Raw genomic sequence first — 43115 nt, 5'->3', positions numbered from 1 at the left:
CCGCCACGTGAGTGGTCCATGGCAAAGGCCCAGTTCGCCGTCATCTTCGGCGAGCGCTTCATCAAGGCCATGGCGGCGTAATGTTCAACCGCCCGCCCGCACACGAAAATCCTGACAGGCCCGGTGAGGGTGATCATGGTAATCCCTTCATCACTCTTTTTCCCAACCAGTACCTGTATTTTGCAGCGATATTTCCCCGGCAAATATTCCGTGAAATCGCTGTCATGCTCGAAAACATCTACTTGCATGTGCATTGGTGCGGACGGCAGCAGCGGCGCGAGTTCTCGTCGGGCAGGGGACACGAGCATCGAAAAGCCCAAGAAAAATTCTTGGTCGTCCTCTTTTTCCAAATGCGCGCCGCTGACGACGACGCGGGACCAGATTTCGATCGGTTGTTCGGTGGAAATCTCGATATTCACGGGGAATTCGTGGACGCGCGTCGAATAGGGAAACCCGTCCACCAAACTGATCGACAATTTCATTAGTCGTTCTGCCTCCGTCATGAGCGTCGAGTATCAATTACCTGGGCGGCCCGCTGATTAGGCGGCGGCAAGGTCCGCGTCGATCGGGTAGACTGCATGCGCCTCCGCCGGTCACTGCTTCCAGAGACAGATCCGCGTCCGGGCGTTGACGTAGCAGGCGCCGCGTTTCGTCAGTCTGCCCAGATCACGATACGCATGCGTGGCCGGCTTGGTGCCGTTCCAGAACGCTTGCCAGCGTGGTCCCCTTTTGTCGCCGTCGAGCAACTCGCGGCGCACCTGGACAAAATAGTCGGTCGAGATTTCATCGGCGAACACCTCGGGCTTTCGGTAATCGACGCCTGAAAACACCTGGCGGGGTCCGTGGAATTCGAACGCGCCGCCTTCGCTGATCTCATAAGCGCATCGACCGGAAATGTAGGGGTGTCCGTCAATGTCGAGCCGGCACCGTCCCAGCTTGTATCCGGCAGGGAGGCGTTCGGCGGTAAGAAGGGGCGGGTTTTGCACGAGCTGCGTGTAGACATCGGCTACGTCCGGCAGGTCGCGCCGATCCTGTGTTCGCTGGGCATCCGCCGCTGCGGTGTAGAGCAGGAGCAGGGCCGGGGCGATCGCGTACCGCATCATGAGTTCCACAAAACGGGAAGACCCTTTTGAGATATAACGGGCGTAGAGCGGCGGCAATCGGATCAGCCTCCCCGCTTCCCCTCCGCCATCACCGTCTTCAGCCAATCCCCCACAAGCGTCACCAGCCGCGGCGAGCCCAGATTGGGGCCGAGCTTCGCGACTTCCTCTCCGTTGCCGGTCACGATGCCTTCCTGGAACCAGTGGCTGAGGCCGCTCAGCACGACGACGCGGGCGCGGGGGTTGGCGGACAGGGCCTGGCGGGCGGCGGGGGCTTCGGTGGTCGCGACGACCAGCGGGTCCTTTTCGCCGAACACCGCCAGCACCGGGATGCGGAGCGCCGCCAGGTCGGAGGCGGAGCGCAGGCCGTTGGCCGCCCATGCCTCGGGCGTGTCGATCATCGCCAGTGCGCCCTCGGCCTGGGGGCGGGGGAAGCCGGCGGCCTGGAAGCGGTCGATCGCGGCGCTGCGCAGCGCGGCGATGGTGGCGGGCGAGGCCTTGTCGGCGCGCGCCTGGAGCAGGGCGATCGCGGCGTCGGCTGCTGGGGCGGCGGCGGCTTCGGGGATGCCGGCATGGACCATCTGGCCCAGGATCGCGCGGTGGAGATAGGGGAAGCCGTCGCCGACCGATCCACCCAGCGTGACGATCGCCGCGATGTGCGGGTCGGCGGCGGCCAGCGCGGGGGCGACCACCCCGCCTTGGCTGTGGCCGATCAGGGCGATGCGCGCGGGGTCGATGTCGCGGCGGGCGCGCATCGCCGCGACCGCGGCGGCGGCATCGGCGGTCAGGCGGGCGACGTCCTCGACATAGGTGCCGGTCGACCCGGCGATGCCACGCTTGTCATATTCCAGCGCGGCGATCCCCTGACCGGTCAGCCGATCGACCAGCGGCACGAAGCAGCCGCGGCCATTGGGGCCATGGCCCTGGAGCATCACTGCGAGCGGGAAGGGGCCGCGCCCGGCGGGCAGGTGCAGCGTGGCGGCCAGCGTCACGTCGGGCTCGGACGGGATGCGCAGGTCGATGGCGATGCTGCTCGGGCGATACTCGGCGAAGCGGCGGGTGAGCGCGGCGCGATCTACGGGTCCGCGGACGAAGGCGACCGGGCCGAGCGACACCTCGGCATCGGCATGGCCGAGCTGGAGCGACAGCGACTGGCTGTCCGCGGCGAAGGCGGCCGGCGCGACGCCGGAGACGGTGACGAGCTGCCAGTTCGGGGTGAGCGACAGCGGGGCGCTGGCGAAGGCGGCATAGTCGGGGGCGCCGCCCTGGAGCGATGCGGTGAGGCGAAGCGGCCGCGCGGCGCGGGCCCAGAAGGCGGCGGTGACCCGCTCCCCTGCGGCGATCGCGCCGGGGATGCGGATGCCGGCGCCGCTCGACCAGGGTTCGGCGCGCCTGGCGGGGGGCTGGACGGTGATGGTGGCGGCGCCGGGGACGGCGGGGTCGAAGCTGTGGGCGGAGGGTGCGCCGTAGACCTGCCAGGCGGTGGTGGGGGTGACGGGCTGGGCACTGGCGGGGTGGGGGAGGAGGAGGAAGGCGAGGAGGAGCGTGAGGATGCGGGTGATGTGGGCTGGCATGGTGGTCCTCCCCCGGGGTGCGCGTGCTGAGCGCGTTTGGGGGAGTGAAGCAGAGGGCGCGGGGTTTGGATAGGGTGCTCCGGTGAGGCACCGTCATCCCCCTCATCCTTCCCACTCCCTTCGCAAGCGGGCCCCTTCCCTCTCCCCCTGTGGGAGAGGGAAGGGAGCCGGCGTAGCCGGCGGAAGGGTGAGGGGGAGTTGGGCTCAATCCCTTGCATCATCACCGGGCGCCCTTGGACCCATGTCGCCGCCAACCCGTTGACCGCGTCACTGCATCAGGAGTCCGCATGCTCGAACATGTTCCCGGTTGGATCGGATCCCTCTTCGCGGCGGTGCGCGCCGGGCATGGGAAGCTGGTGGTGGCGCAGCCCGGCATTGCCGAGGGGGTGGCCGAGATCGAATTGTCCAGTCCGGCCTTTGCCGCCGGCGCGCGGCTGCCCGATCGGTTTACCGCCGATGGCGAGGGGGTGTCGCCGCCGCTCGTCTGGGGGGCGCTGCCCGAGGGAACGGCGGGGTGTGCGCTGATCGTCGAGGATCCCGATGCGCCGACGCCGCAGCCCCTGGTCCATGCCGTGGTGTGGGCGATCCCGGCCGACGACCACCGGCTGGCCGAGGGGGCGATCGTCGCCGACGAGGCGGTCGAGGCGGGCCCCGATGTCGGGCGCAACAGTTACCTGGGCGAAGGCTGGCTGCCGCCCGATCCGCCGACCGGCCATGGCAGCCATGACTATGTGTTCCAGCCGTTCGCGCTGTCGAGCCTGCCCGAACTGGACGAAAGCCCCGGGAGGTCGGCGATCGTCGAGGCGATCTCGGGCCGGGTTCTGGGTGCGGGGGTGCTGATCGGCACCTATTCGCGCGGGCAGCCGTCGGATATCGCGTCGCACGACGACGCCGAACCGGTGGCGCCGGCGGGATCCGCCGGGCCGGCACTGGCCTGAAGCGGCAGGGGAGCGAGCGAAGACATGGCGGTGGACCTGGGCGCCGGATCGGTGCGGCGGCTGCTGATCGGCACGATCCGCAACATCTTCAACGATGCCGAGCGCGGCGAGACGCCGGTGGTGCGGTCGGACGACGCGCTGTACCCGCCGGATTCGGTGATCTGGCGGGTGCATGGCGACGTGACGTCGATGATGGTCGGCGGGGTGTCGGCGCTGCTGCTCCAGATGCTGCACCCCTCGGCGCTGGCCGGGGTGTGGGACCATTCGACCTTTCGCGAGGACATGCTGGGGCGGCTGCGGCGCACCGCGCGGTTCATCGCGGTGACGACCTATGGCGAGCGAGCGCTGGCCGAGGCGGCGATCGCGAAGGTGCGCGCGGTGCACGAGCATGTGAAGGGCAATTTGCCCGACGGGACGCCCTATACCGCGACTGACCCGCATCTGCTGGCCTGGGTGCATGTGACCGAGGCGGTGAGCTTTCTCGACGCGTGGATCCGCTATGGCGAGCCGCGCATGTCGGCGGCGGACCAGGACCGGTATTTCCTGGAATTCGCGGCAATCGCCCGCGCGCTGGACGCCGACCCGGTGCCCGAGACGCGCGCCGAAGCGGAGGCGCTGATCGCGCGCTATCGCCCCGAACTGGTCGCCGACGACCGGACGCGCGCAGTGGCGGACAAGGTGCTGCACCAGCCCTACCCGTCGCTGGTGATGGCGCCGGCGCAGGCGCTGGTGATGCGCGCCGCGGTCGACCTGCTGCCTGGCTGGGCGCGCGAGATGCACCGGCTGGGCCAGGTCCGCGCCGCCGTCCCGCTGGTGCGCGGCGCGACCGCGGGGATTGCGGGCACGATGCGCTGGGCGTTCGGGGGCGGGGTGAAGTGAGTGGGGCGATTCCCTTCCCTGGGAGGGAGGGGCTGTTCCAATAGGGGGCGCTCGAGGTTGACACGCCCTCCCCCGGCCCCTCCCGCAAGCGGAAGGGGGGATTGTCGCGCTGGCCTCGCGGTCTTGGCGTGATACAGGTTGCGGATGGTTGCTTCGATGCTGCTCCGGCTTTCGCTTCTCGCTCATGGTCTTGTCCCTCTCGCCGAGTGCCGCGCATGAGCGGTGCATCGGGGCGGGGAGGCGAGGCTTCCTACTCCGACACGTTTCGCCGGGAGCTGGTTGACGAGGCGCTGAACCGCACGCCGACGGGCGGCTTTCCCGAGCTGGAGAAGCGGCACGGGCTGAAGCCGGGGACGCTGTTCGACTGGGTCGAGGAACTGGGCGGGGATCTGGGCAGCTCGCCCTTTTCAGCGCTGCATGTGTGGATCGGGACGACGAGCGCCAGCGAGGCGGAGTTTGTGCACTATCTCGATCATGATCCGGCCTATTGGCAGGCCGACGAGGAACGGCGCGAGACCGCGACGGAGGATCTGACCGGGTGCGGCTTCTGCCGGGACCTGGGGCTGCGCTATCTGTATGACGAGGATCTGATGCTGGCGGTGTACCTGCCAGCGCCGGTGCCGGTCGGCGAGATGATCGACGAGGGCGCGCTGCGCACCGATGCCGCGCGCGAGGCGATGCTGGCCGAATGCGCGGCGCGCGGGATCGCGGAGGCCAATGCGATGATGGTCTATGGCGATCCCGACCTGGCGGTCAGCGACAGAAACTTGCTCTATAACGGACTGATCTACCTCGGCTGCTTCGCCGACGCGTGACGTGCGGGCGCGGACCCGATACGCTTCGGTCGTGGCGCGGTGCTGGTGCCGGTCGCCATTTCGACAAGGGGATATCGGGTGCGACTTCTTGCGTCGTTGCTGTCCGCCGCGCTGATCGCGCTGCTTTCGCCGACCGCCGTTCTTGCCCAGCAGTCGCCCCAGCAGGCGCCGCAGTCGCCGGGGCATATCACCGGGGTCGGTGGCATCTTCTTCAAGAGCAAGGATCCCAAGGCGCTGATGGCCTGGTATCGCGACGTGCTGGGCATCGATGTCGAGGCCTGGGGCGGGGCGCAGCTGCGCTATGATGCGCCCAAGCATCCGCCGGTGGTGATCGTCACCGCCTTCGACCTGGCGACCAAAGAGATGGCGCCCTCGACGCGCGAGTTCATGCTGACCTTTGCGGTGGACGACCTCGCCGCGTTCGTCGCGCGGTTGAAGGCGAAGGGCGTGACGATCGTGAAGCGCGACGACGGCGACCCGTTCGGCAAGTTCGCCTCGATCCTGGATCCGGATGGGACGCGCATCCAGTTCTGGGAGCCCAAGCCCGAATAGGCGGAGCGTCGAAGGCCGCCCGGCCGCCCGGCCGCGGCGGTCCGCCACTCACGAAAATGGGCGTGGAAATCGCGACCGACCCGGACCGCGACATCGAGGCGATGGACCGCGCCGCGCTGGCGGCCGAGGTGCGGCGGCTGCGCGCGGGGATTCGCGAGCATCGCGACGCCAGCGGGCATAAGCTGTGCTGGCATCATCCCCGGCTGTGGGGGCTGTTGCCCGAGCCGGCGGACCCTGCGATCCTGGTGCCGGAGTGGCCGCACTTCCTGCGCGGCTGCATCGCCTATCGCCAGTCGCTCGACGAGCAGGCGCCCGACGCGCCGCGGTGCGATGAAGCGTATGAGGGGCGGGGTGGCGGGTGAACGGGCGGGCGGGGCGGCGTCAGCGCTCGCCGAAGCGCGCCCAGAGCCGGGGATAGCGTTTCGCGAGGTCGGCGGGGTTTTCGCTGAACGGGGTGCCGGTGGGTTCGGTCGGCGCATCGGCCGAGGCATCGGCCGGCATCTCGTCGGCGCTCTTGCCGGTCTTCTCCGCCCAGGCTTCGCGCGCGACATGGGCGATCTCGTAAAATTCCAGCTCGCCCTCGCTGTCCGCTGGGAGTCGTTCCGCCAGACGGTCGGGATCGGCGGTCACCGCATCGAAGGTGGCGCGGCCCTGCGCGATCAGCCAGCAGCGGAACAGCGCGAAGCCGTCTTCGGACGCGCCGCCATTCGCCACATAGGCGGCGCCCCACAGCTCCCATCTGTTCGCGTCGCGCATCGCCGCCACGAACTGCCGGTGGAAGTGGACGATCTGGTCGGCGGACAGGCGCATCAGGCCCGCACGCAGGGTGGCGAGTTGCGTCGGGGAGCCGGCGCCGTCCGCGGCGGAACGGTCGATCAGCGCCCAGAATGCGTCCTTGTCGAGCGGGGTGGCCTGAGGTGCCGTGGGTGGTTGCGCGGCGGGGCTCGTCAGAGTCGCCCCGCTTTGCAGGGCGCTGGTCCCGACAAGCGCGGCGACGGCAAGGCCGCGGAGAATCCGGTCGTGCATGATTGCTCCCCTCTCGAGCACATTATGCGGCGAATTGCGTGAGGCGCAAATTGCGAGGGCTGGCCATGTTGCTGCGTGCAGGCGGGGGCAGGCGGTGCCAGCTTAGGGCGTCGGCGCCGACCGCCGGCGCGCGGTCAGGTCGCGGGCATAGGCCTGGACGGTGGGGCCGACACAGGTCTCCATCTGCGGCACCGTCTTGACCGTCTTCGCGCAGGTCAGGACCGCCTCGCACATCATCGCGTCGAACGCCGGATCGCCGCTGCGCCGCCGGAACACGCAGATCGGGGCGCCGGTCTTGCGATCGGTCTTCGTGCTCAGCTTCAGCCGGCGCATCCGTTCGCCGATCACGACGATCTCGTCGGCGGACGGGGGCGGGGCCTCCTGGACGTGCCTGGGCAGCAGCAGCGTCGCGGCGAGCAGGAGGGTAGGTGTCATTGTCGCAGTCCCCCATGTGCGGGTCCGGGCGGCGCGATGTCGCCGGTGCTGGTCCCGCACGGTCAGGTGATGCCAAGCGGGTGCGGTGCGGGCAAGGTGGGTGACGGAGGTAAGAGGGGGCTGTTTCCGCGCGCCTAGAATCCCTCTCCTCTTGTGGGAGAGGGAGGGAGCCGGCGTAGCCGGCGGAAGGGTGAGGGGGAGTTTGGCTCGCGGCCTCGTCAACGAGTTGCGCCCGCGGCACGGCCTGCGACCCGCTCCCGCACGCTTGCACGCTTGCACGATCGCGAAGATGCGTTACGCTCTCGCCGGCTCTTTCGGGGGAAAGAACATGCCCTATCGCCGTGCCCGCTGGTGGCTGTTGCTGCTGTTTCCGCTGATCGCCATCGCCTTCTGGCCCGGCTATTTCGGGCAGCTGGGCGAGGCGCCGTTCGCGCTGCATGCGCATGGGATCACCGCGACCTTGTGGCTGCTGCTGCTGACGGCGCAGAGCTGGTCGATCCATGCGCGCAGGGCCGGCTGGCACCGGGCGGCGGGGCTGGCGACCTTCGTTGTGCTGCCGCTGTTCGCCGCCGCGGGCCCGCTGGCGCTGCAGGGCATGGCGATGCTGTGGCGCGATCAGGCCGATCCGTTTCATTCGGCGTTCGGTGCGCAGCTGGTGATTGCGGACATGATCGCGGGGCCGACGGTGGTGGTGCTGGCGGTGTACGCCTTCGTCCAGCGCCGGCGGGTGACGGCGCATGCCTCGGCCATGCTGGCGACGGCGCTGCTGGTGCTGCCGCCGATCATCGGGCGGCTGTTTCCGGCGATTCCCGGTTTTCCGCATGGCGGCTGGGCGGGGTTTGCCGGGTTCCGGCTGTCTTTCCAGCTGGCCGAGGCGATCACGCTGGCGATCGCGGTGGCGCTGGCGGTGAAGAACCCCGCCGCGCGGACCGGCTTCGGCATCGCCGCGGCAGCGACGATCGCGCAGATGATCGGGTTCGAGACGATCGGCAGGAGCGAGCCATGGCTGCGCTGGGTCGACCTGCTGACCCGCATCCCGGCCGCGCCGATGGCGCTGGCGGCGGGAGCAGTGACGGCGGCGCTGCTGCTATGGGCGTGGCGCCGGGTCCCGCCACGGGGGCAGGCCGCGGGCGATCGGGTGTCGGCGGAGGGGGCGGTGCGGGCCTAGGAACCAGCTCTATTCGGCGAAGGCGATCAGGTTGCCGCCGGGATCGCGCAGGATGAAGGTCCGGGCGCCCCAGGGCTCGCGCTTCAGCCGCTGATGCCACGTGACCCCGGGAGCGTCGAATGCGCGGGCCAGCGCCTCGATCCCCTCGACCAGGATCGTCGCGGCGAGCGCGTCGGCCTCGCACCCGCGAAAGCCGGCATCATGGACCGGACCGTCGACATGGCGCAGGTTGAGGCGCACGCCGCCGCGGCGGACTTGGGCATAGAAGGGCGGGTCGCCGTGCACGAAGCCCAGCCTGAAGCCGAGGCGATCGACATAGAAGGCACAGGCGGCGGGAAGGTCCGGCACGAACAACTGGGGTTCGGCGGCGATCAGCCTTGGCGTGTCAGTCATGGTCGTCGTCCTGTGGATCCTCGGCAAGGCGCAGCATGATGTCCGATGCGGCGAGCAGGGTGGCGCGATCGGCATCGTCCAGCCGGCCGGCAATCGCCGCCGCCAGCCATTGGCGCCGCCGGGCAAAGGCGCGGTGCAGTGCGGCGCGGCCGGTATCGGTGAGCGCGATCAGATGGCGGCGGCGATCGTCGGGATCGACCGTCCGCTCGATCAGCGCGTCCTGGTCGAGCCGCGCGAGCAGCCGGCTGAGCGATTGCGGCTGCAACCCCTCGCTGCGCGCCAGCGCCACCGCGCTCATCGGGCCGCGGCGATGAAGCGAGGCAAGCAGCGCAAGGCCGCTGCCGGTTGCCTCGCCCTCGCACGCGGGCTGGCGCAGGCGACGGGCGAGACGGAGTGTGGCGCGCACGATTTTCGCTTCGTCGGACTCGGGGGCGGTCGGGTGTGACATATGATACGCATTGCGTATTAATTATCGCGCGTCAAGCTCGGGGGAGTCACGCGGCGCGTCAGGGTTGGGAGGGGCGTCCGCGGCTGTCCAGGCGAAGGGATAAAGGCGAGCAGGTGATCCCTCGGGAGGACGCTGGTCTTCATAGCCCCGCGTCCGGGATGTGTTGCACGTGGACCGCGGCATTCCAGCCGGGGTGACGGGTGGGGATATCGCGGTTTCGTCAGATCGCGGCGGAGTTTCGGTTATCCTCGTGCCGCGCGCTCACCCCGCGCAGGCGGTGCGGCGCTTGTGGATCAGGCCGAGGATGGCCAGGCCGATCAGGATGCCGGGGATCACCGCGAGATAATCCGGTGCCTGTTCGAACCGCATCGCGGCGATCACCGCGGGAACCGAAGCTGCGCTGAAAAAGCCGATACGCGTCATCGTCATGATCGTCGCTCCGCGAGGGTGGTGCGATATTCTGTCTGTGCGAGGCACAGGTCAAGCGGGTCTGCAGGGCATCGGCGGGGAGGGCGCTGGCTGGTCGCTCCGATCCGGAGGCAATGCCGCCTTCCTGCGATCTGAGGGGCGGGGCTATGGTTCGGGGTGGCCGGTTTTGGAGACACGACATGATCAAGCTGCTGATTGCCGCGACCGCGCTTTCGCTGGCGGGCGGGCCGGCTTCGGTGCAGCGGATTCCGGCGGACTTCGCCAGTGTCGGCGAGGATCGCAGGGCGATCGAGGCGTTGCTGGCGACCTATACCCGCGCGGTGTCGACCAAGGACCAGGCGCTGTTCGAGACGCTGTTGCTGAGCCGGGACATTCCCTTCTCGGGGATCGGGGCGGCGCTGCCGGCGGACGGCAATGCGGCGGGGCTGGCCAATTATGAACGTTTTCGCAAAGGCGTGTTCGAGGGGCGGCCGTTCACCCAGCGATTCCGGCAGGTGCGGATCGAACAGGATGGTGCGCTGGCCAATGTCCGGCTGGTCTTCGTCAACAGTACGGCCGACGGGCAAAGCTGGGGGTGGAAGACGCTGCAGCTGGTCAAGGCCGGCGGGCGGTGGAAGATCGCGAGCGAATTCTATACCAGTCACAAGCAATAGCAGGCGATCGCGCGAAGGTCGGTTCCAATAGCCTCGGGGTCGCGGCGGGACATTTTCCGCGTCGGCGTCAGTTCCGGCCGTTGCGGATACTGACATCGAGCGCGAAGATGAACGCCGGATTACATCTTCTTCATGGAGCGCGATTGTAAGCGGGCGTTCAGGTGGGCGGGATCAGCCTGTTGCAGCGGGCGGGTTTTCGCGAGGAAGGTCGCATGTTCAGGGTGATGACGGCAATGGTTTCGCTGGGGGCCACCCTGGCGATCGCGGTTCCGGCCGGCGCGCAGATTTCGGTCGATATCAGCGTGGGCGTGCCGCCGCCGCCCCTTCCGGTCTATGAACAGCCGCCGCTGCCCGGGCCGGATTATATCTGGACGCCGGGTTACTGGGCGTGGGACGATATCGTCGACGATTATTACTGGGTGCCGGGCACCTGGGTGCTGGCGCCGCGGCCGGGGCTGTTGTGGACGCCGCCCTGGTGGGGATGGGACGATGGCGCCTATGTCTTCCATTCGGGCTATTGGGGCCCTCATGTCGGCTTCTATGGCGGCGTGCCCTATGGCTATGGCTACACCGGATACGGGTTCGAGGGCGGATATTGGCGCGGCAATCACGTCTATTACAACCGCGTCGTGACCAACGTCACCAACGTCCACATCACCAACATCTATCAGAAGAACGTGGTGGTGAACCGCGTCACCCGGATCAGCTATAATGGCGGACCCGGCGGGGTGCAGGCGCGGCCGGCGCGCCAGGACCTGATCGCGGCGCACGAGGCGCATCTGATGCCGACGCGCAACCAGTTCCAGCATCTGGTCGCGGCAAGGACCGATCCGCGCGCCTTCGTGACCGCCAATCGCGGGCGACCGCCGCTGGTCGCGACGCCGCGGCCGCTGGCGGCGCCGGGCGGGCCGGGTCGCGGCATGGCACCGCCCGATGGCCGCGCGGCGTTTCGCGATCCGCGGATGGATCGAGCCATGCCGGTCGACGAGCGCCGCGGCGACCCGCCGCCCTTCGCGCGCGAGCGGCCGATGGACGAACCGCGCCCGCGGTCCGACGTCCGCGGCGGCGGTGTGCCCTCGGACCGTCCGCCGCCGCCGGTTCATGGGCGGATGCAGCAATCGGGCTGGAGCGACCGCCCGGCACCACCGCCGCCGCACCGCATGGCAATGCCGGTCCCGCGCCCCTTGGCCGGCCCGCCGCGCCCGGCCTATCATCCGGCGCCCGCGCCGCGGCCCAAGGCGCCGCCGCGGCGCGACGACCGGCATGATCATCATGGGTGAGGCGGGCGGGTGACAGGTTGGAATTGATGCGCGCAGAGACGCAGAGGCGCAGAGAGGGTGTGGGGGGGGAGCGAGCTCTGCCCTGGACCAGGATCGATGACCCGGGCCGCGTGCGCGACCCCTCTGCGTCTCCGCGTCTCTGCGCGAACATGATCGCGCGTGCGCATGACTGCGCAGGATCAGGAGAATGGATCAATGAAGCCAGCTTTAGTCGTCGCCGCACTGGCCCTTGCCGGATCGACGCCCGCGCTCGCCGCCGATCGGATCGGCGAACGCTGTACCGGGACCGAAACGCTGCAGGTCGGGGCAAAGCCGCCAACCCACGTCCCCTATACCCTAAGCTTCAGCGCCGATCTGGCCGCCGGGACCTATTGCTATGACCGGTGCGGGGCGGACCAGAGCTACCGGATCAGCGAAGCACGATCGAACCCGGTGAAGCTGGCGAACCTCCACCGCGGCGGCCAGGAGCGGCTGCTCACCTTCGACCGGCGGACGGCGGCGTTGAGCGATGACCAGCGCTTCGAGTCCGGCCTCGGTAGGGTCGTGCGCAAGGCACAAGCGACCTGCGTGCCGGCGGCGTTTCACCAGCCGGTGGTGCGCCGGTAGCGGCGGGTCCGGAGCATGCGTGGCGGCGATCACGTGGGAAGGCGAAGGGTGATGGGTCCGATTGGTTCGCGCAGAGACGCGGAGACGCGGAGAGGATGATTCGAGGTCGGGCGTCGTGGCTTCCCCCAAGCAATCTTTGCGCCTCTGCGACTCTGCGCGGGGCCCGGATTCGATCCGTCAAACGCGCCGCGAAGGCGGGCATCGGCACATAAGGCCTTTGAACCTGAAGCGTCGAATAATGTGGCTGACCTGCACCACGCGCATCAGCGGTGCTTCAGGATCCAATCGCTGATCAGGGTGAGTGCCTTTGGCGAGAAGGTTTCCGCGATCTTGCCATAGTCGGCGGGGGAGCCGGTGGCGCTGGTCTGGAACAGGTGGTTGAGGCCGGGCAGCTCGACGATCGTCACGTCGCGATTGTCGCGCGTCGCCTCGCGGATCGCCGCCAGATTGGCCGCGGCCGGCACCTGGGTATCGGTGCCGCCGTTCAGCGCCAGCAGCGGTACGCGCAGCCGGGCGAGTGGCGGGCGCGGATCATAGGCGGCGATCGAGCGGAACCAGGGGGAGGCGACCGGCCCCGCCTGTGACGCGGCCTGTTCGGGCGACATCCCGTCCTCGATCAGGATGCGGGTCGCGGCCGCCTTCGCTGCTTCGCCGGACGGCGCCGCGATCACCGCCTGGACAAGGCGGCGATTGGTCTCGCCGTTGCGGGCGCCCTTTTCCGGGGGTTCGCCCATGGCGCGGCTGATCGCAACACTCTGGGCCGCGAGCAGGTCGGCCATCGGGATTCCGGGCCCGGCCAGCAGGACGAGGAAGCCCAGTTTCGGGTCGCGCTCGGCCACCATCGGGCCGACGAGTCCGCCCTCGCTATGGCCGATCAGCCCGACCTTGCCGATGCCGTTCTGGCGGCGCAGCCAGGCGAGCGCGGCATGCGCGTCATCGGCGAAGTCGCGGGTCAGCGCGGTGCCGAAGACGCCGGTGGACCGCGCAGTGCCGCGATCGTCGCAACGCAGCACCGCGATCCCCGCGCGCGTCAGATGATCGGCCAGCACCGCGAAGGGCTTGTGCCCGAACAGGGCTTCATCGCGGTCCTGGGCTCCCGATCCCGTGACCAGCACCGCCGCCGGTACCGTCCCGGCACCGGCGGCGGTCGCGGCGGGACGGGTGAAGGTGCAGGACAGGCGGACGCCCGCCACGCTGTCGATCGCGACATCCTGTTCGACATAGGGGAAGGGCGGCTTGGGCTCCTGTGGCCGGCTGATCGCCGTTTCCTTGCCGGGTGACAGGACGAGCGGCAGGGCGACGCCCTGGGTCCAGCTGCCCGCCCAGTTGCCGGCGGCGGCGTCCCAATGCGCCGCGTACCGTCCGTCGATCGACGGCGCGTCAAAGGAAAAGTCGGTCCCGGCGAACGTCACATTGGTCAGCTTGAGGTCTTCCCCTCCCTGATCAGGGCTGCCCATCGTGCCTGAAAGCGAGCCGTCGGCCGCCTGAGTAATGGTCACCTCGATCCGCAGCGTCGTGGCGCCGACCGTCAGCTGTCCGTGCCACTCGCCCGCGGCGTGCTGCGCCCATGCCGGGGCAGGCGCGATCAGCGCGATCAGCAGCGCCAGCCAGGTCGCAATCCATCCGCGCGTCATCGTCTCGCTCCCCGCCGCATCGGGATCGGTAAAAGTCCCGAAGGCTTTGGCGCAGCGTGAAAGCCGCGCCCGGAATTGGCAACCGGTTTTGCGAGCCATGCGTCGAGCGCAGGTGCCGGATCGGGCGGGGCGGAGAAAGGTTCGCGCGAAACGATCTTTGATCCGGCCACTGGAGTGCCGCCGGCGCTTACAGCATCCGCGGCAGCACGTCGGTATCGCGTCCGCGGTCGAGGAAGCGGTGCTTGAGGACGCCGGCGACATGGAGGACCACCAGCGCCAGGAGGGTGTAGGCCAGCTTCTCGTGCAGCCAGGCGAAGACGGCGGAGGCCTGGTCGTTCTTGGCGAGCAGTTCGGGCAGGTGGAAGAGGAAGAACGGCACGCCGTCGCTGTGCGAATAGGTGCTGGACATGGCATAGCCCATCAGCGGCACGATGATCGCCAGCGCCAGCATCGCGTACTGGACGATGGTCGACAGGGTCGTCTCCCAGCGGGCCAGGCCTGCGGGATGGCGCGGCACCGCGCTGCGCACGCGCACGAACAGCGCGATGACGCCGACCAGGAAGGCGAGCACGCCGAACTGCTTGTGGACCGGATAGAACCATTCGAACCGGGCGACCGTGCTTTCAGGCAGCGTTGTCATGACCCAGCCGAGCAGGATCAGGCCGAGGATCAGCCCGGCGCGGGTCCAGTGGAGCATCCGCATCGCTGCGGGGTAACGGTCCTGAACCTGCATCGATCGATCCTTCGTCCCGGGCGGGAGCCCGTCGCCAATCCGTCCTGCCGGCGCGCGCCGGCGGAGATCGTGATGCTGACACAGGGGCGCGGCGGGGGAAAGGTCCGCTTTGGAAACGATCCGGTTCGAAAAGCGGCAGGGTCCGGGCACGTGGCGGGTTGCGGTGCGACCGATCCGCAGGATGCAATATTTGGAGCGTAAGCGGCAGCAGCTAAATGCCATCGCGCGGGATCAGGTCGGGGCATGGTCAGGCCGGCCATCGTTCGGGACGCGCAGTTCGAACACGGGGAAGATGCCACAGGCTTTCATTTGCCGACCATCGTGAAAAGGCCGTCGGTTCGCAACGATCCTCTGTCGCTTATCATCGAGGCCAATGTGCGATACCTTGCGCCGAGAGACGGTTCGCACTGTTTGCGAGGTAGCGATGATCGAAACGATTATGCTTCTGTCGACTGCCGCGTTGTTGACGCCGGACGGATCGCCCGATCTGACAGGGCCGGGGCGCTTCTGCGGCTTTGCGCCGATCATCGACCTGTTGCCTGGCGAGACGATTACCACGCGGGAGATCGGCATTCACAGCGGCAGCTTCCGCTGGACCGGCGAATTCGGCGCGTTCGAGGTTCGGGGTATCGGCTGGGCGAGCCAGCCCAAGGGGCACCTCATCCGCAAACCGACAGGCGCGCAGCCGGGGCGGTTCAAGCAGCGCCGCGACAAGGGCAGGTTCGTCGTCGCAATCTGGAACGGCGGGCATGGTGCCGCCTATTTCACGTCGGAAAGGCTGTTTTCGGCCGCGCAGATCGCCGCCATCGACCGGGTAACCCTGTTCGAAGAGGGGCAATCGCCGCCCGAGGGGTGTACGCTGCGCACGACGTTCAACTGGGACTGAGGCTGCGCGGGGCGACGGCAGGCCGGGCGCGCATCCGGCTAAGCGCCGGCGCCCGAGCGTGGCTCCGACCGGCGGCGAGGATCGGCACGGAATCCCATGGGGGCGGGGAGTGGCGGGCCGGAGGCGGCCGGTGAAGGCGATCATTGCCGTGGCCAGCGCGACAGCCGCCAGCACCATTGGACCGATCGCGAGGTAAAGTGCGGCCACGGCCACCGCATCGCCCACCTGGGGGAAGGGGATATGGCTGTAGCCGAGCGTCTGAAATGTGGAGGAGTAGAAGCAGCTTAGCACACGACGGCCCCAATATAGACGGTCGCGGCAGTCGGTTCGAACTGGCAACCGTCGTAGCCGATCCCGGGGTTGCATGCGGGGCGTACGCGCGTCAGAGCCGCAATGAAGGGAGCGCGATGTGATGCGGTCTGGAGTAGGATCCCTTTGCCTGGCGGCGGCGATGCTCGCCCCGGGTGCTGGGTGGGCCCAAGCGCCCGATATGGCTGTGCCGGTCGGAAAGGCGCGATGACGGGGGAGCGCGACGGTCCTCAGGAAACGGCGCCGGATGTCGTGGCGGTGACCGGCATGCTGGAAGCGGGCGAGACCACACGCGCGCTGGCCTATGTCAAAGGACGCAACGGGCTGTCGCCGCGGTGGCGGCTGGTCATGCTCCTGTGCTCGATGATCGCTGTCGGCGTGCCGGTGGGGAAACTGGTTTCCGGATCCTGGCTCAGCGCGCTGCTGACGGTGGAATTCACCATTGTCGGCCTGATCGGCGGCGCGCTGCTGTTCGAACGGGTGTGGATCCGGACGATGCGCAAGGCGCTGGTCGAGCGGGGACAGCCGACCGAAACGCGCCTGACGTTCCGCCTCGCGCCCGACGGGCCGGCCTATGATCTGGAGGCGTTGGTGATGACGGCGCGCTGGGACGCCGTCACCGATCTGTTCGGGACCCGGCACCACTGGATCTTCCTTGCGCAGGGCGGCGCGATGGTGCTGCCCCGACGCTTCTTTGCGACGCCCGAGGCCGAGCGTGCGTTCATCGCCGCGGCGGTGGCGCGGATGAGCGAGCCGGCGCGCGGTCGCAGCCCGGATGCGGTGGCACTGGCACAGGACTGACAGCGCCTTGAACTGTCGTCATCTTGGTGACCGTTACTTCAATTCAGCGCACCGCTTTGGCAAGCGCACTGATCGACCTGGCCGCCGGGGCGCCGTCATAGATGCCCAGCCGGTCGAGATCGACGCGCCAGCCTGAACCGTCGCCCAGAAAGACGACCGCGGTCTGGTAGGTCGGCATGGGGGGAGATGGGCTGGAGACGTTGTAAATCAAACCGATCCTTCGCGAGGTTCGGGTTGATGGTAAGGCGCCCGCGTCGATAAGCTCAACGCAGGTATAAGAGTCGGTTTTGCCGCCCCCGATCGTTTCCAGACGCTGTTTCCAGATGCGGACACCGCACAGACCGTGGCTGAGTCCGAATTTTCCGTTTATCTTCCAACCTCGCAGTGACACCTGGGTCCCGTCATCGAAGCGGATCGACCTGGCGGGGCCATCCAATTTCTCGGGATCTGCATAAGGATCCTCCGCCAGTTCGATGGTGGGGAACGTGAAATTGACGGGCGTGGACGAGGGCCGCGCGCTCATATCGTTGGTCGTCCCTCGCGGCGGACCTGCCGGTGCGCCGCACCCGGAGAGTGCCAGCGAAACTGCCGCAATCATGGCTGCGGTCGAACGGACGGTCATCGTACCGCCCTCCCGGGTGGACGCGGCGCCAGTCTGGCGTAAGCGTCCCTCATCTTGCAGTCATAGTCACCGTCCCGATAATCCTTGCCGTCGCGCGCATGGGCTCGGCTCCTGCGAGGTCGGGGCAGTGTATCTCGCGCGGAACGGCAGGCAAGGGGCCACCCATTTTGTGCGGCAATCGCGACCGGAAAAGTCAATCGGCCGCGGCCGGAAAAAATGGCAGCTCCAGTCCGTGTTCGCGCATCACCTGGATATAGAATTCCGTCCTGACGCGCAGGTCATCGGCCAGTTCCTGAAGGTCGTACCAGTGATCGGTGTCGGGCACTGCGCCGGCAAGCGCTGCGGCGGCCATCCTGCTGAGGTTGTGCAGCGTGTCGCCCTGGATGAGCATTCCGGGAAATTGGCGGCCCGGATGGCGGATCACCGCCGCGTTGCTCGCGTCCGAATAGATCTCGACGGTTTCGGTTCGCATCCTTGCCTCCTGTTGCCGGGACAGTGTCATAGTCGCACTCGGTCCTGGCGTGGACCGGCGGAATTGGGGGCGGGGTCTAGGCGTGTCGGGGGCGGGAGGTGACGATCAGTGCCGCCGCGAGGCCCACGCCGAGCAGGACCGGCAGGCCGGTGAACAGCGGCATCAGCCCGATCGAAAGCGCCGCAGCGGTCCAGCGGCCGTCGAGCAGCGCATGCTGTGACGTCATGAAGCCATCGAAATAGGTGCAGGCGAGCACGGCGATGGCGACGGCGTATATGATCGCGGTGGCGGTGCGGTTGCGCTCGCTGACGGCGGCGCAGACCAGCGCGGTTCCGGCGAAGGGGAGAAGCAGGAACAAGAGGCCGATCGGCGTCAGCATCGCCCATTCGAGATGGTCGGCCAGCGCCGTGGCGGGATCGCTGCCGGTGACCGTCATTCGGGCGACGAGGTCGGATCCGGTGACGCTGGCGACGAAGGCCAGGATGCCGGCCAGCAGATAGGTTTTTGCGCGCATTCGACGTACCTCCTGTTGTGCAAGTCTACCCTGTCGGTGGTGCAAGACAAGCTGGCGCGGGGAACGATGTCGGGGCGGATGATCCTCCGAGCAGGGCGCGGAGCCGGAGAAATGCACATATTCTGCGCGGCAGATTGACTACGCAGCATCGGCGATTCATCTTGAGCCATGCTGTCAGCAACTGCTCTCCTCTTCGCCTTGGCCCTCTCCCCTCAAAAACAGAAGGTTGTCCTGTCCGAGCAGGAGATTTCCACTGCCCTGACGCTCTTTCGCTATGATGATCGGTGTACGGAGGAGGGGGCCTGTCCGATGATCAACATCCATCATGTCGATGTGCGAAATCCACGATGCGTGACCGTCTCGGCCCGTGAGCATGCCAGATATCATGTCGAGGGTGTGAAAGTCGCGAATTGTACGTTTGAATCGCGGGTGAGGTTCGCGGGGAATGTCGGCGGCTGGCGGCGTGACAAAGAGGTATTGGTGCTCGAGCCGGGGCGGACATGGAGCGTCTGGGGTTACGAGTATCGCTAGAGGCGCCAGCGATCAGGTTGTCGTTCGACGTCGCGGCCTCAAGTACGCCGCCTCGTGCTTTCGCTTCCCGCAGTGCTTAGGCGGATGGAATCGTCCGCACCGAAGTGAGGAGATGGCGACACCGAGACAGTGGTCTCGTTCCGAGAGTTCCTAAGGGTTTTGCGGCTGGGACCTTGGGGCTCTACTTGCGGCGAGAGGAGCATGATGTGAAGCGATCGAGGATCTGGGCATTCGTTGCAGCAGCCGCGATCGGCGCGCCGTGCGGGGCGTCGGCGCTGCGCCGCTGGGGGTGATTCAACTCGAGAGGAAGACGAGGTGAACGTGGAGCGGGATGTGGCATTGTGGGCGGCGCCGGACGTCATGGAGGTCAGCGGTGTGCTAGTTGCGGGAGAGAGCACGCGCACGCTGGCCTATATCAAGGGCCGCAACGGGCTGTCGCCGCGCTGGCGGACGATCATCATCTTGTGCTCGATGGTAGCGATCGGCCTTCCGGTCGGGATATTGGTTTCGCCATCCTGGGTCGACGCGCTGCTTATCGTCGAGTTCACGTTCCTGGGTGCGATCGCCGGAGGGCTTCTGGCGCAACGGCTGTGGTTCTCCACGATGTGCAAGGCGCTGGTTGAACGCGGACAGGCCGTCGAGGCGACGCTGGCGTTCCGGCTGAGTGTCGATGGGTTGAGCTATGGCTATGAAAATGTGACGATGACGGCGCGCTGGCCGGCGCTGACCGATGTGTTCAGGACCCGTGATCACTGGGTATTTCTGGTGCAGGGTACCGCAATGGTGCTGCCCCGACGCTTCTTCGCGACGCCCGAGGCCGAGCGCGCGTTCATCGCCGCGGCGGTGGCGCGGATGAGCGAGCCGGCGCGCGGTCGCAGCCCGGATGCGGCCGCTCTGGCACAGGGTTAGGTGGGCGGGCAGGGCCCCGCGCGCTTACGCCTCGTGCGCGGCGGCGTAGAAGTCCTTTTCGTCGCGGCCCTTGTCGACGCAGAACATGCCGCCGCGCAGGGGCCTGGCGGCGGCGGTGATGGTCGTGCCGCGCAGCGTCAGGCCGTGCGCTATGGTGCCGCAGTCTTCGCTGGCCGCGATGCCGAACTCGGCCTTTTGCGCGGCGCTGGCAGGGGAGCCGATCACCAGCACCACCGCATCGATGCCGCGATCGGGATAGCCATGCTGCTGCACCTGGCCGTTCGCGCGCAGGAAGCGACACGGCGCGGCGGGAGCAAGGGCGATGTCGCGCTGGCCCGTGCGCCGGACCAGGCAGGCGCCGTCTCGCGCGAGCAGCGTCACCGGCCCCGCGCCAAGGGTCGTTCGATCGGTTTCGACGGTCTTTGCCGATTCTGAAGGACGCTCCTGCTGTGCAGCCTCGGAACTCGGCGAGCAGGCGCCCAGAAGCAGGGCGGGGAGCGCGATGCAAATTAGCTGAGCGGCCAAAACCAGACCTCCTTGCCGAGCGCAAAATACTCCGGGCTTCCACCCTTCATCAATACGCCGTTCCAGATATCGATGTGATCGGTCGGTCCCCATCCGTTTTGGATGAAAACGATGCCCGGCTTGCTGGCGTAGTCGGACGCCGTAACATTTTTCCTTTTGCCCACGGTGCCGAAGGTGGTGGGCCGGAGTGCAATCCAGTCGGCGAGTTCCTGCGCGCGCAGAATATGGCGCCGGTCGTGGCCCATATTCGGATAGCATTTTGCTCCATGGAAGCTGGATAGGTTGATGCCAGCTCCCGTCAGCGCAACGCTCATCCTGATCGCGCACTGGTTTGGAAATGCGACGGTGTCACAAGGGGAATTTGGATAGGGGTGCGCGTTCCAAATTTTAAGCCAAGTAATGGTCGGCATCTACGTCCCTCACACGCTAATGGAGTAGGATGCAATATCCACTACTACTTATGGTCGGCCAATTTCAAGCCATTACAATGATGACGCATACATGGTCGTCGAATGATCATGGCCTAGAAAAAATTCAACAGGCATTTATGATTGCAGCGATTGCGTAATGATGGAATTCAGTCCTGCCAGTAGTTCTGAGACGTTTACTGTATGAAATGCTCTGGCTTACCAATCGGTACGGTGTGCCCGCGCACCGTCACTTCAGACCGCGAAGGTCACCAGCCCCTCCGGGCTGATCGTCCAGGCGGGGTTCCACGCGATTTCCCAGGCGTGATCGTCGGGATCGGCGACATAGCCGCGAAAGCCGCCATGGTCGGGCGCGTCGCCGGTGCGCAGGAGGGTGCCGCCGGCGGCGACGAGGTGGTCGATCAGCGGCTGGACCTGGGCCTGTGCCGCGACATTGTGCGCCAGCGCGAAGGCGCCGGGACGGGTAAGGCCGGGGCGCTGCATGTCCGCCTCGAGCCGGGGCGTCAGCCAGGTGCCGAGGACGAAGCCGTTCATCTGGTAGAAGGCGATCTCGTCATTCTCGAACACAGGCGTCCAGCCGAAGCCGTCGCAATAGAAGCGCCTCGACCGCGCCGGATCGGCGATGCCGAGGGTGATGACCGAGAGTTGCTGCTGCGTCATGATCGTCTCGCCCAAGGGGCCGGGAATTCCGGGATTGCGGACGAGAGCGTTTTCACCTTCAGTGAAGACGCTCTCGTATTTTCGATGCCGCATTTTCCAAGTCGTTGACCGTATACGGTCAACTTGAAAATGCTCTAGCGCGGCGCTACGCCGAATATCCTGCGTTCGATGTCCCGGTCCATCGCGGCGAACGCGTCCGGGGCGGGCGTGATCGCGATCGCGATGACGAGCTTGCCACGGCTTACGACCGCCCAGACATGATGATTGCCGGCGCTCGTCTGGTACAGTGCGCGAAAGCCGGTTGCGTCGGGGTCGGTCGGCGGCGCGAAGTCGACGCGCTGGAGCAGCTTGCCCGGGGATCCCTCATAGATCGTGTCCTCGACGAAGCGGACCAGGTCCTGGCGCGAGAGGGGGCGCGTCCAGTCGGACACGGTGACGCCGATGACCGGCTGTGTCGTGACGTCGGCGGGGAAGCAGGCCAGGCCGGCTTCCCCGGACACGGTACAGGGAACCCCGTGGAGCGCGGACGGGACCGGGCCTAAGGGGAGGCTGAACGGTTCCGCGATCGGTGCCGCGGGTGCGGTCTGCGCGGCGGCCAGGGGGGAGCAGATCGCCGCCAGGCCGGCAGCGGCGCTGGCCGCCGCGAGGGTGAGGGTCCGGACTGCGCTGGTCATCGCCCCGTGTACCACGCAATCGGGCGATTCCCAGATCGGGAGACGCGCCCAGGTACGTCCGTCCGGGATATGGGGTGACGGGGCGTCGGGGGCCGCGTCGGGCGGCACCGCGCGCCTCGACCGGATTCAGGCAGCGGCGGCCCGTTTCGTGCTCAGGCGATGCAGCCAGGCCTCGGCCTTGTCCAGCGCGGGCTGGTCGTCGACGTCGATCCAGTCGATGTCGCTGCAATCCAGCGTCGACGCGCTGCCCTGCGCCGCCAGTACGCGCATGCCCTCGGTCAGCGAGGGCGAGGCGAGGCTGGCCAGCGCCGCGAACAGGGCGGGGCCGATCGCGAAGACGCCGGTGTCGAAACAGTCATAGGCCGCCAGCCCCTTGCCGATCGCGACGATGCAGTCGCCCTCGGTCCGGACGCAGGTGACGTCGTCCAGGTCGACCCAGTCGCTGTCGATCCGGCGGTCGATCGCCAGGCGGGCGCCGCCGCCCGTGCCGGCCTGCGCCACGCGGCGATAGAGTTCGGGATCGACGAGGTGATCGCACATCGCGAGCAGCGCATCCCGCCCGGCGAGCTGCGCCCGCGCAGCCAGGACGGAGACGCCATTGGGCTCGCGATGGTCGGCGACGCGCACGGTGTGCACGGCGACCGGCCAGGCGGTCGCCGCGAGATGCGCCTCGATCCGGTCGGCGCCGTAGCCCAGCACCACCACGACCTGCCGGATCCCGGCCTGCGCCAGTCCGCCGATCGCATGATCGATCAGCGGACGGCCGCCCACCGGGCAGAGCGGCTTGTAGGGCGCGGCGGAGCGAAGGCGGCTGCCTTCGCCCGCGGCCAGCAGGATCGCGGTGTCGATCATGCCGCTGCGATGAAGTCTTCCACCGCCTGGGCGGCGCGATCATCGGTCATCTGCAGGCGCGGATGCTTGCAGAAATAGGCCGACGCGCCGTCGATCGGGCCGGCCAGGCCGCGATCCTTGGCGATCTTGGCACAGCGGATCATGTCGATCGCGACGCCCGCGCTGTTCGGGCTGTCCTCGACCGACAGGCGGAGTTCGAGGTTCATCGGCACGCCGCCGAACATCGAGCCTTCCATGCGCAGGAAGCAGACCTTGTTGTCGTTCTGCCACGGCACATAGTCGGACGGGCCGATATGGACATTCTCGTCCTCGAGCCGCTCGGCCGCGACCGACTGGACCGCCTCGGTCTTCGAGATCTTCTTGGAGGCGAGGCGGCGGTGGTTCGACATGTTGAGGAAGTCGGTGTTGCCGCCGGTGTTGAGCTGATAGGTGCGCTCCAGCGTCACGCCGCGCTTGGCGAACAGGTCGGTCAGCACGCGGTGGACGATCGTCGCGCCCAGCTGCGCCTTGATGTCGTCGCCGATGATCGGCACGCCTGCCCGGGTGAAGCGATCGGCCCATTCGGGGTTGCTGGCGATGAACACCGGGATGTTGTTGACGAAGGCGACGCCCGCCTCGAGCGCGCATTCGGCGTAGAATTCGCTGGCCGCCTGCGACCCGACCGGCAGATAGTTCATCAGCACGTCGGCCTTGGTCTCGCGCAGCGCCGCGATGACTTCCTCGCGCGTCGGCTCCTTCTCGTCGGCCAGGATGAAGGTGCGGTCGTCATTATAGTCGGACATGTGCTCGGCGACGCCGTCGAGGATCTTGCCCATGCGGACGATCGCGCCGGTCGGCTCGATCGATTCGCAGAAGATCGCGGTGCAGTTGGGCTTGGCGAAGATCGCCTCGGCCACGTCCTTGCCGACCTTGCGCTTGTCGACGTCCCATGCCGCGACGACCTTGATGTCGCTGGGGCGATAGCCGCCCAGGTCCCAGTGCATCAGGCCGACGGTCTTGTTGGCGCCATCGCGGTAATGGGAAAGCCCCTGAACCAGAGAGCTGGTGCAATTGCCGATGCCGACTACGGCGATGTTGATGCTCGTCATTGGGTGTTCACGTCCTTCGAGTGGATCAGGGTTCGATGTTGGGAATCAGGTGGAGCGCGTCCTGGCGGACCAGGCGCGCCTCGACGCGGCGGTGCCATATCAGCCCGACCAGCAGGATCGCGGTGAGGGGGCCGAGTTCGACCCACCAGAACCAGCGCGGATCCCCGGCGATACAGGCCAGGAAGATGGCATAGACGCGCATATTGGCGCTGAGCAGGCTCATCAGCCGCATCGGCGGCGTGGCGGCGTCACGATAGGCATCGGCCAGCGGCGCGGGGTTGCGCTGGGCGCCCAGGGCGGTGTCGAACCGGCCGGCGAAGCGATCGAGCCCGCCCGCGATATGATCGTACAGCTGGACGAGCGGGTTGCGGCTCGGCGCGGTCGCGCCGATGGCGACGCCGCGGATCCGACGATGGAAGCGGGCGCGCTCGCTCTCGTACAGGTTGGACTGGAGCGCATGGGCAGCGCCGGCGGCGAAGACCAGCGGCCAGACGCCCGTGTCGCCCATCGAGAAGGCGAGCACGACATAGATCAGGATGAACACGCCGTGGTCGCACAGCCCGTCGAGGGCGCGGCCCAGCGCGCTGGCGGTGCCGGTCGCGCGCGCGATCATCCCGTCGAGTCCGTCGGCGATCAGCCACCCGACCGACAGCGCCAGGCCGAGCACCGCAAGAGGCCAGCTGTGCCATTGGGCATAGGACAGCGCCGCGGTCGCACCGAGGATCAGCCCGCCGATCGAGACCGAATTGGCCGAGATCCCGCGCGCGACGAACCAGGGCAGCAGGGCGCGCGCTGCGGGGTGAATGATCCAGAGATTCGTCGGATCCTCGATCCGGCGAAAGCGCGATCCGTCCGGCTGAGGGGGTGTCATCGAAGTGTCAAATACAGCGGGGGGCCGATGTCCGGCAAGCGGTTAAACGGCGCAGGCGAAAAAAGACCCGTCGCCTGTGGCGTCACGGCCTCATTCTTGGTGCACGGCGCCGGACGGCGGCTGGGTGCGCCGCAGGGGCCGGCGCGGCTATTCGATGCCGCGAATGACATCCGGTGCCGCGGAGACGACGTCGTCGACCCCGATATCCTGCACACAGGCCAGCCCGTGCGCGCAGGTCTGGCCGCGCGCGTCGGTGCGCAGTTCGAAGGTCAGCCGCTGGCCGGGCGACAGCGCCGTCAGGCCCGCCGCGTTCAGCGCATCGACATGGACGAACGCGTCGGGCCCGCCGCGGTCGCGCCGAATGATGCCGAAGCCCGAGGCGGAGTGATAGAAATGGACGGTTCCGTTGATCATGCGTCGTCTCGCTCGTCGGGGTCTGGCCGGAAAGACTCGGGCGGGGAACCAGGGTTGGTCACGCTGGGCCTGCGTACAGCCGGGGTCAAGCGATTACGGCGATTGGGAAAAACAAGAGCGGGTCCGGCGCGGGACGTTCGGCCCGGCTGTTTGCCGACAGGATGAGGGTCACGTGTAACGCAATAGTGAAGTGATGGCTTGACTATATCCTGGTAACCATTAGTGAAGTCGTTGCTTCAGTATAGGAGGTGGAAAATGTCTCGTACCGTGGTCCATGCCGATTTCTCGCTGAGCCGGGCGATCCCGGCGCCGCCTGCCCAGGTGTTCCAGGCCTTTGCCGATCCCGATCTCAAGCGCCGCTGGTTTGCCGAGGGCGAACAGCATGAGGTGGAGGAGTTCGCCGTCGATCTTCGCGAAGGCGCGACCGAGCGGCTGCGCTACCGGTTTCGCGAGGGGACGCCCTTTGCCGGGGCGAGCGTGGTCAACAGCGACGTCGTGCTGAACATCGTGCCCGACGAGCGGATCATCTGGGCATCGCGCATGGCGTTCGGGGACGCCGACATTTCGGCCGCGCTGGTCACTGCCGAACTGGTCGCGGCGGGTGCGGGGACCGAATTGGTGCTGACCTTCCAGGGCGCCTTCTTCGAGGGGGCGGACGGGCCGCAGATCCGCGAACAGGGCTGGCAGGTGATGCTCGACAGGCTGAGCGCGGTCGTCGCATAGCGGGCCATGACTGCGTCCGATCCAGCGACCGATGCGGGAGCCATCCTGCAAGCCCTGGCCGACCCGACCCGCCGGCGAATGGTGGAAATGCTGGGGCGGGGACCGATGTCGGTCTCCGCGCTGGCCGCGCCGTTCGACATGTCGCTGACGGCGATCGGGCAGCATCTGCGCGTGCTGGAACAGTGCGGGCTTGTGACGACGCAGAAGATCGGGCGGGTGCGCACCTGCCGGCTGGAGATGGCCGGGCTCGACACGCTGTCGAAGTGGATCGACGGGTGCCGGCCCGAATGGCACCGCCGGATCGAGCGGCTGGCGACGATGCTGGGTGGCGAGGGCGGCTGAACGGGCAGCCGCCCCGCGGCGATCAGCCGCCGGTGCCCGAGGCGGCGCGGGCGGTGATCGCCTGTTCCACCGCGGCGAGACCGGCGTCGCTGGCCACCGCCAGATCGAGCGGGCGCCCGCCCAGCGCATCGTCATGGCTGTTCAGGAAGGCGGAGGCGCCGTCCTTGCCGCCCAGCTTGTCCCAGGCGAACAGCGCGATGCGGCTCTGGCGCGCGGCGCTGGCCGGGTCGAGCCGGACGGTGGTGAACTTCTTGCGGAACGGCTTGGTCCGCGGGCGCGCCTCGGGCTGGGCCGGGTCGGCTTCGGCATCGAGCCGAATCGGCGGTTCGGCGCCGGGCGCGGTGTCGCTGTCGGGCACGATGATCGGCGCCGGATCGCCGTCCGGGCCGGGGCCGTCGGGGGCGGGCGCGTCGATCGCGGGTGCGTCGGTCTGGGTTTCGGGTTCGGTCGGCGGGGTATCGGTCATGCAATGCTCCTGGACAGGGGGACTCAGCGGCGGCGGCGCGCGCCGCCAAAGCCGCCGCCGCCGTTCAGGCGTTCGCGACGGACCAGGCGACCCTTGTCGAGGTCATAGGGCGACATCTCGATCTCCACCCGGTCTCCCGCCAGGGTGCGGATGCGATATTTGCGCATCTTGCCGGCGGTATACACAATGACACGGTGATCATTTTCCAGCACGACGCGAAAACGGCCGTCGGGCAGGACTTCTTCGACAAGTGCGTCGAAGGTCATCAGTTCTTCTTTCATTCGGCGCTCCCCATGGTGGCGACGACGGGCGAACGCGACAGCATCGATCCGGCGCCCAGCGAATGCTGGAGCAGTCGGATGCGGTCGGCATAGAGCGCGGCCAGGCCGCGATGGGCGCAGCGCGCCTCGGTGCCCGACGCGGCATCAGCGGACATCAGCGATACCTGATGCCGATGAAGCAATTGATTGAGATCCATTGAGCGGAACTCCCGTGACGTAAGCGGGAGCGCGATGGTCTCTCAGCCGCTGGCGCCTACGGGTCGGTGTGCCAGCGATTTCACCCATATAGGGCATCGGGCGCGGAATTGCACGTGCCGGGGGAACAAAAGGCTGTGCGGTACGTGTCAGGCGGCGTCGATGGTCCACGACCGGTTGGAGAGGAGCGCCGCGATGCCGACCCTGTTCCTGGTTGCCGCCCTGCTGGTGTCCGCCCCGGTCGCGGGCAGCGCACAGGACCTGCCGACCACTCAGGTCGAGGATCATGGCCGGGTCGTGCTGCAGGATTTCACGACCCGCCGGCTGGTCAACCGCGACGGCAGGCGCCAGCCGCGCCGCCCGACCGCGGCGCAGCGATCGGCCTGCGCCGCCAAGGCGCGGTTCCGGGCGCAGCACGGCGCGGGCGATGCGCGCGCGCGGCGGCTCTATGCGCTGTGCCGCGGGGTGGGGTTGTAGGTGGGGGAGGGCGTCAGCTCTGGCGGGGTGGTTCAGCCGTGTCCGAGGCCAGAAGTTGGGCGTTATAGTCGTCGACGCAGCCGGATAGCGCCTTGTCTTCATAGAACGGGAAGACGATGTCGCCCCCGTTCTCATGAAAGAACTGCGTGTTCAGGATGCAGAACACTTTCACCCCGCCGCGCCCATTATTGTGTGCCGTGCCAACGAAAATAGCACCCGCGTCCAGAAATGTACCTCTAACACCCGCTATAAACTGACCAGTGACAGCAGACCGGGACAAATCAATGTATCTTGGCGGAACATCGCGACCGATAAAATATGCATCTCCGAATAACCGGGACAGTTGCGCAACGCTTACGTCGCATCCCTTTTTCGACAGGAAGGTGAAAACGAAGCCCGGCATCATATCGACATAGTTTTCCACGTCCTCGAAACCGCTGCACTTGATAAAGTCCATGGCGATCGATCGATACTCGGCATCATCGATACGGATGAACACGATCTCGTCCGGCGCAATCGGACAGGGAAACAGGACCGCAGCGCGCCTGAGCGACGTGAATGGCGGCGACACGGTTTCTGCGTACGGGGTGGCGGTGCAGCCGGAAATCGCAATGTCCCGGGGCTCGCTCGACTTGCACCCCGACACGACCGACATGCCGCCCGCGAGCGCCAGGGCGATCAGGCAGCGGATCGCGGAATGACGAGCGCTCACGCGTCCTTCAGTCCGCACGCCCGCGTGACCGTCAGCGGATCGGAGAGATCGAACGCGGTCCAGAGTTGCATGTTCGATGTCCCCCCATCACCGAAACAGTTTGTGCGCGCAGCGGGGGCCTTCGACAAGCCCGGCGCGCAACGCCGCCGCGGCCCGCCGGAGCGGGATCAGCGCGGGGGCGGTTTCGGTTGGTGCGGTGCATCCGCGTGCAGCAGTGCCGCCGCGAGGTCGCGCGCCATCGGGGCAAGCGCGGCGTCGGGCAGCTCGCCCGCGGTCCAGAAGGACAGGACTCCGCGAAAGGCGAAGGCGAGCCGGGTCGCGAGGTCGTGCAGCCCGGCGGTTTCGTCGTCGCCCAGCGCGCGCCTCCACAGGGCGGTGGAGTGGGCCAGCACCTGGCCGGGCGGGTCGCCCGGGGTTCCGAGCCAGCCCATCACCGCCCGGTTGACCGCCGGTTCCTCGAGCATCACCGCCGCGGCGATGTCGACCGCGTGCAGTATGCGGGTGGGTGCGTCGCCCGCCGGGGGCGCGGCATCGTAGCGCGCCGCCATCGTCTCGATCCGTCGGTGCGACAGGGCCAGCATGATGCCGTGCTTGCTGCCGAACTGGTTGAACGGCGTGGCGAAGCTGACCCCCGCCTCCGTCGAGAGGTCGCGCATCGAGAATTCCGCCTTGCCCTGGCGCAGCAGCCGTTCGGCGGCATCGATCACACGCCGGCGCACCGGTTCGCCGCGGCGGGCACTGGTCTTGCTGTCCGTCATTCAATATCTATATCATGATATATTTGATGGCCAAGTGGAGTTTTCCGATGACGACCGATTCCCCCAAGACCTTCCTGATCACCGGCGTAAGCTCCGGCCTGGGGCGCGCCTTTGCCGTCGCGGCACTTTCGGCGGGACACCGGGTGATCGGCACGGTCCGCAAAGCCGAGGATGCCGAGCGGTTCGTTGCGCTGGCACCGGATGGCAGGGCGCATGCGGTGTTGCTCGACGTGACCGATCTCGAGGCGATTCCGGCCGCGGTCGCCGCGGCCGAGCGGGTGATGGGGCCGATCGACGTGCTGGTGAACAATGCCGGCTATGGCCAGGAAGGCGTGATCGAGGAATCGTCGATCGACGAGCTTCAGCGTCAGTTCGCCGCGAACGTGTTCGGGCCGGTCGCGATGATCAAGGCGGTGCTGCCCGGCATGCGCGCCCGGCGGCGGGGGCATATCGTCAACGTGACCTCGATGGGCGGCTTCATCACGATGCCGGGGATCGGCTTCTATTGCGGGAGCAAGTTCGCGCTGGAGGGCCTGTCGGAGGCGCTGGGCAAGGAAGTGGCCGGGTTCGGCATTCGCGTGACCGCGCTGGCGCCGGGACAGTTCCGCACCGACTGGGCGGGCCGGTCGATGACGCGCACCCCGCGCAGCATCGCCGACTATGACGCGGTGATGGACCCGGTCCGCACCGCGCGCCAGGCCAAGAGCGGCCATCAGCCGGGCGATCCCGCGCGCGCCGGGCAGGCGTTGCTGACGCTGGTCGAGGCGGACAATCCGCCCGCGCGGCTGTTCCTGGGCGAGGATGCGCTGGCGCTGGTCGGACAGAAGCTGGATGCGATGAAGGCGGAGATCGCCGCATGGGAGACGGTATCGCGCTCGACCGGATTTGCATGAGGGATCGGTGACGGGGCGGCGAGGGTTGCGACGGACGCGGACCGTCATGTGATCGGTCCGTGTCTTCGGCATGTCCGCTTTTGCCGTCTCCTGCCGTCTGAACCCTCGGGACGCGGTTTTGCCGTGTCGAGCGAGGGAGAGTGGCGATGCGGACGGTTCGGATGAGCGGGCGGGTGACGATGGCGAGCGCGGTGGCGCTGGCGGTGGGGATGGCGATGCCGGCGGCGGCGCAGGATGGAGCGCGGCCGATCCGGCTGGGCCGGCCGGTGGCGACGCCGACGCCCAGTCCGACGCCGACGCCTTCGCCTGAAGCGACGCCGGCACCGACCACGGGTCGGCCGATACGGGTGCCGGCGCGAGTGCCCGCCGCAACGCCGGCACCGACGCCCGCGGCGGCACCTGCTGCCACGAACGGCCGGTCTGCGCCCGTGGTGGGGCGGCCGGTGACTGCTGCACCGGTGCAGACTGTGCCGCTGGCGAGCGGTTCGAGGCCCGGCTTCACCATCGGCACGCTGCGCCCGGTGCAAGTGCAGGAGTTCGATGCGCCCGCTGCGACATTGGCGCCGCCGGGCGGGCTGAAGCCGCGGCTGTTGCGGCCCAGGGCGACGCTGTTGCGCCAGGATGGCAGCTTTGCCGACAGCGCGCGGGCGTTGCCGGCGGTGCGGACGCTGTCGGTGGCGACGCTGCGCGGCAATCCGCGGGTGACGATCGGCAAGACGCGCGCCGACTTCACGCAGATCTTCGCCAATCCGCGGGCGCTGCCCAATGTCGCGCAGAAGCTGCGGGGGCTGCCGGCGCTGGTCGAGGTGCGCAGCGACGTGCTGGAGGGCGTCGAGCTGCGCCAGGGACTGGTGGTGCGCAGCCTGCTGACCTATCGGCTCAAGCCCGGTGCGTGCAGAGACGGGTCGCGGCGGCGGCAGCTCGTCTCGGCGGGGGTGGAGTGCTTCACCCGCATGAGCGAGGCGCAGCGGACCGCCGCCTATGCCAATCCGCGCGACCCGCATTATGTCGCCGATCCGGGCGAGCGGGCCAAGGCGATCGGGCTGGCGCAGGCGCAGGCGGCGAAGATCGCGGCCGACATCGCGACCAGCGTCGCCGATTTCCGCGCCCAGCTGAACGATCCGGCACAGCGCCAGACGCTGGTGCAGCAGGTCGGCGAGGGCGAGGTCGCGCGGCTGAGCGGGCTGGACGACGATGCGCTGGCCGGCGAACTGGTCAACAGCAGCGAGACGCAGATCGAGCAGATCGCCTATGTCCCCGACGAGGACAGCGTCGACCAGACGAAGAAGATCCCGCCGCCCCCGCCGCCGCCCGCGCCGAAGAAGCCGGCGGACCTCGATGTCAGCTATGACATCGGCAAATACACCTATCTGGCCGGCTTCACGCTGGGGCGCGAATATGAATGGTCGCAGCGCATCCAGACGTCGATCAAATGGTGCCTCGTCGGGTGCAAGAAGACCTATTATGCCGAGCTGTATGCCGGGTTCAATTACGGCTTCGGGCTGCGCTTTCCGCTGAGCTTCGGCGGCACCTATCGCCAGATGCGCAAGGGCGGCGGCGCGCCGAGTGCCGAGATCACGCCGGTGATGGCCGCCTATAATGGCAGCCCGGCGGACTATGCCGGCACCGGGTTGATGGGCCCCAAGGTCTTCGAGGGCAAGGAGCTGGTGGCGCAGGTGGGCGCCAGCGCGGGGCTGCGCTGGAAGCTGCCGTTCATCGGATCGGACAGCATCGGCATCTCGGTCGGCTACGACTTTACCGACGAGCTGCCGGCACCGTTCACCGACGGCCAGTTCACCCCGCCGACGCCGGGCCAGCCGGGACCGACCCTGGTCAAGACGTTCGAGGATTTCGACCTGATCGGCGGGCGGGCCAATTTCGGCGCGTTCGGCGGCAAGATCTTTCCCGCGGTCCAGGTCCAGGCGAATTCGGACAAGCTGCAATTCACGATGCGCGACCTGGTGACTGGCGGCACGTCGTTGCTCGCCACCAGCGGCAAGGCGATGCCGCTGGGCGTCGACAGCACCGGGGCGAGCAGCTTCGTGGTCGAGCAGCCGGTGTACAATGTCACGATGAAGGTGACGCCCGGGATCGTCGCCCGGCTGTTCATCGACCTGTCGGTGTGGAGCAACAATTGGGACTGGCCGATCTGGTTCCCGCAGCTGGCGATCGAGCTGCCGCCCGGCGGGGTCGATTTCGGATGCCATGAGGGCACGGTCTGCTCGCGCAGCTTCACCTTCAATGCCAAGGGCGCGACCTCGCCCTATGAGGTCGAGCTGGACAAGCAGGCCAGCGCGTTCGAGGCGCGGTGGACGCCGCAATGCCTGGACGAGACGTGCAAGGTCGGCATCCGCTTCGTGAAGCTGGGCACGACGCTGAACGGGCGGCGCGCGTTCGAGCAGAACTCGAACATTTCGCTGAGCACCATTGCGCCGCTGTTCGTCGGGGCGGACGGCGAGGCGAAGGGGGTGATCGTCGCGTCGCAGGCGCGCGAGGCCAAGTCGGCGTCGGATGCCTGGGCGCAGCTGGCGCAGGCGGTGTGGACCAAGCAGTGCGCCGACAAGATCTGCTATGATCAGGTCGCCAAGCTTGCCGGCGAAATGCCCAAGCGCGCCGAGGCGCTGGCCAAGCAGTTCCCCGATGAATCGACGCTGAGCATCACCGGCATGGTGGGCAAGGAATATGGGCCGAAGTTCAAGGCGGCGGTGGATGCGTCCAAGTCGCGCGCGGCCAGGGCCCAGGGGCTCGAGAAGCTGGGCTTCGACCCCAATATCAAGCTGGACCTGCCCAAGTGAGGCAGGCGCGGGCGGGGCGGTGCGCTCCCGCCGCCCCGCCCGTGTTCGAAGTGCGCGATGGGAGCGGCGGCGCGCTCCTGCCGCAGTCGACCCACCCCCGGCCCCTGCCTGGTCAGGGAGGGGAGATGGGTGCGCGGACCTTTCCCCCTCCGCAACGGGCTCCCCTTCCGCTTGCGGCAGGGGTTGGGGGAGGGCGTGTCGGTTTCAAAGGTGCGGCGCTCCGGGACAGGCCCTCCCAGTTGCCGGGTGGACAGCCCCCCGCGCTTTCCAGGTCAAGCCGGGGGCTTGACCATGCCCTGGCAACGCCCTCCCGCAAGCGGAAGGGGGCCTGCGATGCCGCTCTTCACTGACTGGCTTGCTCGCAGGCGGGCCGGCCCTCCGTCGGCAGTCGAGGCGCGGGTAGCCGCCATCGAGGCCCGATTGCGAGCGCCGCTGCCGCCGGCATTCCGGCACTATTTGTGTCACGCTGCGCCATCGGCCACGTACCGCGACCTGCACGGTACCGACTGGTGGTCGGCGGATCGGATCGAGCGCGGGCTCGCGGCAGCGGGTGGAAGCGGGGGCATTGCCGCGCCGCCCGATCCCTGGCTGGCCTTTGCCGACCGGGCGGACTGGGGCTGGACCTGGGCGATCCATTGCGGCGCGGGCGCGGCGCGCGGCACGGTCGCGCTGGTCGATGGCGAGGATCGGCTGGTGGTGGCCGACAGTTTCGATGCCTTCGTCCTGCTGGCGCTGCCGGGAAGGGCACTGCGCCGGGCGCATCGGGCTTGTCAGGAAACAGGTTAGCGCGGATGATCTCAGGCGAAACCGGTGGAATAGTGCCGCATGCTGACCTTGCTCGCGCTGATGGTTCAGACCGCCACTCTGGATGCCGATCCCTACAAGGCGGCGCGAGTTTGCGCGGCGGCGGCACTGAGTTCCGAAGGCTCAGCAGAAACCATAGAAAATGCTGCGATAACTGCCTTCTTCGCGTATCAGATCTGGCGCTTGATGCCGGCAGGCGAAGACATTGAGAAGGTCGCCAGCGACGATAACAAGCTGAGCTACGAGATCGATCTTCCTAGAGCGCAAGCGATCCTGATCCAGTGCAATATGCGATTTCCGCGTAGCCGGGTCGTTACCGCCGCACGATTGCCGTCGGACAGGGGAGACCGCGATCTGATGTGTCTGATGGTGGTCAACTCGCTCTACGATATGACTGGATCCCATTACTTGCAGGATGATCCCTTGCGAAAGCGGATCGTCGCATATCGCGATGCGCTGAACGCTCGGGTGGGCCAAGCAGTAGCTCTTGGCGCAAAGACCTTTGGCGAACGCGCCAAGCGCCAGCTGTTTGCATCCCTTGACCTGGCGATTCATTGGCGGTCGCGCGCGCGTGCGGGCTGTAAGCAACTGAGGGGCACTATATCGGGGGGGGGCTGCGTTCATGCCTCGCCGCCCAGTTCCTTCATCTTGCCATGCGTTCTCGCACCGTTGATGATCGTGGACGATCATTGGGGGATATCGAATCATGCTGACCTTGCTCGCGCTGATGGCGCAAACGGCCACACTGGATGCCGACCCCTATGTCGCGGCGCGGACCTGCGCAGTGGCGACGAGGAAGGCGAACGCGGGCGATCTGGCGACCGTCGAGGAGCACGCCCGGTACATGTTCTATGTGATGCACGCCGCCCGCGCCCGCCCCGAGGGGCAGCGCATAATCAAGCGGGTGGGAACGGTCATGTCGGCGCCGCTGCCCGAGGTTCAGGACGGCGAAGTCGACGGCCTGATCGCCCAGTGCGACAAGCGCTTCCCGCGCTTGGATCGGGCCACCGCCGCGAACCTCCCGGCGGAGCCGATCGACCGCGACATCATGTGCCTGACGGCGCTGGGCGTGTTGCATGGCGGCGCCGAAGCTGTGCGCGAGACCCAGCCCGATGATCCCTGGCTGGACCGGCTCAGGGCGCCGGAGATGCAGCTGATGAGCCGCCTGAACAAGAAGGTGCTGGAACGCGCCGGCCTGGCCGAGGATGCTGCGCTCACCGAAGCGTATGATCGCCAGATCCGCGCCTCGCTCGATCTGGGCGACGCGCTGGCAGTGGGACGTGCGTGCGGGCTTCGCGACGATTGAGTCACAGGTCCCACGGGTCCCCACTCGGATCCCGAACCATTCCTTCGTCTTGCCACACGGCCTCGCAGCGCCGATGATCGCCGGGATCACCGGGGGAAATCGACGACATGCTGACCTTGCTTGCGCTGATGGCGCAGACGGCCACACTGGATGCCGATCCCTATGACGCGGCGCGGACCTGCGCGATGGCGTCGGTGCGCGCAAACGGTGCTGAAACGCCGGAGTTCGTCGAGACGGCGCGGTTTGTCTTCTACCTGATGCATGCCGACCGGGCGCGTTCGGAAGGGAAAACGTTCATCCGCCGGATGGAGGAGATCGTCGATGATCGCCCGGCCGACATGACCCCCACCGAGTCCAGGGCAGTGTTGCCCGAGTGCGAGAAACGGTTTGCGCCGGTGACGATGGTCAGGCCTGAGCAACTGCCAAGGCGGCAGGTCGACCGCGATACCATGTGCCTTGCGGTGCTGTCTCAATTGCAGTTCCAGGCAGACCTGGTCCGACGATACCCGAAGGACGATTGGGCGGATCGGATCAAATCGACGACCGAGACGATCAACGCGCGTTTGAGCCAGGTGAAGGACTCGCCAGCCGAGGCCAAGAGCCAGGACGAGTTCGTCGCATATCATGATCGGCTGGTGCGCGCGTCGCTCGACCTGGGCGAGCCGCTGGCGGTGGCGCGGGCGTGCGGGCTGAAAGGCAACTGAGCCGCGATGTTCGGCTGGTTGCGGCGGATCGTGGGGCGGCATCGTGTCCCGCCCGCGCCGCCGGTCCTGCGGTCGGAGAAGCGAGGCAGGGCCTTTTACCAGGAACTGGCGGATCATTGGGGCGCCCAAGCCGGCCAGCGGCCTGCGCGCGAGATCGTCGCGCGCGAGGTGGCCGGGCTCGAGCGGCGGTGCCGGGTCAAGCTGCCGCCGGATTTCCGGGCATATCTGTTCCATGCGGCGCCGGTAGAAATGCTGTATGACGAGCATCTGACCGGCTGGTGGCCGATTGCCCGTATCCGGACGGTCGCGCAGGAATGCGAGGGTTGGACGGAAGGGGAAGTCGGTGTGCCGCCGGCGCGGGAGGCCGATGCGTGGCTGGTGTTCGCCGATGGGATGATCTGGTCCTGGGCCTGGGCGATCTGTTGCTCGGACGGGCCGGATCGCGGGCGGGTGGCGGTGATCGGCGGGTCTGACGAGCCTGTGGTGGCCGACAGCTTTCGCGAATTCGTCCTCCTCGCGCTGGAGGATTCCCACCGGATCCTGCCGGTCTGAATTGCTTCGCCGGCTCGGAGCGCTGCTTCACTCCGCTCCGCTTGCGGAAGGGCGTATCAGTTTCTCGGCCGCGTCGTCATCTGCGACATGCCCTCCCCTAGCCCCTCCCGCAAGCGGGAGGGGAACCGGTTGCGTCTAGCGGAAGCTGTGTCACTCGCCCAGCTGGGAGCGCAGATACCAGTAGCTGACGGCGTTGGCCGAATAGAGGCCGAGCAGGGCGGCGGTTTCGGTGCCCAGGCTCTGATTGCCGGACTGCTGGTACGCCTTGATCACGCGCTCGACCAGCAACCCCATTGCCTGTTCGCTGGTGTCCGGGGCGGGCTTGCCGGGTCCCGCGCCGATCACGCGGTCGGCGATGGCGGGGTCGAGACCGGCACGGCGGATGCGCGCGGCCAGTTCGGGCATGACGATGCTGACGCCGCCGAAGGTGGTGTAGGCGCCGCGCTGCTCCGCGGGCACCGCGAAGCGGGTGGCGCAGGCATCGACGGTCGGCTGAAGCTTTGCCTCTGCCGCGTCCCAGGCATCGTCGGTCCCTTGCCGCGCGCCCTCGGCGATCGACGCGCGCAGCGCCGCTGGCGCGGTGTCGCGCACGCAGTCCAGCGCGGCGGAGGACAGTTTCTGGGCGGCAGCGGCGGGCACCGGGACGGCGAACTGCGCCGCGAAGAGGGCGGAAACGGCAGAAACGGCAAATACGATCAGACGCATCGGCAGGGGGCCTTCCGAACGAGATACAGGCGCACGGTGCGCGGGACGCAGCATTGCGGCTGCTGAGACGCGGTGCAAGGGAATAAGCGCTGGACAGCGCGCGCCCGTGCACGCCAGATGCCGGCGGGTGGCATGGAGGGATCATGGAAGCGCTGTGGTACATGGTCCCGGTGCTGGTCTGGGCAGCGATCAGCGGGGTTCTGGTCCTGTGGCTGCGGCGTGCGCGACGCTGGCTGGCGGTGCTCTTGCCGATCGTCGCCCCGGTCGCCACGCTGTTCGCGGCAGGGGCCTATGCCGAGGCGACCATCACGTGCAGTCACCCCGATTGCGGACAGCTGATGTCCGTCGGCATCATGAGCTTTGCCATGGACATGAGCTTCTGCGCGCTGTTCGGAGCGATGGCGGGCGTGATGCTGGTCCTGTGGCTGGAATGGCGGGTGTCCGGCGATGCCGAAGCCCGCTGGATATTGCGCCGGACCTTCGTTCCGCTGGTGGTGGCTGCGCTTGCGGGCGCAGTGCTGATTGTCGCGTGGCTGGCGGTGCAGTTCGAGGTGCGGGGATCAGCTGCCGACCTGCCGGGCGTCGTTCTCGGGTTTACGATGCTGAACCTGATCGGCGCCGCGCTGACGCTGGCGATCATTGCGCCGGTTGTCGTGATGATCCGCCGGCGACCGCGCAAGCCCCCAATAGCGCTTGCCGCGATCGGGACGGCGGGCGCGCTTGGCGGGTTGGTCGTGGGCAGCCTGACGCTGGGTCCGCAACCGCTGGTCCTGAACCTGCTGCAGGGTCTCGTCACCGCCGCCACCTGGATCGCATTCAACCGCGACGTGCTGAAGGGCGCGGAAGCGCCGCGGGTATAGCCCGACCCGACCGCATCCGTTCAGGCCACGGTTTCCTTGGCCAGAACGCTGCGCAAGGCCCAGTAGCTGGCGAGATTTCCGATATAGAGGCCAAGCAGCGCGGCATGTTTCTCGTCGAGCTTGCCGGGGCTGGCCTGTTCATAGGCATCGACCACGCGGGTGATCATCGCCTTGACCGCCTCCTCCGAAAGCGCGGGTTCGGCGCTGGGCCCGGCACCCGAGGCGCGATCGGCGATCAGCGGATCGAGGCCGGCGGTGCGAAGCCGGTCGGCGAGTTCGGGGAGGAGCACGCTGGACGTGCCGAACACGGCATAGACGTCGCGCTTTTCCTCCGGGACCGCGAAGCGGGTGGTGCAGGCGGCGATCAGCGGGACCAGTTCGGCCTGGGCGGCGTCGAACACGGCATCGTCCTCGGCCGTCGCGCTGTCGGCGATGCGGGCGCGGACCGCGGCGGGGGCAGTGTCGCGCACGCAGTCGAGCGCCGCGGGCGGCAGGCTTTGCGACACGGGCGTGAGGGTCTGCGCGGCGACGGGTGCCGGAGTGGCAAACAGGGCGGCGAGCAGGGCGGGGGCGGCGAGGGGCAGAAGGCGCATCTCGAGAGCTTTCCGGCAAGAGGCAGTCGCAATGTGCGCGATGAAGCGCGTCGCCGGAATCAATGCCTGGCGACGCGACCTGTTCCGTGTGTGGGTGCAAGGGGTCCGTATCGGCAGTACCGCGCGCCGAGTTCCGTTCGCTCGGGTGGCGTGTGCGCCCTCAGAGCGGAACGCGGGCGGTGAAGCAGCCGATGGTCCCGGCGATGAGCGACAGGAACAGGGTACCGAAGATCAATGCGGGCAGGGAGACGACGTCCCGTCCGGTGACCAGCGTCAACACCGGGAACGCGATGAGACCGGTGAAGAAATAGCCCAGGCCGCGCCGGGCGTTGAATCGACGGTCGCGCGCCTGCTCGATCGGGTCGGGCTCGGCCGTGTCGCGCCGAGAGACGATCAGGCAGAGGACGAGCAGGGCCAGCAGGGCAAGCTGGATCGGCATCGGCACGGGCGCGAAACCGAGTTTGGGTGCCCAGAGGACCAGCAGGAGAAAGGGGACGAGTGCGAAGGTCGTCCACGTCGCGAATTTGGCCGTCAGGAGATCGGGGGCGCCGGGGCGCGGTCCGCCCGGTCGCGCCGCCGCGAGGGCCGCCCGGCGGCCGGTACGCCTGCCGCGGTGCCGCTTCATGCTGATTGGCGCGGGACGATCATCGGGCCAATGTGGCGGAGCGGCGCGGAAGGGGCAAGGCGCCTGGGCAACTGGGTCGATTTGCATTCGCCTTCATCGGCCCGATGTGGTCTGGTGAGGCAGGGAGACGATATGGACGTGGTGATCTTTGTGGCGCCCGCGCTGCTGTGGGGCGTGATCGCCTGGGCGGTGATGTGGTGGCTCGGGCGGCGGCGGTGGTGGGTGTCCATCCTGATCATCGCCCTGGCGCCGATCGTCACCTTTTATCCGGTGTTGATTTATAGCGAGCGGCTCGTGATCTGTAGCGACCCCGATTGCGGGCCGCTGATTTTCGTGGCGATGCTGATCTTTGCCGGGGGGACCGCGTCGGCGGCGCTGGTCGGGGCGGCGGTCGGTGCGGCACTGGGGCTGTGGCGGCCGCGCGCTTAGGGCTGGACAGCGTGGCCGCAGCGCGCCCAGATGGCGAAACGGGATTCAACACGGGGGACAAGATGCGTTTCGGAATGCAGGCCGCGATTGCGGCGGCGATGCTGGTTGCCGGCCAGGCGGGTGCGCAGACCGCCGGCAAGGTGAGCTTTTCGGTCGGCAGCGTCGCGATGGAGGTCGCGCCGCCGGCGGGCTTCTGTGTGCCGACCGGGATGGCGCAGGCCGCCGCGAAGATGGCGGAGGCGGCGGACAAGGAGAATGCGACGCTGGCGTCCTTCTATCCGTGCGACCGGATGAGCCAGGCGCGCAACTCCGACTATTTCCTGATCAAGAGCATCAAGACGCTGGTCGATGTGACGGTCGAGCGCGAGGAACTGCTGAAGGCGCTGACCGCCGAGATGAGCAATCCCAATTTCTCGGTCGAGAATCTGTCGACCAAGGCGGGCCAGGACAGCAGCAAGGCGCTGAGCGACCTGAGCGGGACCGACGTGAAGGTGACCACGGACATCCGTCCGCTGGGGCGCGATACCGATTGCGCCTATATGGGCGGGGTCGTCGTTGCCGCCAGCGCCGGGACCACGGTGTCGCTGAACGTCGCCGGATGCCTGACCGCGATCGGCGGGCGGATGGTGATGGTCTATCGCTACACCGCCGGGACGAAGATGTCGGGCACCCAGCCGCTGCTGCCCCAGGTGCGCAAGCTGGCGATGGCGATCCAGGTCAAGAAGTAGGCGGATGTCTTCTCCCCTCCCGCGTGCGGGGGTGGGAGCGGTTTTTATTCGGCGGGGCCTTGCCTGGACAGGCCCTCCCCTGGCCCCTCCCGCAAGCGGGCGGGGATCGGTCGCGCGCGAGGAAATGGCATGTCGAAGGGGACGCGGGCGACGCTGGCGTTGAAGGCGGCGGGGGTCGCGTTCGAGGCGGTTGCCTATGACTATGATCCGAACGCCGCGCAGATCGGGATGCAGGCGGCGCAGGCGCTGGGTGAGGATCCCGGGCGGGTGCTCAAGACGCTGATGACGCTGGTCGACGGCAAGCCGGTCTGTGCGATCGTGCCGTCGGACCGCGAGATCGCGATGAAGAAGCTTGCCGCGGCGGTTGCCGGCAAGGCGGCGGCGATGATGCCGCCCGCGGATGCCGAGCGGATGACCGGCTATGTCGTCGGCGGGATCAGCCCGTTCGGTCAGAAGCGCCGCGTGCCGGTGGTGATCGAGGAAAGCGCGCTGGCGCATCCGCTGGTGTATCTGAACGGCGGGCAGCGCGGGCTGCAGGTGCGGATGGCGCCCGGCGACGCGGTCAGGGTGCTGGGGGCGATCCCGGCGGCGCTGGTCGCCTGAAGACTGGCCCTTTTTCACGCTCGCAGCGGTTTCGCCTGCGTCACGTTCAGCCTGTCGAAAGCCGCGCGCTTTTAGGGTCGCGAGCATCGGGCTGGCCCCGCGAGTCGGGGTGGCGGCACCTCGAAACCCGGACGCCGCATGCCTATATTCTGGAAAAGGCGGCGCGGGCCGCCGCTTGTGGAGTGGAAGCGATGTCGAGCATGAAGAAGGCGATGACGCTGGGCGCGGCGCTGGCCGCGACATTGTGCATCGCGCCGGGCGCGTTCGCCCAGTCGCGCAGTGCCGAAGCCGGCGAGGCCAAGCTGGTGAAGATGCTGGAGGGCCGCGAGGCCGGCAAGCCGGTCAGCTGCATCAATTTGCGCAGCACCGGCCAGAGCACGGTGATCGACGGTACCGCGATCGTGTATCGCATGGGATCGACCCTGTACGTCAACCGGCCGCGATCGGGCGCTGAGTCGCTGGACGACGACGATATTCTGGTCAGCCGGACGATCTCGAGCCAGCTGTGCAATCTGGACGTGATCACGCTGCGCGATCGCACCGCCGGGTTCCAGACCGGGTTCGTCAGCCTGGGCGATTTCGTGCCCTATACCAAGCCGAAGACGGTCGCGACGCGATAGGTCGCTGGACGGGCCGGGCGCCGGCGGCGCTCCGGCCCGCCTGTCGCGGACTCAGCGGCTGCGGTCCTCGGCGAGCTTGTTCGCCTTTTTGCGGTCCGAGCCGGCAGCCTTGATGATATCGCGCGCATCGTCCGCGCTCAGGCCGTGCTTGCGGGCGAAGTACTTCAGCTCATAGGGCTCGCTGGCCGAAACCCTGGCGCGGTCGCGACCGTCGCGCATGGTCTTGTCGTCACCCGACTTGCGCTTCGACGCGGTTGCCTTGGGTGCCGTCGCGGCGGCGGCGGGCGCGGACGCCTTGGCGGCCGGAGCCTTTTTCGTGCCATTGGCCTTCTTGCCGCCGCCGGATTTACCGGACGGCGCCTTGCGCGGCTTTGCCGGAGCCTTGGCGGTCTTCGCCTCTGCCTTCGCGTTGCGGGCGCGGCGCGAATAGATCAAGCCGCCGACCGCCGCCACCGCGCCGACGCCGATTGCGGCGCCCACGGTCAGGACCCGGGTGGACAGTCCGCCAATCGAGCCGTCGGGTGCGGAGTCGCTCGCTTCCGTCTCGACCGGGGTCGGGTCATCCTGCGAGCTCGCCTCGATCGGGGCGGGCTGGATGGGGTAGGGCGAAGTCTGATCCTCGGGGATCGGGCGCTGATGCGTCATGCGAAATCCTTTCGTTTCGCACCCAACGCTTGCCTGCCGCCGGGGTTTCCTCAGCAGTATGAAGGTCTGAACCCCGGCGGGTTGAAACCCCGAAGGCACTAGATCCCGAGGGGAAGTTGATCTCGGTGGTCCTCGCCGCTGCCATTGGTCAGGGTCGCAGCGATGGCGCGCGCAAGCTCGTCGGCGCCGCGTTCGCGCATGTGCGGGTCCGGCATGGTGATGGCGACGCGTGCCCAGCCGGGCGCGGACAAGATGGCGGCGGAGATATCGGCGGCTTCGGGTGCGACTCGGCTCATCGCTTGATTATAGAACATATAGTGAACATTGGGGAGGGGTTCAGGAAGCAGGTTGGACTCACACGAAGACACGAAGGCACGAAGAGGGGCCCCGCCCGAGTGGAAGGCGATGGCACGCTTTGTGCCTCTGCTCGCCCGTTCAGTGGGCGCGAATGGATCGAGGCGGCGCTGATTGGCGCACAAAGACGCGAAGGTACAAAGGGGCAGGTGATACGATCTGCCGGCGGGGTAGGGGACGCGAAAGGCGTTGTTCGTGGCTTTGTGCCTTTGTGTGCGATCTGCTTCATCGGTTCGCATCGCGGAAGCTCATTGGCGCGCCGCGCGGAGGGGTTGCGTGAGAACCCCTCGGCAGCTTGGTTGGAAATGCCTTTTCGCGTGCCTTGCAGGCTGGGGCGCCTGGACCGTGCCGCTGTGGATCATCCCCATAATGAGTTGTGCCGCGATTGCGTCACCGTTGTCTTTACCCTTAAGCGAACGGCGTTTTCCGCGGCTGGGGGGCTCGGAAACGGGACGGCGCGCGAGTGGGGGAACTCTCGCTGCGCTGAACGCCGGGTGGAGGGGCTGACCTCTCCGCCCGGCGGTGCCTGGCCTCAACGGGTCCGGTAGCCGCCGCCTGCATCGTCGCGGCCATAGACATCGTCGCGGAACACCAGTTTCCCGTCCACGGCCGATGCGGTCAGATAGGTCAGATAGACCGGCACCGCGCCGGGCAGGTCGACGCGGCGTTCCGGCTGGGTGCCGGTCAGCGGGACGGGCCGGCCGAACAGCCAGCGCGCCAGGCGCG

The 43115-nt window shown here is 67.8% G+C and carries 59 protein-coding genes (1 of these 59 running past the window's edge); 26 read left to right on the top strand and 33 right to left on the bottom strand.

Translation table 11 applies throughout. From position 1 onward, the window contains the following. The 3 genes from TPR58_RS20860 to TPR58_RS20850 form a co-directional block, all read right to left on the bottom strand. The coding region (locus tag TPR58_RS20860) for a hypothetical protein (RefSeq protein ID WP_346248697.1) at positions 1–482 on the bottom strand (482 nt) is incomplete at its 3' end. Between the two features lie 111 nt (positions 483–593). Beyond that, positions 594–1160, bottom strand: a complete 567-nt coding sequence (locus tag TPR58_RS20855; protein WP_346248696.1) for a hypothetical protein — start codon at positions 1158–1160, stop codon at positions 594–596. Positions 1161–1165: 5 nt separating this feature from the next. After that, positions 1166–2674 (bottom strand): S9 family peptidase, encoded by a 1509-nt coding sequence (locus TPR58_RS20850; protein WP_346248695.1) that lies wholly within the window; start codon positions 2672–2674, stop codon positions 1166–1168. Between the two features lie 287 nt (positions 2675–2961). Between TPR58_RS20850 and TPR58_RS20845 the strand changes: the two genes are divergently transcribed. The 5 genes from TPR58_RS20845 to TPR58_RS20825 all read left to right on the top strand — a co-directional run bounded on the left by TPR58_RS20845 (position 2962) and on the right by TPR58_RS20825 (position 6220). Continuing rightward, positions 2962–3612 (top strand): YbhB/YbcL family Raf kinase inhibitor-like protein, encoded by a 651-nt coding sequence (locus TPR58_RS20845; RefSeq protein WP_346248694.1) that lies wholly within the window; start codon positions 2962–2964, stop codon positions 3610–3612. Between the two features lie 24 nt (positions 3613–3636). Beyond that, positions 3637–4491 (top strand): oxygenase MpaB family protein, encoded by an 855-nt coding sequence (locus TPR58_RS20840; protein WP_346248693.1) that lies wholly within the window; start codon positions 3637–3639, stop codon positions 4489–4491. 215 nt (positions 4492–4706) lie between these two features. After that, positions 4707–5306, top strand: coding sequence for an immunity 22 family protein (locus tag TPR58_RS20835; RefSeq protein ID WP_346248692.1), 600 nt, complete (start codon positions 4707–4709; stop codon positions 5304–5306). Positions 5307–5384: 78 nt separating this feature from the next. Beyond that, positions 5385–5858: a VOC family protein gene (locus tag TPR58_RS20830; RefSeq protein WP_346248691.1), complete on the top strand. Its 474-nt coding sequence runs from the start codon at positions 5385–5387 to the stop codon at positions 5856–5858. 62 nt (positions 5859–5920) lie between these two features. Next, positions 5921–6220, top strand: coding sequence for a hypothetical protein (locus tag TPR58_RS20825; RefSeq protein WP_346248690.1), 300 nt, complete (start codon positions 5921–5923; stop codon positions 6218–6220). A 19-nt stretch (positions 6221–6239) separates the two neighbouring features. On the opposite strand, the gene TPR58_RS20820 is transcribed toward TPR58_RS20825, so the two are convergent. Together TPR58_RS20820 and TPR58_RS20815 are read right to left on the bottom strand one after the other, a co-directional pair. Then, positions 6240–6884 carry a DUF4240 domain-containing protein gene (locus tag TPR58_RS20820; RefSeq protein WP_346248689.1) on the bottom strand — a complete coding sequence of 215 codons (645 nt, stop codon included), beginning with the start codon at positions 6882–6884 and terminating at the stop codon, positions 6240–6242. A 102-nt stretch (positions 6885–6986) separates the two neighbouring features. Next, positions 6987–7319 (bottom strand): hypothetical protein, encoded by a 333-nt coding sequence (locus TPR58_RS20815; protein WP_346248687.1) that lies wholly within the window; start codon positions 7317–7319, stop codon positions 6987–6989. Between the two features lie 289 nt (positions 7320–7608). Between TPR58_RS20815 and TPR58_RS20810 the strand changes: the two genes are divergently transcribed. Beyond that, positions 7609–8487, top strand: a complete 879-nt coding sequence (locus TPR58_RS20810; RefSeq protein WP_346248686.1) for a hypothetical protein — start codon at positions 7609–7611, stop codon at positions 8485–8487. Between the two features lie 9 nt (positions 8488–8496). On the opposite strand, the gene TPR58_RS20805 is transcribed toward TPR58_RS20810, so the two are convergent. The 3 genes from TPR58_RS20805 to TPR58_RS20795 all read right to left on the bottom strand — a co-directional run bounded on the left by TPR58_RS20805 (position 8497) and on the right by TPR58_RS20795 (position 9757). Beyond that, positions 8497–8880 carry a VOC family protein gene (locus TPR58_RS20805; protein WP_346248685.1) on the bottom strand — a complete coding sequence of 128 codons (384 nt, stop codon included), beginning with the start codon at positions 8878–8880 and terminating at the stop codon, positions 8497–8499. Then, the gene (locus TPR58_RS20800; RefSeq protein WP_346248684.1) at positions 8873–9286 is read right to left on the bottom strand and encodes a MarR family winged helix-turn-helix transcriptional regulator; all 414 of its coding nucleotides are present in this window, start codon (positions 9284–9286) and stop codon (positions 8873–8875) included. Before TPR58_RS20800 ends, TPR58_RS20805 begins: the two co-directional genes overlap by 8 nt. 303 nt (positions 9287–9589) lie before the next feature. Beyond that, entirely contained in the window at positions 9590–9757 is a 168-nt protein-coding gene (locus TPR58_RS20795) for a hypothetical protein (RefSeq protein WP_346248683.1), read from the bottom strand. Positions 9758–9936: 179 nt separating this feature from the next. Between TPR58_RS20795 and TPR58_RS20790 the strand changes: the two genes are divergently transcribed. From TPR58_RS20790 to TPR58_RS20780, 3 genes are all read left to right on the top strand, one after another. Beyond that, positions 9937–10410, top strand: a complete 474-nt coding sequence (locus tag TPR58_RS20790; protein WP_346248682.1) for a nuclear transport factor 2 family protein — start codon at positions 9937–9939, stop codon at positions 10408–10410. A gap of 212 nt (positions 10411–10622) precedes the next feature. Then, the gene (locus TPR58_RS20785) at positions 10623–11690 is read left to right on the top strand and encodes a hypothetical protein (protein ID WP_346248681.1); all 1068 of its coding nucleotides are present in this window, start codon (positions 10623–10625) and stop codon (positions 11688–11690) included. A gap of 195 nt (positions 11691–11885) precedes the next feature. After that, positions 11886–12296 carry a hypothetical protein gene (locus tag TPR58_RS20780; protein WP_346248680.1) on the top strand — a complete coding sequence of 137 codons (411 nt, stop codon included), beginning with the start codon at positions 11886–11888 and terminating at the stop codon, positions 12294–12296. Between the two features lie 263 nt (positions 12297–12559). On the opposite strand, the gene TPR58_RS20775 is transcribed toward TPR58_RS20780, so the two are convergent. Next, on the bottom strand, positions 12560–13930 hold the full coding sequence (locus TPR58_RS20775; RefSeq protein WP_346248679.1) for an alpha/beta hydrolase family protein: 1371 nt from the start codon (positions 13928–13930) through the stop codon (positions 12560–12562). A gap of 187 nt (positions 13931–14117) precedes the next feature. After that, positions 14118–14663, bottom strand: coding sequence for a cytochrome b (locus tag TPR58_RS20770; protein ID WP_346248678.1), 546 nt, complete (start codon positions 14661–14663; stop codon positions 14118–14120). 424 nt (positions 14664–15087) lie between these two features. Here TPR58_RS20770 and TPR58_RS20765 point away from each other — a divergent pair, with 424 nt between their 5' ends. Next, the gene (locus TPR58_RS20765) at positions 15088–15549 is read left to right on the top strand and encodes a hypothetical protein (protein WP_346248677.1); all 462 of its coding nucleotides are present in this window, start codon (positions 15088–15090) and stop codon (positions 15547–15549) included. Between the two features lie 516 nt (positions 15550–16065). Continuing rightward, entirely contained in the window at positions 16066–16659 is a 594-nt protein-coding gene (locus TPR58_RS20760; RefSeq protein ID WP_346248676.1) for a YcxB family protein, read from the top strand. A 43-nt stretch (positions 16660–16702) separates the two neighbouring features. Here the strand turns inward: TPR58_RS20760 and TPR58_RS20755 are convergent, their stop codons facing one another. The 3 genes from TPR58_RS20755 to TPR58_RS20745 form a co-directional block, all read right to left on the bottom strand. Further along, positions 16703–17281, bottom strand: coding sequence for a hypothetical protein (locus tag TPR58_RS20755; RefSeq protein ID WP_346248675.1), 579 nt, complete (start codon positions 17279–17281; stop codon positions 16703–16705). Positions 17282–17474: 193 nt separating this feature from the next. Next, positions 17475–17753, bottom strand: coding sequence for a DUF6959 family protein (locus TPR58_RS20750; protein WP_346248674.1), 279 nt, complete (start codon positions 17751–17753; stop codon positions 17475–17477). A 76-nt stretch (positions 17754–17829) separates the two neighbouring features. Then, complete coding sequence (locus TPR58_RS20745) at positions 17830–18267, bottom strand: hypothetical protein (protein WP_346248673.1); 438 nt, start codon at positions 18265–18267, stop codon at positions 17830–17832. A gap of 864 nt (positions 18268–19131) precedes the next feature. Here TPR58_RS20745 and TPR58_RS20740 point away from each other — a divergent pair. Then, positions 19132–19707 (top strand): YcxB family protein, encoded by a 576-nt coding sequence (locus tag TPR58_RS20740; protein ID WP_346248672.1) that lies wholly within the window; start codon positions 19132–19134, stop codon positions 19705–19707. Between the two features lie 24 nt (positions 19708–19731). On the opposite strand, the gene TPR58_RS20735 is transcribed toward TPR58_RS20740, so the two are convergent. From TPR58_RS20735 to TPR58_RS20700, 8 genes are all read right to left on the bottom strand, one after another. Further along, complete coding sequence (locus TPR58_RS20735; RefSeq protein ID WP_346248671.1) at positions 19732–20088, bottom strand: hypothetical protein; 357 nt, start codon at positions 20086–20088, stop codon at positions 19732–19734. A gap of 128 nt (positions 20089–20216) precedes the next feature. Beyond that, positions 20217–20642 carry a type VI secretion system amidase effector protein Tae4 gene (locus TPR58_RS20730; RefSeq protein WP_346248670.1) on the bottom strand — a complete coding sequence of 142 codons (426 nt, stop codon included), beginning with the start codon at positions 20640–20642 and terminating at the stop codon, positions 20217–20219. Between the two features lie 252 nt (positions 20643–20894). After that, positions 20895–21320 (bottom strand): VOC family protein, encoded by a 426-nt coding sequence (locus TPR58_RS20725; protein ID WP_346248669.1) that lies wholly within the window; start codon positions 21318–21320, stop codon positions 20895–20897. Positions 21321–21454: 134 nt separating this feature from the next. Next, the gene (locus TPR58_RS20720; protein WP_346248668.1) at positions 21455–21994 is read right to left on the bottom strand and encodes a hypothetical protein; all 540 of its coding nucleotides are present in this window, start codon (positions 21992–21994) and stop codon (positions 21455–21457) included. A gap of 126 nt (positions 21995–22120) precedes the next feature. After that, positions 22121–22846, bottom strand: coding sequence for a phosphocholine cytidylyltransferase family protein (locus tag TPR58_RS20715; RefSeq protein ID WP_346248667.1), 726 nt, complete (start codon positions 22844–22846; stop codon positions 22121–22123). Continuing rightward, the gene (locus TPR58_RS20710; protein ID WP_346248666.1) at positions 22843–23934 is read right to left on the bottom strand and encodes an inositol-3-phosphate synthase; all 1092 of its coding nucleotides are present in this window, start codon (positions 23932–23934) and stop codon (positions 22843–22845) included. The genes TPR58_RS20715 and TPR58_RS20710 overlap by 4 nt, the downstream gene beginning before the upstream one ends. 25 nt (positions 23935–23959) lie before the next feature. Further along, on the bottom strand, positions 23960–24805 hold the full coding sequence (locus TPR58_RS20705; RefSeq protein ID WP_346248665.1) for a CDP-alcohol phosphatidyltransferase family protein: 846 nt from the start codon (positions 24803–24805) through the stop codon (positions 23960–23962). Positions 24806–24952: 147 nt separating this feature from the next. After that, positions 24953–25219 carry a cold-shock protein gene (locus tag TPR58_RS20700; RefSeq protein WP_346248664.1) on the bottom strand — a complete coding sequence of 89 codons (267 nt, stop codon included), beginning with the start codon at positions 25217–25219 and terminating at the stop codon, positions 24953–24955. Positions 25220–25474: 255 nt separating this feature from the next. On the opposite strand from TPR58_RS20700, the gene TPR58_RS20695 reads away from it, so the two are divergent. Together TPR58_RS20695 and TPR58_RS20690 are read left to right on the top strand one after the other, a co-directional pair. Continuing rightward, the gene (locus TPR58_RS20695; RefSeq protein ID WP_346248663.1) at positions 25475–25942 is read left to right on the top strand and encodes an SRPBCC domain-containing protein; all 468 of its coding nucleotides are present in this window, start codon (positions 25475–25477) and stop codon (positions 25940–25942) included. A gap of 6 nt (positions 25943–25948) precedes the next feature. Further along, positions 25949–26284 carry an ArsR/SmtB family transcription factor gene (locus TPR58_RS20690; protein WP_346248662.1) on the top strand — a complete coding sequence of 112 codons (336 nt, stop codon included), beginning with the start codon at positions 25949–25951 and terminating at the stop codon, positions 26282–26284. A gap of 22 nt (positions 26285–26306) precedes the next feature. Here TPR58_RS20690 and TPR58_RS20685 read toward each other — a convergent pair whose 3' ends face one another. Genes TPR58_RS20685 through TPR58_RS20675 form a run of 3 tightly spaced genes read right to left on the bottom strand, consistent with a single transcriptional unit; the run spans position 26307 to position 27186 of the window. Then, complete coding sequence (locus TPR58_RS20685) at positions 26307–26750, bottom strand: antitoxin Xre/MbcA/ParS toxin-binding domain-containing protein (protein WP_346248661.1); 444 nt, start codon at positions 26748–26750, stop codon at positions 26307–26309. 23 nt (positions 26751–26773) lie between these two features. Then, positions 26774–27031, bottom strand: coding sequence for a translation initiation factor IF-1 (infA, locus tag TPR58_RS20680; protein WP_346248660.1), 258 nt, complete (start codon positions 27029–27031; stop codon positions 26774–26776). After that, the gene (locus TPR58_RS20675) at positions 27028–27186 is read right to left on the bottom strand and encodes a hypothetical protein (protein WP_346248659.1); all 159 of its coding nucleotides are present in this window, start codon (positions 27184–27186) and stop codon (positions 27028–27030) included. Before TPR58_RS20675 ends, infA begins: the two co-directional genes overlap by 4 nt. 235 nt (positions 27187–27421) lie before the next feature. Here TPR58_RS20675 and TPR58_RS20670 point away from each other — a divergent pair, with 235 nt between their 5' ends. Further along, the gene (locus tag TPR58_RS20670) at positions 27422–27703 is read left to right on the top strand and encodes a hypothetical protein (RefSeq protein ID WP_346248658.1); all 282 of its coding nucleotides are present in this window, start codon (positions 27422–27424) and stop codon (positions 27701–27703) included. 13 nt (positions 27704–27716) lie between these two features. On the opposite strand, the gene TPR58_RS20665 is transcribed toward TPR58_RS20670, so the two are convergent. Together TPR58_RS20665 and TPR58_RS20660 are read right to left on the bottom strand one after the other, a co-directional pair. Continuing rightward, on the bottom strand, positions 27717–28415 hold the full coding sequence (locus TPR58_RS20665; protein ID WP_346248657.1) for a hypothetical protein: 699 nt from the start codon (positions 28413–28415) through the stop codon (positions 27717–27719). 167 nt (positions 28416–28582) lie between these two features. Next, complete coding sequence (locus TPR58_RS20660; RefSeq protein WP_346248656.1) at positions 28583–29173, bottom strand: TetR/AcrR family transcriptional regulator; 591 nt, start codon at positions 29171–29173, stop codon at positions 28583–28585. A 47-nt stretch (positions 29174–29220) separates the two neighbouring features. Here TPR58_RS20660 and TPR58_RS20655 point away from each other — a divergent pair, with 47 nt between their 5' ends. The 3 genes from TPR58_RS20655 (at position 29221) to TPR58_RS20645 (ending at position 33647) form a co-directional block, all read left to right on the top strand. Beyond that, complete coding sequence (locus tag TPR58_RS20655) at positions 29221–30066, top strand: oxidoreductase (RefSeq protein WP_346248655.1); 846 nt, start codon at positions 29221–29223, stop codon at positions 30064–30066. A gap of 146 nt (positions 30067–30212) precedes the next feature. Then, on the top strand, positions 30213–32861 hold the full coding sequence (locus TPR58_RS20650) for a hypothetical protein (RefSeq protein ID WP_346248654.1): 2649 nt from the start codon (positions 30213–30215) through the stop codon (positions 32859–32861). Positions 32862–33194: 333 nt separating this feature from the next. Next, positions 33195–33647 (top strand): SMI1/KNR4 family protein, encoded by a 453-nt coding sequence (locus TPR58_RS20645; protein WP_346248653.1) that lies wholly within the window; start codon positions 33195–33197, stop codon positions 33645–33647. A gap of 141 nt (positions 33648–33788) precedes the next feature. Here the strand turns inward: TPR58_RS20645 and TPR58_RS20640 are convergent, their stop codons facing one another. Next, positions 33789–34220, bottom strand: coding sequence for a hypothetical protein (locus tag TPR58_RS20640; protein WP_346248652.1), 432 nt, complete (start codon positions 34218–34220; stop codon positions 33789–33791). 151 nt (positions 34221–34371) lie between these two features. Between TPR58_RS20640 and TPR58_RS20635 the strand changes: the two genes are divergently transcribed. The 3 genes from TPR58_RS20635 to TPR58_RS20625 all read left to right on the top strand — a co-directional run bounded on the left by TPR58_RS20635 (position 34372) and on the right by TPR58_RS20625 (position 36227). Further along, positions 34372–34971 carry a hypothetical protein gene (locus TPR58_RS20635; RefSeq protein WP_346248651.1) on the top strand — a complete coding sequence of 200 codons (600 nt, stop codon included), beginning with the start codon at positions 34372–34374 and terminating at the stop codon, positions 34969–34971. A gap of 107 nt (positions 34972–35078) precedes the next feature. After that, positions 35079–35675 (top strand): hypothetical protein, encoded by a 597-nt coding sequence (locus tag TPR58_RS20630; protein WP_346248650.1) that lies wholly within the window; start codon positions 35079–35081, stop codon positions 35673–35675. Positions 35676–35681: 6 nt separating this feature from the next. After that, positions 35682–36227, top strand: a complete 546-nt coding sequence (locus tag TPR58_RS20625; protein WP_346248649.1) for an SMI1/KNR4 family protein — start codon at positions 35682–35684, stop codon at positions 36225–36227. 150 nt (positions 36228–36377) lie between these two features. On the opposite strand, the gene TPR58_RS20620 is transcribed toward TPR58_RS20625, so the two are convergent. Next, a complete protein-coding gene (locus tag TPR58_RS20620) occupies positions 36378–36932 on the bottom strand; it encodes a hypothetical protein (RefSeq protein ID WP_346248648.1) in 555 nt (184 codons plus the stop codon). 143 nt (positions 36933–37075) lie between these two features. Between TPR58_RS20620 and TPR58_RS20615 the strand changes: the two genes are divergently transcribed. Beyond that, entirely contained in the window at positions 37076–37792 is a 717-nt protein-coding gene (locus TPR58_RS20615) for a hypothetical protein (RefSeq protein WP_346248647.1), read from the top strand. Positions 37793–37812: 20 nt separating this feature from the next. On the opposite strand, the gene TPR58_RS20610 is transcribed toward TPR58_RS20615, so the two are convergent. Further along, positions 37813–38385, bottom strand: a complete 573-nt coding sequence (locus TPR58_RS20610; RefSeq protein WP_346248646.1) for a cytochrome P450 family protein — start codon at positions 38383–38385, stop codon at positions 37813–37815. A 160-nt stretch (positions 38386–38545) separates the two neighbouring features. Then, a complete protein-coding gene (locus tag TPR58_RS20605; protein WP_346248645.1) occupies positions 38546–39010 on the bottom strand; it encodes a hypothetical protein in 465 nt (154 codons plus the stop codon). Between the two features lie 132 nt (positions 39011–39142). Here TPR58_RS20605 and TPR58_RS20600 point away from each other — a divergent pair, with 132 nt between their 5' ends. From TPR58_RS20600 to TPR58_RS20585, 4 genes are all read left to right on the top strand, one after another. Further along, on the top strand, positions 39143–39439 hold the full coding sequence (locus tag TPR58_RS20600; protein ID WP_346248644.1) for a hypothetical protein: 297 nt from the start codon (positions 39143–39145) through the stop codon (positions 39437–39439). 62 nt (positions 39440–39501) lie between these two features. Further along, a complete protein-coding gene (locus tag TPR58_RS20595) occupies positions 39502–40167 on the top strand; it encodes a hypothetical protein (protein ID WP_346248643.1) in 666 nt (221 codons plus the stop codon). A gap of 129 nt (positions 40168–40296) precedes the next feature. Further along, positions 40297–40770, top strand: a complete 474-nt coding sequence (ybaK, locus tag TPR58_RS20590; protein WP_346248642.1) for a Cys-tRNA(Pro) deacylase — start codon at positions 40297–40299, stop codon at positions 40768–40770. 191 nt (positions 40771–40961) lie between these two features. Next, on the top strand, positions 40962–41390 hold the full coding sequence (locus TPR58_RS20585) for a hypothetical protein (RefSeq protein ID WP_428835746.1): 429 nt from the start codon (positions 40962–40964) through the stop codon (positions 41388–41390). A 51-nt stretch (positions 41391–41441) separates the two neighbouring features. On the opposite strand, the gene TPR58_RS20580 is transcribed toward TPR58_RS20585, so the two are convergent. The 3 genes from TPR58_RS20580 to TPR58_RS20570 form a co-directional block, all read right to left on the bottom strand. After that, positions 41442–42035, bottom strand: a complete 594-nt coding sequence (locus TPR58_RS20580) for a DUF3606 domain-containing protein (protein ID WP_346248641.1) — start codon at positions 42033–42035, stop codon at positions 41442–41444. A 98-nt stretch (positions 42036–42133) separates the two neighbouring features. Beyond that, positions 42134–42628 (bottom strand): DUF6771 family protein, encoded by a 495-nt coding sequence (locus TPR58_RS20575; protein WP_346248640.1) that lies wholly within the window; start codon positions 42626–42628, stop codon positions 42134–42136. 293 nt (positions 42629–42921) lie between these two features. Then, on the bottom strand, positions 42922–43115 hold the 3' end of the coding sequence (locus TPR58_RS20570; protein WP_346248639.1) for a L,D-transpeptidase scaffold domain-containing protein. It continues 1300 nt past the right edge of the window; the window shows 194 of its 1494 coding nt (coding positions 1301–1494); its start codon lies off the right edge, out of view — the gene reads right to left on this strand; the stop codon is at positions 42922–42924.

This window comes from Sphingomonas rustica (genome assembly GCF_039652585.1).
Classification (GTDB): domain Bacteria; phylum Pseudomonadota; class Alphaproteobacteria; order Sphingomonadales; family Sphingomonadaceae; genus Sphingomonas; species Sphingomonas rustica.
This window is presented reverse-complemented; position numbering and strand designations above follow the sequence as displayed.

What these genes read in the sequence shown, in the direction of transcription:
- TPR58_RS20850 (WP_346248695.1), bottom strand. Translation starts at nt 2,674, where the DNA reads ATGCCAGCCCACATCACCCGCATCCTCACGCTCCTCCTCGCCTTCCTC.
- TPR58_RS20845 (WP_346248694.1), top strand. Translation starts at nt 2,962, where the DNA reads ATGCTCGAACATGTTCCCGGTTGGATCGGATCCCTCTTCGCGGCGGTG.
- TPR58_RS20840 (WP_346248693.1), top strand. Translation starts at nt 3,637, where the DNA reads ATGGCGGTGGACCTGGGCGCCGGATCGGTGCGGCGGCTGCTGATCGGC.
- TPR58_RS20835 (WP_346248692.1), top strand. Translation starts at nt 4,707, where the DNA reads ATGAGCGGTGCATCGGGGCGGGGAGGCGAGGCTTCCTACTCCGACACG.
- TPR58_RS20820 (WP_346248689.1), bottom strand. Translation starts at nt 6,884, where the DNA reads ATGCACGACCGGATTCTCCGCGGCCTTGCCGTCGCCGCGCTTGTCGGG.
- TPR58_RS20815 (WP_346248687.1), bottom strand. Translation starts at nt 7,319, where the DNA reads ATGACACCTACCCTCCTGCTCGCCGCGACGCTGCTGCTGCCCAGGCAC.
- TPR58_RS20810 (WP_346248686.1), top strand. Translation starts at nt 7,609, where the DNA reads ATGCGTTACGCTCTCGCCGGCTCTTTCGGGGGAAAGAACATGCCCTAT.
- TPR58_RS20805 (WP_346248685.1), bottom strand. Translation starts at nt 8,880, where the DNA reads ATGACTGACACGCCAAGGCTGATCGCCGCCGAACCCCAGTTGTTCGTG.
- TPR58_RS20795 (WP_346248683.1), bottom strand. Translation starts at nt 9,757, where the DNA reads ATGACGATGACGCGTATCGGCTTTTTCAGCGCAGCTTCGGTTCCCGCG.
- TPR58_RS20790 (WP_346248682.1), top strand. Translation starts at nt 9,937, where the DNA reads ATGATCAAGCTGCTGATTGCCGCGACCGCGCTTTCGCTGGCGGGCGGG.
- TPR58_RS20785 (WP_346248681.1), top strand. Translation starts at nt 10,623, where the DNA reads ATGTTCAGGGTGATGACGGCAATGGTTTCGCTGGGGGCCACCCTGGCG.
- TPR58_RS20780 (WP_346248680.1), top strand. Translation starts at nt 11,886, where the DNA reads ATGAAGCCAGCTTTAGTCGTCGCCGCACTGGCCCTTGCCGGATCGACG.
- TPR58_RS20775 (WP_346248679.1), bottom strand. Translation starts at nt 13,930, where the DNA reads ATGACGCGCGGATGGATTGCGACCTGGCTGGCGCTGCTGATCGCGCTG.
- TPR58_RS20770 (WP_346248678.1), bottom strand. Translation starts at nt 14,663, where the DNA reads ATGCAGGTTCAGGACCGTTACCCCGCAGCGATGCGGATGCTCCACTGG.
- TPR58_RS20765 (WP_346248677.1), top strand. Translation starts at nt 15,088, where the DNA reads ATGATCGAAACGATTATGCTTCTGTCGACTGCCGCGTTGTTGACGCCG.
- TPR58_RS20760 (WP_346248676.1), top strand. Translation starts at nt 16,066, where the DNA reads ATGACGGGGGAGCGCGACGGTCCTCAGGAAACGGCGCCGGATGTCGTG.
- TPR58_RS20755 (WP_346248675.1), bottom strand. Translation starts at nt 17,281, where the DNA reads ATGACCGTCCGTTCGACCGCAGCCATGATTGCGGCAGTTTCGCTGGCA.
- TPR58_RS20750 (WP_346248674.1), bottom strand. Translation starts at nt 17,753, where the DNA reads ATGCGAACCGAAACCGTCGAGATCTATTCGGACGCGAGCAACGCGGCG.
- TPR58_RS20745 (WP_346248673.1), bottom strand. Translation starts at nt 18,267, where the DNA reads ATGCGCGCAAAAACCTATCTGCTGGCCGGCATCCTGGCCTTCGTCGCC.
- TPR58_RS20730 (WP_346248670.1), bottom strand. Translation starts at nt 20,642, where the DNA reads ATGCCGACCATTACTTGGCTTAAAATTTGGAACGCGCACCCCTATCCA.
- TPR58_RS20725 (WP_346248669.1), bottom strand. Translation starts at nt 21,320, where the DNA reads ATGACGCAGCAGCAACTCTCGGTCATCACCCTCGGCATCGCCGATCCG.
- TPR58_RS20720 (WP_346248668.1), bottom strand. Translation starts at nt 21,994, where the DNA reads ATGACCAGCGCAGTCCGGACCCTCACCCTCGCGGCGGCCAGCGCCGCT.
- TPR58_RS20715 (WP_346248667.1), bottom strand. Translation starts at nt 22,846, where the DNA reads ATGATCGACACCGCGATCCTGCTGGCCGCGGGCGAAGGCAGCCGCCTT.
- TPR58_RS20710 (WP_346248666.1), bottom strand. Translation starts at nt 23,934, where the DNA reads ATGACGAGCATCAACATCGCCGTAGTCGGCATCGGCAATTGCACCAGC.
- TPR58_RS20705 (WP_346248665.1), bottom strand. Translation starts at nt 24,805, where the DNA reads ATGACACCCCCTCAGCCGGACGGATCGCGCTTTCGCCGGATCGAGGAT.
- TPR58_RS20700 (WP_346248664.1), bottom strand. Translation starts at nt 25,219, where the DNA reads ATGATCAACGGAACCGTCCATTTCTATCACTCCGCCTCGGGCTTCGGC.
- TPR58_RS20695 (WP_346248663.1), top strand. Translation starts at nt 25,475, where the DNA reads ATGTCTCGTACCGTGGTCCATGCCGATTTCTCGCTGAGCCGGGCGATC.
- TPR58_RS20690 (WP_346248662.1), top strand. Translation starts at nt 25,949, where the DNA reads ATGACTGCGTCCGATCCAGCGACCGATGCGGGAGCCATCCTGCAAGCC.
- TPR58_RS20685 (WP_346248661.1), bottom strand. Translation starts at nt 26,750, where the DNA reads ATGACCGATACCCCGCCGACCGAACCCGAAACCCAGACCGACGCACCC.
- infA (WP_346248660.1), bottom strand. Translation starts at nt 27,031, where the DNA reads ATGAAAGAAGAACTGATGACCTTCGACGCACTTGTCGAAGAAGTCCTG.
- TPR58_RS20675 (WP_346248659.1), bottom strand. Translation starts at nt 27,186, where the DNA reads ATGTCCGCTGATGCCGCGTCGGGCACCGAGGCGCGCTGCGCCCATCGC.
- TPR58_RS20670 (WP_346248658.1), top strand. Translation starts at nt 27,422, where the DNA reads ATGCCGACCCTGTTCCTGGTTGCCGCCCTGCTGGTGTCCGCCCCGGTC.
- TPR58_RS20660 (WP_346248656.1), bottom strand. Translation starts at nt 29,173, where the DNA reads ATGACGGACAGCAAGACCAGTGCCCGCCGCGGCGAACCGGTGCGCCGG.
- TPR58_RS20655 (WP_346248655.1), top strand. Translation starts at nt 29,221, where the DNA reads ATGACGACCGATTCCCCCAAGACCTTCCTGATCACCGGCGTAAGCTCC.
- TPR58_RS20650 (WP_346248654.1), top strand. Translation starts at nt 30,213, where the DNA reads ATGCGGACGGTTCGGATGAGCGGGCGGGTGACGATGGCGAGCGCGGTG.
- TPR58_RS20645 (WP_346248653.1), top strand. Translation starts at nt 33,195, where the DNA reads ATGCCGCTCTTCACTGACTGGCTTGCTCGCAGGCGGGCCGGCCCTCCG.
- TPR58_RS20640 (WP_346248652.1), bottom strand. Translation starts at nt 34,220, where the DNA reads ATGAATCGCCAGGTCAAGGGATGCAAACAGCTGGCGCTTGGCGCGTTC.
- TPR58_RS20635 (WP_346248651.1), top strand. Translation starts at nt 34,372, where the DNA reads ATGCTGACCTTGCTCGCGCTGATGGCGCAAACGGCCACACTGGATGCC.
- TPR58_RS20630 (WP_346248650.1), top strand. Translation starts at nt 35,079, where the DNA reads ATGCTGACCTTGCTTGCGCTGATGGCGCAGACGGCCACACTGGATGCC.
- TPR58_RS20625 (WP_346248649.1), top strand. Translation starts at nt 35,682, where the DNA reads ATGTTCGGCTGGTTGCGGCGGATCGTGGGGCGGCATCGTGTCCCGCCC.
- TPR58_RS20620 (WP_346248648.1), bottom strand. Translation starts at nt 36,932, where the DNA reads ATGCGTCTGATCGTATTTGCCGTTTCTGCCGTTTCCGCCCTCTTCGCG.
- TPR58_RS20615 (WP_346248647.1), top strand. Translation starts at nt 37,076, where the DNA reads ATGGAAGCGCTGTGGTACATGGTCCCGGTGCTGGTCTGGGCAGCGATC.
- TPR58_RS20610 (WP_346248646.1), bottom strand. Translation starts at nt 38,385, where the DNA reads ATGCGCCTTCTGCCCCTCGCCGCCCCCGCCCTGCTCGCCGCCCTGTTT.
- TPR58_RS20605 (WP_346248645.1), bottom strand. Translation starts at nt 39,010, where the DNA reads ATGAAGCGGCACCGCGGCAGGCGTACCGGCCGCCGGGCGGCCCTCGCG.
- TPR58_RS20600 (WP_346248644.1), top strand. Translation starts at nt 39,143, where the DNA reads ATGGACGTGGTGATCTTTGTGGCGCCCGCGCTGCTGTGGGGCGTGATC.
- TPR58_RS20595 (WP_346248643.1), top strand. Translation starts at nt 39,502, where the DNA reads ATGCGTTTCGGAATGCAGGCCGCGATTGCGGCGGCGATGCTGGTTGCC.
- ybaK (WP_346248642.1), top strand. Translation starts at nt 40,297, where the DNA reads ATGTCGAAGGGGACGCGGGCGACGCTGGCGTTGAAGGCGGCGGGGGTC.
- TPR58_RS20585 (WP_428835746.1), top strand. Translation starts at nt 40,962, where the DNA reads ATGTCGAGCATGAAGAAGGCGATGACGCTGGGCGCGGCGCTGGCCGCG.
- TPR58_RS20580 (WP_346248641.1), bottom strand. Translation starts at nt 42,035, where the DNA reads ATGACGCATCAGCGCCCGATCCCCGAGGATCAGACTTCGCCCTACCCC.
- TPR58_RS20575 (WP_346248640.1), bottom strand. Translation starts at nt 42,628, where the DNA reads ATGCGAACCGATGAAGCAGATCGCACACAAAGGCACAAAGCCACGAAC.